This window comes from Streptomyces sp. NBC_00557 (assembly GCF_036345995.1).
GTDB lineage: Bacteria > Actinomycetota > Actinomycetes > Streptomycetales > Streptomycetaceae > Streptomyces.
This window is the reverse complement of the sequence record NZ_CP107796.1, coordinates 2,346,421-2,402,847: the sequence shown is the minus strand read 5'-3', so window position 1 is coordinate 2,402,847 and position 56,427 is coordinate 2,346,421. Positions and strand designations below refer to the sequence as shown.

The 56,427-nt window shown below is 71.6% G+C and carries 56 protein-coding genes (1 of these 56 only partly in view); 38 read left to right on the top strand and 18 right to left on the bottom strand.

What is annotated here, in order from left to right:
• Positions 1 to 8 precede the first annotated feature (8 nt).
• The 11 genes from lepB (OG956_RS09805) to OG956_RS09755 all read left to right on the top strand — a co-directional run bounded on the left by lepB (OG956_RS09805) (position 9) and on the right by OG956_RS09755 (position 9,530).
• Entirely contained in the window at positions 9 to 710 is a 702-nt protein-coding gene (lepB, locus tag OG956_RS09805) for a signal peptidase I (protein ID WP_330337571.1), read from the top strand.
• Positions 703 to 1,794, top strand: coding sequence for a signal peptidase I (lepB, locus tag OG956_RS09800; protein ID WP_330337570.1), 1,092 nt, complete (start codon positions 703 to 705; stop codon positions 1,792 to 1,794). Before lepB (OG956_RS09805) ends, lepB (OG956_RS09800) begins: the two co-directional genes overlap by 8 nt.
• Positions 1,682 to 2,662 (top strand): signal peptidase I, encoded by a 981-nt coding sequence (gene lepB / locus OG956_RS09795; protein WP_330337569.1) that lies wholly within the window; start codon positions 1,682 to 1,684, stop codon positions 2,660 to 2,662. The genes lepB (OG956_RS09800) and lepB (OG956_RS09795) overlap by 113 nt, the downstream gene beginning before the upstream one ends.
• Positions 2,663 to 2,841: 179 nt before the next feature.
• The gene (gene lepB / locus OG956_RS09790) at positions 2,842 to 3,576 is read left to right on the top strand and encodes a signal peptidase I (protein WP_330337568.1); all 735 of its coding nucleotides are present in this window, start codon (positions 2,842 to 2,844) and stop codon (positions 3,574 to 3,576) included.
• Positions 3,566 to 4,090: an NUDIX hydrolase gene (locus tag OG956_RS09785; RefSeq protein WP_330337567.1), complete on the top strand. Its 525-nt coding sequence runs from the start codon at positions 3,566 to 3,568 to the stop codon at positions 4,088 to 4,090. The genes lepB (OG956_RS09790) and OG956_RS09785 overlap by 11 nt, the downstream gene beginning before the upstream one ends.
• Before the next feature lie 56 nt (positions 4,091 to 4,146).
• Positions 4,147 to 4,455, top strand: coding sequence for a DUF2469 domain-containing protein (locus tag OG956_RS09780; RefSeq protein ID WP_003965949.1), 309 nt, complete (start codon positions 4,147 to 4,149; stop codon positions 4,453 to 4,455).
• 128 nt (positions 4,456 to 4,583) lie between these two features.
• A complete protein-coding gene (locus OG956_RS09775; RefSeq protein WP_330337566.1) occupies positions 4,584 to 4,946 on the top strand; it encodes a YraN family protein in 363 nt (120 codons plus the stop codon).
• Positions 4,947 to 6,572, top strand: a complete 1,626-nt coding sequence (locus tag OG956_RS09770) for a YifB family Mg chelatase-like AAA ATPase (protein WP_330337565.1) — start codon at positions 4,947 to 4,949, stop codon at positions 6,570 to 6,572.
• Complete coding sequence (gene dprA, locus OG956_RS09765) at positions 6,569 to 7,711, top strand: DNA-processing protein DprA (protein ID WP_330337564.1); 1,143 nt, start codon at positions 6,569 to 6,571, stop codon at positions 7,709 to 7,711. Before OG956_RS09770 ends, dprA begins: the two co-directional genes overlap by 4 nt.
• Before the next feature lie 333 nt (positions 7,712 to 8,044).
• Positions 8,045 to 8,887 (top strand): RNA polymerase sigma factor WhiG, encoded by an 843-nt coding sequence (whiG, locus tag OG956_RS09760; protein ID WP_330337563.1) that lies wholly within the window; start codon positions 8,045 to 8,047, stop codon positions 8,885 to 8,887.
• Between the two features lie 85 nt (positions 8,888 to 8,972).
• On the top strand, positions 8,973 to 9,530 hold the full coding sequence (locus OG956_RS09755; RefSeq protein ID WP_330342791.1) for a TetR/AcrR family transcriptional regulator: 558 nt from the start codon (positions 8,973 to 8,975) through the stop codon (positions 9,528 to 9,530).
• 11 nt (positions 9,531 to 9,541) lie between these two features.
• On the opposite strand, the gene OG956_RS09750 is transcribed toward OG956_RS09755, so the two are convergent.
• Entirely contained in the window at positions 9,542 to 10,123 is a 582-nt protein-coding gene (locus tag OG956_RS09750; protein ID WP_330337562.1) for a murein hydrolase activator EnvC family protein, read from the bottom strand.
• Between the two features lie 270 nt (positions 10,124 to 10,393).
• On the opposite strand from OG956_RS09750, the gene rpsB reads away from it, so the two are divergent.
• From rpsB to OG956_RS09725, 5 genes are all read left to right on the top strand, one after another.
• Complete coding sequence (gene rpsB / locus OG956_RS09745; RefSeq protein WP_330337561.1) at positions 10,394 to 11,254, top strand: 30S ribosomal protein S2; 861 nt, start codon at positions 10,394 to 10,396, stop codon at positions 11,252 to 11,254.
• Positions 11,255 to 11,435: 181 nt separating this feature from the next.
• Positions 11,436 to 12,272 carry a translation elongation factor Ts gene (gene tsf / locus OG956_RS09740; RefSeq protein WP_330337560.1) on the top strand — a complete coding sequence of 279 codons (837 nt, stop codon included), beginning with the start codon at positions 11,436 to 11,438 and terminating at the stop codon, positions 12,270 to 12,272.
• A gap of 204 nt (positions 12,273 to 12,476) precedes the next feature.
• A complete protein-coding gene (gene pyrH / locus OG956_RS09735) occupies positions 12,477 to 13,235 on the top strand; it encodes a UMP kinase (RefSeq protein WP_330337559.1) in 759 nt (252 codons plus the stop codon).
• A gap of 176 nt (positions 13,236 to 13,411) precedes the next feature.
• Positions 13,412 to 13,969, top strand: coding sequence for a ribosome recycling factor (gene frr / locus OG956_RS09730; RefSeq protein WP_330337558.1), 558 nt, complete (start codon positions 13,412 to 13,414; stop codon positions 13,967 to 13,969).
• The gene (locus OG956_RS09725; RefSeq protein WP_330337557.1) at positions 13,969 to 15,132 is read left to right on the top strand and encodes a phosphatidate cytidylyltransferase; all 1,164 of its coding nucleotides are present in this window, start codon (positions 13,969 to 13,971) and stop codon (positions 15,130 to 15,132) included. Before frr ends, OG956_RS09725 begins: the two co-directional genes overlap by 1 nt.
• 111 nt (positions 15,133 to 15,243) lie before the next feature.
• Here the strand turns inward: OG956_RS09725 and OG956_RS09720 are convergent, their stop codons facing one another.
• Positions 15,244 to 15,894 (bottom strand): YceI family protein, encoded by a 651-nt coding sequence (locus OG956_RS09720; RefSeq protein ID WP_330337556.1) that lies wholly within the window; start codon positions 15,892 to 15,894, stop codon positions 15,244 to 15,246.
• A gap of 278 nt (positions 15,895 to 16,172) precedes the next feature.
• On the opposite strand from OG956_RS09720, the gene OG956_RS09715 reads away from it, so the two are divergent.
• Positions 16,173 to 16,391, top strand: a complete 219-nt coding sequence (locus OG956_RS09715) for a hypothetical protein (RefSeq protein WP_330337555.1) — start codon at positions 16,173 to 16,175, stop codon at positions 16,389 to 16,391.
• A 25-nt stretch (positions 16,392 to 16,416) separates the two neighbouring features.
• On the opposite strand, the gene OG956_RS09710 is transcribed toward OG956_RS09715, so the two are convergent.
• Positions 16,417 to 16,593, bottom strand: coding sequence for a hypothetical protein (locus tag OG956_RS09710; protein WP_330337554.1), 177 nt, complete (start codon positions 16,591 to 16,593; stop codon positions 16,417 to 16,419).
• A 190-nt stretch (positions 16,594 to 16,783) separates the two neighbouring features.
• Positions 16,784 to 17,173, bottom strand: a complete 390-nt coding sequence (locus OG956_RS09705) for a hypothetical protein (protein ID WP_330337553.1) — start codon at positions 17,171 to 17,173, stop codon at positions 16,784 to 16,786.
• A gap of 157 nt (positions 17,174 to 17,330) precedes the next feature.
• Between OG956_RS09705 and rlmN the strand changes: the two genes are divergently transcribed.
• From rlmN to OG956_RS09680, 5 genes are all read left to right on the top strand, one after another.
• The gene (gene rlmN / locus OG956_RS09700) at positions 17,331 to 18,437 is read left to right on the top strand and encodes a 23S rRNA (adenine(2503)-C(2))-methyltransferase RlmN (protein WP_330337552.1); all 1,107 of its coding nucleotides are present in this window, start codon (positions 17,331 to 17,333) and stop codon (positions 18,435 to 18,437) included.
• 233 nt (positions 18,438 to 18,670) lie between these two features.
• Positions 18,671 to 19,744, top strand: coding sequence for a thiamine ABC transporter substrate-binding protein (locus tag OG956_RS09695; protein ID WP_330337551.1), 1,074 nt, complete (start codon positions 18,671 to 18,673; stop codon positions 19,742 to 19,744).
• Between the two features lie 47 nt (positions 19,745 to 19,791).
• The gene (locus OG956_RS09690; protein ID WP_330337550.1) at positions 19,792 to 21,393 is read left to right on the top strand and encodes an ABC transporter permease; all 1,602 of its coding nucleotides are present in this window, start codon (positions 19,792 to 19,794) and stop codon (positions 21,391 to 21,393) included.
• Between the two features lie 30 nt (positions 21,394 to 21,423).
• Complete coding sequence (locus tag OG956_RS09685) at positions 21,424 to 22,443, top strand: ABC transporter ATP-binding protein (protein ID WP_330342790.1); 1,020 nt, start codon at positions 21,424 to 21,426, stop codon at positions 22,441 to 22,443.
• Positions 22,444 to 22,467: 24 nt separating this feature from the next.
• Positions 22,468 to 23,265, top strand: a complete 798-nt coding sequence (locus OG956_RS09680; RefSeq protein WP_330337549.1) for a maleylpyruvate isomerase family mycothiol-dependent enzyme — start codon at positions 22,468 to 22,470, stop codon at positions 23,263 to 23,265.
• A 74-nt stretch (positions 23,266 to 23,339) separates the two neighbouring features.
• Here the strand turns inward: OG956_RS09680 and OG956_RS09675 are convergent, their stop codons facing one another.
• The 6 genes from OG956_RS09675 to OG956_RS09650 form a co-directional block, all read right to left on the bottom strand.
• Positions 23,340 to 23,993, bottom strand: coding sequence for an LAETG motif-containing sortase-dependent surface protein (locus OG956_RS09675; protein WP_330337548.1), 654 nt, complete (start codon positions 23,991 to 23,993; stop codon positions 23,340 to 23,342).
• A gap of 253 nt (positions 23,994 to 24,246) precedes the next feature.
• Positions 24,247 to 24,654, bottom strand: coding sequence for a VOC family protein (locus tag OG956_RS09670; protein ID WP_330337547.1), 408 nt, complete (start codon positions 24,652 to 24,654; stop codon positions 24,247 to 24,249).
• Positions 24,655 to 24,764: 110 nt separating this feature from the next.
• Entirely contained in the window at positions 24,765 to 26,225 is a 1,461-nt protein-coding gene (locus tag OG956_RS09665; RefSeq protein WP_330337546.1) for a hypothetical protein, read from the bottom strand.
• Entirely contained in the window at positions 26,207 to 26,953 is a 747-nt protein-coding gene (locus OG956_RS09660; RefSeq protein WP_330337545.1) for an ABC transporter ATP-binding protein, read from the bottom strand. Before OG956_RS09660 ends, OG956_RS09665 begins: the two co-directional genes overlap by 19 nt.
• Positions 26,954 to 27,149: 196 nt before the next feature.
• A complete protein-coding gene (locus tag OG956_RS09655; RefSeq protein ID WP_330337544.1) occupies positions 27,150 to 28,532 on the bottom strand; it encodes an aspartate aminotransferase family protein in 1,383 nt (460 codons plus the stop codon).
• Positions 28,517 to 29,038: an Lrp/AsnC family transcriptional regulator gene (locus OG956_RS09650; RefSeq protein WP_330337543.1), complete on the bottom strand. Its 522-nt coding sequence runs from the start codon at positions 29,036 to 29,038 to the stop codon at positions 28,517 to 28,519. Before OG956_RS09650 ends, OG956_RS09655 begins: the two co-directional genes overlap by 16 nt.
• 171 nt (positions 29,039 to 29,209) lie before the next feature.
• Between OG956_RS09650 and OG956_RS09645 the strand changes: the two genes are divergently transcribed.
• On the top strand, positions 29,210 to 30,649 hold the full coding sequence (locus OG956_RS09645) for a gamma-aminobutyraldehyde dehydrogenase (RefSeq protein WP_330337542.1): 1,440 nt from the start codon (positions 29,210 to 29,212) through the stop codon (positions 30,647 to 30,649).
• Positions 30,650 to 30,900: 251 nt separating this feature from the next.
• On the opposite strand, the gene OG956_RS09640 is transcribed toward OG956_RS09645, so the two are convergent.
• From OG956_RS09640 to OG956_RS09630, 3 genes are all read right to left on the bottom strand, one after another.
• Positions 30,901 to 31,110, bottom strand: a complete 210-nt coding sequence (locus tag OG956_RS09640; protein ID WP_330337541.1) for a DUF397 domain-containing protein — start codon at positions 31,108 to 31,110, stop codon at positions 30,901 to 30,903.
• A gap of 468 nt (positions 31,111 to 31,578) precedes the next feature.
• Positions 31,579 to 31,950 carry a hypothetical protein gene (locus OG956_RS09635; protein ID WP_330337540.1) on the bottom strand — a complete coding sequence of 124 codons (372 nt, stop codon included), beginning with the start codon at positions 31,948 to 31,950 and terminating at the stop codon, positions 31,579 to 31,581.
• A 238-nt stretch (positions 31,951 to 32,188) separates the two neighbouring features.
• Positions 32,189 to 33,067, bottom strand: coding sequence for a helix-turn-helix domain-containing protein (locus tag OG956_RS09630; protein WP_330342789.1), 879 nt, complete (start codon positions 33,065 to 33,067; stop codon positions 32,189 to 32,191).
• A 372-nt stretch (positions 33,068 to 33,439) separates the two neighbouring features.
• Here OG956_RS09630 and OG956_RS09625 point away from each other — a divergent pair, with 372 nt between their 5' ends.
• From OG956_RS09625 to OG956_RS09605, 5 genes are all read left to right on the top strand, one after another.
• Positions 33,440 to 34,396, top strand: coding sequence for a hypothetical protein (locus tag OG956_RS09625; protein ID WP_330337539.1), 957 nt, complete (start codon positions 33,440 to 33,442; stop codon positions 34,394 to 34,396).
• Between the two features lie 31 nt (positions 34,397 to 34,427).
• Positions 34,428 to 35,084: a hypothetical protein gene (locus OG956_RS09620; RefSeq protein ID WP_330337538.1), complete on the top strand. Its 657-nt coding sequence runs from the start codon at positions 34,428 to 34,430 to the stop codon at positions 35,082 to 35,084.
• Positions 35,068 to 36,030: an inositol monophosphatase family protein gene (locus OG956_RS09615; protein ID WP_330337537.1), complete on the top strand. Its 963-nt coding sequence runs from the start codon at positions 35,068 to 35,070 to the stop codon at positions 36,028 to 36,030. The genes OG956_RS09620 and OG956_RS09615 overlap by 17 nt, the downstream gene beginning before the upstream one ends.
• Positions 36,031 to 36,179: 149 nt before the next feature.
• Entirely contained in the window at positions 36,180 to 37,019 is an 840-nt protein-coding gene (locus OG956_RS09610; RefSeq protein ID WP_330337536.1) for a helix-turn-helix domain-containing protein, read from the top strand.
• Positions 36,991 to 37,209 (top strand): DUF397 domain-containing protein, encoded by a 219-nt coding sequence (locus tag OG956_RS09605; protein WP_330337535.1) that lies wholly within the window; start codon positions 36,991 to 36,993, stop codon positions 37,207 to 37,209. Before OG956_RS09610 ends, OG956_RS09605 begins: the two co-directional genes overlap by 29 nt.
• A gap of 4 nt (positions 37,210 to 37,213) precedes the next feature.
• On the opposite strand, the gene OG956_RS09600 is transcribed toward OG956_RS09605, so the two are convergent.
• A complete protein-coding gene (locus tag OG956_RS09600) occupies positions 37,214 to 38,497 on the bottom strand; it encodes an SLC13 family permease (RefSeq protein WP_330337534.1) in 1,284 nt (427 codons plus the stop codon).
• A gap of 101 nt (positions 38,498 to 38,598) precedes the next feature.
• On the opposite strand from OG956_RS09600, the gene OG956_RS09595 reads away from it, so the two are divergent.
• Together OG956_RS09595 and OG956_RS09590 are read left to right on the top strand one after the other, a co-directional pair.
• The gene (locus OG956_RS09595; RefSeq protein ID WP_330337533.1) at positions 38,599 to 44,421 is read left to right on the top strand and encodes a TIR domain-containing protein; all 5,823 of its coding nucleotides are present in this window, start codon (positions 38,599 to 38,601) and stop codon (positions 44,419 to 44,421) included.
• Between the two features lie 51 nt (positions 44,422 to 44,472).
• Positions 44,473 to 45,000, top strand: a complete 528-nt coding sequence (locus tag OG956_RS09590) for a hypothetical protein (RefSeq protein WP_330337532.1) — start codon at positions 44,473 to 44,475, stop codon at positions 44,998 to 45,000.
• Here the strand turns inward: OG956_RS09590 and OG956_RS09585 are convergent.
• Positions 44,985 to 45,341, bottom strand: coding sequence for a winged helix-turn-helix transcriptional regulator (locus OG956_RS09585; RefSeq protein WP_330337531.1), 357 nt, complete (start codon positions 45,339 to 45,341; stop codon positions 44,985 to 44,987). The two genes, OG956_RS09590 and OG956_RS09585, sit on opposite strands and share 16 nt — an antisense overlap.
• Before the next feature lie 71 nt (positions 45,342 to 45,412).
• Here OG956_RS09585 and OG956_RS09580 point away from each other — a divergent pair, with 71 nt between their 5' ends.
• A complete protein-coding gene (locus OG956_RS09580) occupies positions 45,413 to 46,012 on the top strand; it encodes an NADPH-dependent F420 reductase (protein ID WP_330337530.1) in 600 nt (199 codons plus the stop codon).
• Positions 46,013 to 46,047: 35 nt separating this feature from the next.
• Here the strand turns inward: OG956_RS09580 and OG956_RS09575 are convergent, their stop codons facing one another.
• A complete protein-coding gene (locus tag OG956_RS09575) occupies positions 46,048 to 46,761 on the bottom strand; it encodes a glycerophosphodiester phosphodiesterase (RefSeq protein WP_330337529.1) in 714 nt (237 codons plus the stop codon).
• Positions 46,762 to 46,781: 20 nt separating this feature from the next.
• Complete coding sequence (locus tag OG956_RS09570; protein ID WP_330337528.1) at positions 46,782 to 47,849, bottom strand: adenosine deaminase; 1,068 nt, start codon at positions 47,847 to 47,849, stop codon at positions 46,782 to 46,784.
• A gap of 159 nt (positions 47,850 to 48,008) precedes the next feature.
• Here OG956_RS09570 and OG956_RS09565 point away from each other — a divergent pair, with 159 nt between their 5' ends.
• The gene (locus tag OG956_RS09565; RefSeq protein WP_330337527.1) at positions 48,009 to 48,893 is read left to right on the top strand and encodes a DUF4190 domain-containing protein; all 885 of its coding nucleotides are present in this window, start codon (positions 48,009 to 48,011) and stop codon (positions 48,891 to 48,893) included.
• A gap of 199 nt (positions 48,894 to 49,092) precedes the next feature.
• Here the strand turns inward: OG956_RS09565 and OG956_RS09560 are convergent, their stop codons facing one another.
• The gene (locus OG956_RS09560) at positions 49,093 to 49,671 is read right to left on the bottom strand and encodes an NADAR family protein (protein WP_330337526.1); all 579 of its coding nucleotides are present in this window, start codon (positions 49,669 to 49,671) and stop codon (positions 49,093 to 49,095) included.
• Positions 49,672 to 49,880: 209 nt separating this feature from the next.
• Between OG956_RS09560 and OG956_RS09555 the strand changes: the two genes are divergently transcribed.
• The 6 genes from OG956_RS09555 to OG956_RS09530 form a co-directional block, all read left to right on the top strand.
• Positions 49,881 to 51,416 carry a gamma-aminobutyraldehyde dehydrogenase gene (locus OG956_RS09555; protein WP_330337525.1) on the top strand — a complete coding sequence of 512 codons (1,536 nt, stop codon included), beginning with the start codon at positions 49,881 to 49,883 and terminating at the stop codon, positions 51,414 to 51,416.
• Between the two features lie 99 nt (positions 51,417 to 51,515).
• Entirely contained in the window at positions 51,516 to 52,763 is a 1,248-nt protein-coding gene (locus OG956_RS09550; RefSeq protein ID WP_330337524.1) for an ABC transporter substrate-binding protein, read from the top strand.
• Complete coding sequence (locus OG956_RS09545) at positions 52,760 to 53,920, top strand: ABC transporter ATP-binding protein (RefSeq protein WP_330337523.1); 1,161 nt, start codon at positions 52,760 to 52,762, stop codon at positions 53,918 to 53,920. The genes OG956_RS09550 and OG956_RS09545 overlap by 4 nt, the downstream gene beginning before the upstream one ends.
• A complete protein-coding gene (locus OG956_RS09540; protein ID WP_330337522.1) occupies positions 53,920 to 54,855 on the top strand; it encodes an ABC transporter permease in 936 nt (311 codons plus the stop codon). Before OG956_RS09545 ends, OG956_RS09540 begins: the two co-directional genes overlap by 1 nt.
• On the top strand, positions 54,856 to 55,656 hold the full coding sequence (locus OG956_RS09535; protein ID WP_330337521.1) for an ABC transporter permease: 801 nt from the start codon (positions 54,856 to 54,858) through the stop codon (positions 55,654 to 55,656).
• A gap of 35 nt (positions 55,657 to 55,691) precedes the next feature.
• On the top strand, positions 55,692 to 56,427 hold the 5' portion of the coding sequence (locus tag OG956_RS09530; protein ID WP_330337520.1) for an NAD(P)/FAD-dependent oxidoreductase. Its footprint extends 695 nt past the window's final position; 736 of the gene's 1,431 nt are visible here — the first part of the coding sequence; its start codon is at positions 55,692 to 55,694; its stop codon lies off the right edge, out of view.

The following is a 56,427-nucleotide window of genomic DNA, read 5'->3' as shown; positions in this document are numbered from 1 at the left end:
GGGCTCCGATGGACACCGAAGCACAGCCGACGGGACGCGACCGTTCCTCCCACCCGGATTCCCCGGGCCCGGAGGAGCGGTCGCGTTTCGCGTTGGCGGCGCGGATCGCCCCCTGGGTGCCGGGCGGGCGGATCACCCTGACCGTCCTGGTCTGCCTGGTCTTTTTGCTGCTCCTCAACGCGTTCGTGGTGCAACCGTTCCAGATTCCGAGCGGATCCATGGAACAGGGGTTGAGGATCGGGGACCGCGTTCTCGTAAATAAGTTGGCATACCGTTTCGGTTCCCGGCCGCGCCGCGGCGATGTGATCGTGTTCGACGGAACCGGGTACTTCGGGGACGCCGACTACATCAAGCGCGTGGTCGGTGTGGGGGGAGACCATGTGGTCTGCTGCGACAAGAAGGGGAGGATCGAGGTGAACGGCCGCGCGGTCGACGAGTCGTCGTTCCTCTATCCCGGCGACAGCCCCTCCAGCGTGCCCTTCGACGTCGTCGTGCCCGCCGGCAGCCTGTTCGTCCTCGGCGACCACCGCAGCGACTCCAGGGACTCCCGCGACCACCTCGGCTCGCCCGGCGGCGGCATGATCCCGGTCGGCGACGTCATCGGCCGCGCCGACTGGATCCTGTGGCCGTCCGGCCACTTCGGGCACCTGACGCGTCCCGGCGCCTACGCGCGCGTGCCGGCGGCCCCGGCGGAGGGCGCGCATGGGTAACCGCGGCAAACCGCGCGGGGTGCCCGGCAGCCCCGCGGACAACCTGCTGCCCACCGGCGCGCGCCGCACCTCGGCGCCCGGCGGCGGCCGTACGCGCGCGGAGCGGCGGAAACTCCAGCGCAAGGTCAAACGCAAGCGCAGGCGTTCGGCCGTTCGGGAGATCCCTCTTCTGGTCGGCGTCGCCGTCCTCATAGCCCTGGTGCTGAAGACGTTCCTCGTCCAGGCGTTCGTGATCCCGTCCGGCTCGATGGAGCAGACGATCCGGATCGGCGACCGGGTCCTGGTCGACAAGCTCACCCCGTGGTTCGGCGCCAAGCCGCAGCGCGGGGACGTCGTCGTCTTCCACGACCCGGGCGGCTGGCTGGCCGACGAGCAGACGACCAAGAAACACGACCCGGTCGTCGTCAAGCAGCTCAAGGAAGGCCTCACCTTCATCGGCCTGCTGCCGTCCGACAACGAGAAGGACCTGATCAAGCGGGTGATCGGGGTCGGCGGCGACCATGTGAAGTGCTGCGACAAGCAGGGCCGCGTCACCGTCAACGGCGTACCGCTCACCGAGGGCGGCTACATCTATCCGGGTGACGCCCCTTCGGCCCAGCCCTTCGACATCACCGTCCCCAAGGGCCGGCTGTGGGTCATGGGCGATCACCGGGGCAACTCCGCGGATTCCCGGTTCCACCAGGACACGCCGTACGGCGGCACGGTGGCCGAGAGCTCGGTGGTCGGCCGGGCCGTCGCCATCGGCTGGCCGATCGGCCACTGGACACGCCTCCAGGAACCTAAAACCTTCGCAAGCGTCGGCCACTCCGGGTCGGGTACGACGGCTGGTCCCCGACTGTCGCATAGGGTTGCCTCCGAGAATCCGAACGGAACGACCCAGCTCCCGACCCCTGCGGAACTCCCGCTCGTTATGGGAGTGGTGGGCCTGCGCCGTATGCGGCGCGGGCGGCGGAGCAGAGTAAGGAGTTGGCGTGGGGGATGTGGCGGTTGGCGCACGGTCGGGGCACGACGGCGAAGAGCACCGCGGGCACCCCGTGGACGAGAACGCCCCCCTGCCGGACGGTGCCATGACCTCAGGGAATGACGCAGCGGGCGACGAGGGCGCGCCGCGGGACGGACAGCGGCCGAGCGCCAGGAGCGCGGGCGAGTCGGCCGACGGGCCGAAGAAGCCCCGCTCCTTCTGGAAGGAGCTGCCGATCCTCGTCGTGATCGCGCTGGTGCTGGCGCTGCTGATCAAGACGTTCCTGGTGCAGGCGTTCTCGATCCCGTCGGCCTCGATGCAGAACACCCTTCAGGTGGGTGACCGCGTCCTGGTGGACAAGCTCACCCCGTGGTTCGGCTCGAAGCCGGAGCGCGGCGAGGTCGTGGTCTTCCACGACCCGGACGACTGGCTGGCGGGCGAGCCGGCGCCGCACCCGAACGCCGCGCAGAAGGTCCTCAGCTGGATCGGCCTGATGCCGTCCGCGGACGAGAAGGACCTCATCAAGCGCGTGATCGGTGTCGGCGGCGACACGGTCGAGTGCAAGGGCACCGGCCCGCTGCTGGTCAACGGCCACGCCCTGAACGAGCAGTCGTACGTGTACGCCGGCAACACGCCCTGCACGGACGACGACCTGGGCGGCCAGTTCAAGGTGACGGTCCCCAAGGGCTACATCTGGGTGATGGGCGACCACCGGCAGAACTCCCGGGACTCGCGCTACAACCAGTCGGACAAGCACCACGGCATGGTTCCGGTCAAGGACGTCGTGGGCCGTGCGATCGTCAAGGCCTGGCCGATCAACCACTGGGGCACCCTGCCCGTCCCCGACACCTTCGACCAGCCCGGCATCAACCAGCAGCAGTACGCGACCCCGGCCGCCCTGACGGTGGCCCCGCAGGGCGTGGCCGTCGCGACGGTGCTGCCGGTGGTGGTGTGGCGGCGGCGCAAGGCGACCAAGGCCAAGCGCGGCTGACCGGCTGACCATCTGGCCGGCTGACCGGCTGACCGGCCGAGCGGCGGTGCCCCGGGCCCCCGAGGTCCGGGTCCCGGGGCCCGAGGTCCGGGGCAGGGCCCGCTCCGGTGGCCGGTCGCCGGACGGAGTGACCCGGGTGGGTGGGCAAGCCGCCGTACCGCCGGGTAGGGTCCGGGTCCATGAGTGGTGAGAGCAGGCAAGGGCTCGGACAGCGGCTGTCCGGGGTGGCGGTGGCGCTGGGTCTGGTGCTGTTCCTCGGCGGGTTCGCCTGGGCCGCGGTGACCTATCGGCCGTACACCGTGCCCACCAGCTCCATGACGCCCACGATCGACGCCGGCGACCGGGTGCTGGCGCAGAAGGTCGACGGCGGCGAGGTGCGGCGCGGTGACGTCGTCGTCTTCGAGGACAAGAGCTGGGTCACCAACGCCAAGGTGGTCAAGCGGGTCGTCGCGGTCGGCGGCGACACCGTCTCGTGCTGCACCGACGGCAAGCTGACCGTCGACGGCAAGCAGATCGACGAGCCCTACCTGCCCCAGGGCAGCCTGGCCGAGATCAAGAACTTCCCCACGGTGACCGTGCCCAAGGGCCGGCTGTTCCTCCTCGGCGACGAACGCCAGGGTTCGCTGGACTCCACGGCCCATCTGACCGACGCGGCCAAGGGCACGGTCTCCCGGGACGCCGTGACCGCCCGCGTGGACGCCGTGATCTGGCCCTGGAAGGGCTCGCTCAAGCGCCCCACCGGCTTCGAAACCCTCGGCGCCCTCTCCCGGCCCGGCCCGCTGTCCACGATCGAGCTGCTGATCGTCGCCGGTGCCGTCCTGGTGCTGGCCGGCGGCGCCTACGGCCCCATCGCCAAGCGCATGGGCCGTTCCCGCGCCCGTACCGCCCGCCCGGAGGCGGCAGGTGTCCGCTGACACCGCCCCGGCCGGCGCGGAGCCGTATCCGGGCGGCCTGCGCAAGGTGGCCCGAGTGGTCCTCCTCGACCCGCAGGACCGCATCCTCCTGCTGCACGGCCATGAGCCGGACGATCCGGCCGACGACTGGTGGTTCACCCCGGGCGGCGGTCTGGAGGGCGACGAGACGCGCGAAGAGGCCGCGCTGCGGGAACTCGCCGAGGAGACCGGCATCACCGACGTCGCCCTCGGCCCGGTGCTGTGGCGGCGGGTGTGCTCCTTCCCGTTCGCCGGCCGCCGCTGGGACCAGGACGAGTGGTACTACCTGGCCCGTACGACGCAGACGGCCACCGCCGCGCAGGCGCTGACGGAGCTGGAGCGGCGCAGTGTCGCCGGAGCGCGCTGGTGGACGTGCCAGGAACTGACCCGGGCACATGAGACGGTGTATCCGACCAGACTCGCCGAGCTGCTGCGCACGCTGCTCGACGAAGGTCCCCCGGCCAGTCCTGTGACCCTCGATACGGAAATCGCCTGAGGGTCCGTCGGACTGGCGCACAATGGGGGGATCGCACGGCTGAAGGGGAACATGCCATGAGCGCCGAGGACCTCGAGAAGTACGAGACCGAGATGGAGCTGAAGCTCTACCGGGAGTACCGAGATGTCGTCGGTCTGTTCAAATACGTGATCGAGACCGAGCGGCGTTTCTACCTCACCAACGACTACGAGATGCAGGTGCACTCGGTGCAGGGCGAGGTGTTCTTCGAGGTGTCGATGGCGGATGCCTGGGTGTGGGACATGTACCGGCCGGCGCGCTTCGTGAAGCAGGTCAGGGTGCTCACGTTCAAGGATGTGAACATCGAGGAGCTGAACAAGAGCGATCTCGAGCTTCCGGGCGGCTGAGCCTGTGCACAGCGGCTGCTGCTGTGGCTCGTGTGGGTGACAAGGTTGTCCACAACCGCTGAGTCATCCACCAAGATCAACATCTGTCGGGCGGATGCGTGACCGTTGGCGCCGGAGGTGGTGCCGACATGAACGCACGAGAGGCACTGGGCAGGTACGGCGAGGACCTGGCCGCCCGGCGGCTCGCCGAGGCCGGGATGACGATCCTGGAGCGCAACTGGCGCTGCGGCAGGTCCGGCGAGATCGACATCGTGGCCCGCGACGGGAACACGCTGGTCGTCTGCGAGGTGAAGACCCGCAGGGGCGGTGGCTACCAACACCCGATGGCCGCCGTGACCCCCGAGAAGGCGGCCAGGCTGCGGGCACTGGCCGAGCACTGGATCCACGCCCACGGAGGCGCTCCGCCGGGCGGCGTCCGCGTCGACCTGATCGGCGTCCTGCTGCCCCACCGGGGCGCCCCGACCGTCGAACACGCGCGGGGGGTGGCCTGAATGGGCTTCGCCCGCACCTGCTCGGTCGCCCTGGTCGGCGTGGAAGGCGTCGTCGTCGAGGTCCAGGCCGGCCTGGAACCCGGCGTCGCCGCGTTCACCCTGGTAGGCCTCCCGGACAAAAGCCTGACCGAAAGCCGCGACCGGGTACGGGCGGCGGTGGTGAACTCGGGCGGCGAATGGCCGCAGAAGAAGCTCACCGTCGGTCTCAGTCCGGCGTCGGTGCCCAAAGCCGGATCCGGCTTCGACCTCGCCGTCGCCTGCGCGGTGCTCGGCGCCGCCGAACGGATCGATCCGCGTGTCCTCGCGGACATCGTCATGATCGGGGAGCTGGGGCTGGACGGCCGGGTCCGGCCGGTCCGCGGCATCCTGCCGGCCGTCCTCGCCGCCGCCGACGCCGGGTACGAACAAGTCGTCGTACCCGAGTGCGCCGCCGCCGAGGCCTCCCTGGTCCCGGGCGTCTCGGTGCTCGGTGTCCGGAGCCTGCGCCAGCTCGTCGCGGTCCTCACCGAGGAGCCCGTGCCCGATGAGGAACCCGGCGAGCAGGGCCGCCCGGACCCTCTTCTCGCCGGCCTGCGCGTGCCGGGCGCCGGCGCGGCCACCGGCATGCACAGCGTCGGCGCCGCACAGCACGAGTCTGATCACGACCTGGCGGACGTCGTGGGCCAGACCTCGGCGCGTACGGCCGTGGAGGTCGCCGCCGCGGGAGGACACCACCTGCTGCTCGAGGGGCCGCCCGGAGCGGGCAAGACCATGCTCGCCGAGCGGCTGCCCACCGTCCTTCCCCGGCTCACCAGGGAGGAGTCGCTGGAGGTCACCGCGGTGCACTCGGTGGCCGGACTGCTCCCGCCGGGCAAGCCGCTCATCGACGCGGCGCCCTACTGCGCCCCGCACCACTCGGCCACGATGCAGTCCCTGGTCGGCGGCGGCCCCGGCGTCGCACGGCCCGGGGCGGTCTCCCTCGCCCATCGAGGCGTGCTGTTCCTGGACGAGGCACCCGAGTTCCACAGCCAGACGCTGGACGCCCTGCGGCAGCCGCTGGAGTCGGGGCACGTCGTCATCGCGCGCAGCGCGGGCGTCGTCCGGTTCCCGGCACGCTTCCTCATGGTGCTGGCGGCCAATCCCTGCCCCTGCGGACGCTTCTCGCAGCGCGACTCCCTGTGCGAGTGCCCGCCGTCGGCGATCCGCCGTTACCAGTCCCGGCTCTCCGGTCCGCTGCTGGACCGGGTGGATCTGCGCGTCGAGGTCGATCCGGTCACCCGGGCCCAGCTCACCGACCCCCACGCCCGGGGCGAGTCCACCGCGACCGTGGCCGAGCGGGTACGCAAGGCCCGCGAGCGAGCGGCGGCCCGGCTGGCCGGAACCCCGTGGCGCACCAACAGCGAAGTGCCGGGCCGGGAGCTGCGCAGCAGGTACCACCCCCTGCCCGGCGCGATGGACGAGGCCGAGCGCAGCCTCGAACGGGGCGTGCTCACCGCCCGGGGCATCGACCGGGTGCTGCGCGTCGCCTGGACGGTCGCCGACCTCGTCGGACACGACCGCCCGGACGCGACCGACGTCGCGGTGGCCCTCCAGCTGCGCACCGGAGTCCCGCGAGGTGTGCCCATGGCCATCGGGGCCCTGACGTGACGGCGGAGCTGCTCGGGCGGGTGTTGCTGTGCCGGGTGGTCGAGCCGGGGGACGAGGCCGGGGGGCGGTGGGTCCGGGAGTTCGGGGTGGGGGAGGTGGTGCGGCGGCTGCGGGACGGGGGTCCGGCGCTGCCGGGGGTGAGCGACGTGCGCTGGGGCGGGCTCGTCGCGCGGGCCCGGCGGGCCGAGCCCGAGCGGGATCTCGCGGTCGCGGCGGCGGCCGGGGCCCGGTTCGTGGGGCCCGGCGACGCCGAGTGGCCCGGCCAGCTCGACGACCTCGGCGACGCCCGGCCGCTCGGACTGTGGGTGCGCGGCCGGCCCAGCCTGCGGATGTGGGCGCTGCGCTCGGTGGCCGTGGTCGGCGCGCGGGCCTGCACCGAGTACGGCACCCATGTCGCCGCCACCCTCGCCTCAGGACTCGCCGAGCGCGGCTGGGTGGTGGTGTCGGGCGGCGCCTACGGCATCGACGGCGCCGCCCACCGCGGCGCCCTCGCCGCCCGCGGAGCCACCGTCGCCGTCCTGGCCTGCGGCGTCGACCGGCCGTACCCGCGCGGCCACGCCGCCCTGATCGGCAGGATCGCGGAACAGGGCCTGGTGGTGGGCGAACTGCCCCCGGGCGACCATCCGACGCCCAGCCGGTTCATCCTCCGCAACCGCGTCATCGCCGCCCTGACCAGGGGCACCGTCGTCGTGGAGGCCGCCTGCCGCAGCGGCTCGCTGGCCACCGCACGGGCCGCGCAGCGCCTCGGACGGTTCACCATGGGCGTGCCGGGTCCCGTCACCAGCGCCCTGTCCGCCGGTGTGCACGAACTGCTCCGCGGCGAGGCCACCCTGGTCACCGATGCCGCGGACGTCGTCGAGCTGGTCGGCGACATGGGCGAGCTGGCCCCGCCCCGGCGCGGCCCCGTGCTCCCGCGCGACCTGCTGGAACCCGCCGCACGGGCCGTCCTCGCCGCCCTCCCCGGCGACCGCGCGGCCGGCGTCGAGGAGATCGCGCTCGGCACGCCGGCCACCCGCGACGAGGCGATCGCGAGACTGTACGAACTCCGAGCACTTGGGTACGTCGAACGACATGGCGACGGCTGGAAGTTGACACGCCAGGCGGTGATGTCGGTCCGTACCGGGCGCGGGCCGTGCTGACCGAGCGTGTTCGGCCGTCCGGGGGAACGCCCGACGCCCTTGGGGTTTCCCGGAGTTGGCGCCCCGGCCGGTCACGCAGAGCGAGCCCCGCGACCCGCGTCCGAGGCGGGCCGGAGCGCCCCGCGCACGGGTGGTGCCGCACCGTTCGCACACCGCGACACCTCAGTCACGCTACGCTCACGAAAGCGGCGACACAGAACCCGCCAACTCGACACCAGACCGACAGCTCACCCGGCTAACCCACATCACCGCACACACCGGCCCACGAACCCCACCCGCTCTCACTTCACAGCACTTCACGGCACTTCACGGCAGAACGGCACAAGGCGACGAATGCCCCAGCACACCTCCGGGTCCGACCGGGCGGCGATCCCCCCAGCCGCCCGCGACGGTGGCAGCGTGCGGCCGCCCGCTCCCTCGACGCTCGACGAACTGTGGCGGTCGTACAAGGCGACGGGGGACGAGCGGCTGCGGGAGCAGCTGATCCTGCACTACTCGCCGCTCGTGAAATACGTCGCGGGGCGGGTGAGCGTCGGCCTGCCGCCCAACGTGGAGCAGGCCGATTTCGTCTCCTCCGGGGTCTTCGGGCTGATCGACGCGATCGAGAAGTTCGACGTCGACCGGGAGATCAAGTTCGAGACGTACGCGATCACCCGGATCCGGGGCGCGATGATCGACGAGCTGCGGGCGCTGGACTGGATTCCGCGGTCGGTGCGGCAGAAGGCGCGCAACGTCGAGCGGGCCTACGCCACGCTGGAGGCCAGGCTGCGGCGCACCCCGACCGAAACCGAGGTAGCCGCCGAGCTGGGCATGGAGGTCGAGGAACTCCATGCCGTCTTCAGCCAGTTGTCGCTGGCCAACGTGGTGGCTCTGGAGGAGCTGCTGCACGTGGGCAGCGAGGACGGCGACGGGCTGAGCTTCATGGACACGCTGGAGGACACCGCCGCGGACAACCCCGTGGAGGTCGCCGAGGACCGGGAGCTGCGCCGCTTCCTCGCGCGGGCGATCAACACGCTGCCCGAGCGGGAGAAGACGGTCGTGACGCTGTACTACTACGAGGGCCTCACCCTCGCCGAGATCGGCAACGTCCTCGGGGTCACCGAGAGCCGGGTCAGCCAGATCCACACCAAGTCGGTCCTGCAGCTGAGGGCGAAGCTGGCGAGCTTCGGCCGCTGAGGCGCGCGGCACGGCGGCGCGCGGCTCCCGTTCGGGTGGGGGCGTCCGTAAAGTGGTTGACGTGCCAAGGATTCGAGCGGCCTCCGTGGCCGAGCACCGGTCGATGCAGCGAGCCGCCCTGCTGGACGCGGCTCGCTCGCTGCTGTCCGAAGGCGGGACCGAAGCGCTGACGTTCCCCGCGCTGGCCGAGCGGACGGGGCTGGCGCGGTCGTCCGTGTACGAGTACTTCCGGTCGCGGGCCGCCGTGGTCGAGGAGCTGTGCGCGGTCGACTTTCCGGTCTGGGCGGCGGAGGTGGCCGCCGCCATGGAGCGGGCCGGCACCGCCGAGGCCAAGGTGGAGGCGTACGTACGCCAGCAGCTGGCGCTGGTCGGGGACCGGCGGCACCGGGCGGTCGTCGCCATCTCGGCGAGCGAGCTGGACGCCGGGGCGCGGGAGAAGATCCGGGCGGCGCACGGCGGGCTCGTCGCGATGATCGCCGAGGCGCTCGCGGAGATGGGGCACGAGCAGCCCCGGCTGGCGGCGATGCTGCTGCAGGGCATCGTGGACGCGGCGGTGCGGCGCATCGAGCTGGGAGCCGCCGAGGACCCTTCCGCGGTGACGGACGCGGCGGTGGCGATGGCACTGCGCGGCGTGAAGGGCTGACGCCCGCCGGGCTACGGCATCGGCACCCCGAGCACCGGCAGCAGCCTCGGTGGTCCCCGGTGCAGGAGCCACGGCGGGAGCAGGGACAGCGGGTTCAGATACGTCTTCCCCCTGCGCAGGCCCCAGTGGACGCACGCGGCGGGGCAGTGGGAGCCCGCCGGCTGCACCGCGCCCACCGCGTCGCCGGCCCGCACCTCGTCCCCCTCGCGGACCGACGGAGTCACCGGCTCGTACGTCGTGCGCAGATCCGTACCCGTCAGGTCGACCGAGACGACCCCCCTGCCCGCCACCCGGCCCGCGAAGGACACCCGGCCCGGGGCCACAGCCCGGACCGGGGAGCCGGCCGGCGCCGCCAGGTCCACGCCCCGGTGGCCGGGGCCGTACGGTGTCACCGGCGGCTCCCAGCCGCGTAACACGAGCGGGTGCACGCCCACCGGCCAGGCGCGCGCGACGGGCGGGACCGGGGCCTGAGGGGGCGGCGCGGGGGCCGGGGGCGGGGTGTCCGCCCAGGACCGGCAGGGCGCCAGGGCCGCCATCGCCGGCCCGAGGAGCAGAGCCGCCGACAGCAGGGCGTTTCGCATCGCTTCTCGCATGCGGCCACCGTGCCGTACCGCCGCCGATCATGGCCGGAGACTGTGGACAACCCGCTGGTTGTGGACAGCGGCGTCACCCGGCGGCCCGGCGGTCCCGTACACTTCTTCTGGCGATCCGGGTCACCGGGTCGACTTCGCACGCCCCGACACAGGCCCTCACGGGCCGGTGTCAGCGCCTCTCGGTCCTCAGCGGCACGGCGCACGCGGGCGTCAGGCGCGGAAGCCGTCCGGCATCCGCGGCACAACCGAGAAACTCAAGGAGAAACGGCCATGGCCGTCGTCACGATGCGGGAGCTGCTGGAGAGCGGCGTCCACTTCGGTCACCAGACCCGTCGCTGGAACCCGAAGATGAAGCGCTTCATCTTCACCGAGCGCAACGGCATCTACATCATCGACCTGCTCCAGTCGCTGTCGTACATCGACCGCGCCTACGAGTTCGTCAAGGAGACCGTGGCCCACGGCGGCACGGTCATGTTCGTCGGCACCAAGAAGCAGGCGCAGGAGGCCATCGCCGAGCAGGCCACCCGCGTCGGCATGCCCTACGTCAACCAGCGCTGGCTGGGCGGCATGCTCACCAACTTCTCGACCGTCTACAAGCGTCTGCAGCGCCTGAAGGAGCTGGAGCAGATCGACTTCGAGGACGTCGCGTCCTCCGGTCTGACCAAGAAGGAGCTGCTGGTCCTCTCCCGCGAGAAGGCCAAGCTGGAGAAGACCCTCGGCGGTATCCGCGAGATGCAGAAGGTGCCGAGCGCCGTCTGGATCGTGGACACCAAGAAGGAGCACATCGCCGTCGGCGAGGCCCGGAAGCTGAACATCCCGGTCGTCGCGATCCTCGACACCAACTGCGACCCCGACGAGGTCGACTACAAGATCCCGGGCAACGACGACGCGATCCGCTCCGTCACCCTGCTCACCCGTGTGATCGCCGACGCCGTCGCCGAGGGCCTCATCGCCCGTTCCGGCGTGGCCGCCGGCGAGAAGGGCGAGAAGGCCGCGGGCGAGCCGCTCGCCGAGTGGGAGCGCGACCTGCTCGAGGGTGAGAAGAAGGCCGACGAGGCCGAGAAGCCGGCCGAGGCCGCCGCCGAGACCCCGGCTGCCGAGGCCCCGGCCGCCGAGGCCGAGCAGGCCTGACGCCGGTCCGTCAGCGTTCGACGGCGGGGGCGGTGCTGCGTCACGGCGCCTTCGGCGCGGTGAAGTCCGCCCCCGCTGTTCACCCGCAGGTCGGCACGACGTACGCGTTCCGCGACTACATGTGGAGCGCAACCGTGCGGATCTGAAGATCTTCCAGACTTCGAGAAAGACTCACAGACTCATGGCGAACTACACCGCCGCCGACGTCAAGAAGCTCCGTGAGCTCACCGGCGCCGGCATGATGGACTGCAAGAAGGCGCTGGACGAGGCCGAGGGCAACGTCGAGAAGGCCGTCGAGGCGCTGCGCATCAAGGGCCAGAAGGGCGTCGCCAAGCGCGAGGGCCGCTCCGCCGAGAACGGCGCCGTGGTCTCCATCATCGCCGACGACAACTCCTCCGGCGTCCTGGTCGAGCTGAAGTGCGAGACGGACTTCGTCGCCAAGGGTGACAAGTTCCAGGCCGTGGCCAAGGCCATCGCCGAGCACGTCGCCAAGACGAACCCGGCCGACATCGAGGCCCTGCTCGCCTCCGAGATCGAGCCCGGCAAGACCGTCCAGGCGTTCGTGGACGAGGCCAACGCCAACCTCGGCGAGAAGATCGTCCTGGACCGCTTCGCGCAGTTCTCCGACGGCTACGTCACCGCCTACATGCACCGCACCATGCCCGACCTGCCCCCGCAGATCGGTGTCCTGGTCGAGTTCGACAAGCCGAACGCCGAGGTCGCCAAGGGCATCGCCCAGCACATCGCCGCCTTCGCGCCGAAGTACCTGGCCAAGGAGGACGTGCCGGCCGACGTCGTCGAGTCCGAGCGCCGTATCGCCGAGGAGACCACCCGCGCCGAGGGCAAGCCCGAGGCCGCGATCGCCAAGATCGTCGAGGGCCGTCTCAACGGCTTCTTCAAGGACGCCACGCTGCTCGGCCAGCCGTACGCGCTCGACAACAAGAAGTCGGTCCAGAAGGTGCTGGACGAGGCCGGTGTCACCCTGAAGCGCTTCGCGCGCATCAAGGTCGGCATCTGAGTCCGTACCGGGATCGGCGCGCGACCCGCGGAGAAATCCCGATAGGGTCGACAGCAGTCGTCCGCGTACACCGCCTCACCCGGGCGTGGGGCGGACGGCAGCAGATCTGACGAGGAGGCCATTGCCGCGCATGGGAGCGAAAAGCGACCTGATCGGCAGTGGCCTTCTTCGTATGTGCAACACGTGAAAGAGGCGGGATCTCCCATGACCACCAAGGCCCAGAAGAGCGACGACGGCAAAGTACGCGGCCGGTTTCTGCTGAAGCTGTCCGGAGAGGCCTTCTCCGGCGGCGGGGGCCTGGGCGTGGACCCGGACGTGGTGCACAAGATCGCCCGTGAGATCGCGGCCGTCGTCCGTGACGGCGCCCAGATCGCGGTCGTCATCGGCGGCGGCAACTTCTTCCGCGGCGCCGAACTCCAGCAGCGCGGCATGGACCGGGCCCGCTCGGACTACATGGGCATGCTCGGCACGGTCATGAACTGCCTCGCCCTCCAGGACTTCCTGGAGAAGGAGGGCATCGACAGCCGGGTGCAGACCGCCATCACCATGGGACAGGTCGCCGAGCCGTACATCCCGCTGCGCGCCGTGCGCCACCTGGAGAAGGGCCGCGTGGTCATCTTCGGCGCCGGTATGGGCATGCCGTACTTCTCCACCGACACCACCGCCGCCCAGCGCGCCCTGGAGATCGACGCCGAGGCGCTGCTCATGGGCAAGAACGGCGTGGACGGGGTCTACGACTCCGACCCCAAGGCCAACCCCGACGCCGTCAAGTTCGACGCCCTCGGCTACGGCGAGGTCATCACCCGCGACCTCAAGGTCGCCGACGCCACCGCCATCACGCTGTGCCGCGACAACAAGCTCCCGATCCTCGTCTTCGAACTTCTCGCGGAGGGCAATATCGCCCGGGCCGTCAAGGGTGAGAAGATCGGCACGCTGGTGGGTGAACACGGCAGCCGGGACTGACCCGGGATCAACCCGGCCGGTGGTGCGCGGCCCCGCAAGGGGGCCTGACCCTGGCCGGGGGATGGACAATGTCCTGCCGGTCGGGAACCGTGCAGGAAGAAGACGCGACGCAGCCGGCCGCCGCCCCGACTCAGGAACAGCAGCCGGGCCTTACTCAAGACACGCAGGAGCAAGTGGTGATCGAAGAGACCCTCCTCGAGGCCGAGGAGAAGATGGAGAAGGCCGTCGTGGTCGCCAAGGAGGACTTCGCCGCGATCCGCACCGGTCGTGCGCACCCGGCGATGTTCAACAAGATCGTGGCCGACTACTACGGTGCCCTGACGCCGATCAACCAGCTGGCCTCGTTCTCCGTGCCGGAGCCGCGCATGGCGGTCGTGACCCCGTTCGACAAGAGCGCGCTGCGCAACATCGAGCAGGCGATCCGCGACTCCGACCTGGGCGTCAACCCCAGCAACGACGGCAACATCATCCGGGTGGTGTTCCCCGAGCTGACCGAGGAGCGCCGCCGCGAGTACATCAAGGTCGCCAAGAGCAAGGGCGAGGACGCGAAGGTCTCGATCCGCTCCGTGCGCCGCAAGGCCAAGGACGCCATCGACAAGCTGGTCAAGGACGGCGAGGTCGGCGAGGACGAGGGCCGCCGTGCGGAGAAGGAGCTGGACGACACCACGGCGAAGTACGTCGCCCAGGTGGACGAGCTTCTGAAGCACAAGGAAGCGGAGCTGCTCGAAGTCTGATGAGCGACTCTTCCTGGAGGGTGCCGCCCGCGGCGGGCCAGGCCGGGTACTGGGGTCCCGCCGAGGGCGGGCAGGCCCAGCCTGTCCCGGGGGCCGTCCCGGCGGGTCCCGCGTACGATGCGCCTGAGGCGCAGCACACCCGCCCCATGCCCGTCGTGCCCGACGAGCCCGCGTACGGATCGGACCAGGACGGCGACCTGGGGGCCGCCCGGCACAGCGGCCCCTCGTTCCAGGAATTCCGCGACGCGTTCCGCCCCGAGTCCCCGCAGGCCCGGGCACTCCCGGCCGAGAACCAGAATCCGGAGCCCATGCCCGACGCCCACCAGCCGGCTTCAGCGCCGCAGAAGAAGAGCGCGGGCCGTGACCTGAGCGCGGCCATAGGGGTCGGGGTCGGACTCGGGGTGGTGATCGTCGCCTCGCTGTTCGTCTACAAGGCCGTGTTCGTCGGGGTGATCGCGGTCGCGGTCGTCGTCGGCCTGTGGGAGCTGACCAGCAGGCTGCGCGAGCGCAAGGAGATCAAGGCGCCGCTGGTGCCGCTCGCGGTGGGCGGTGCGGCGATGGTGGTCGCCGGGTACGTCAGCGGCGCCGAGGGCGCGTGGGTCGCCATGGCGCTGACGGCGCTCGCGACCCTGGTGTGGCGGATGACGGAGCCGCCGGAGGGCTATCTGAAGGACGTCACGGCGGGCGTCTTCGCGGCGTTCTACGTGCCGTTCCTGGCCACGTTCGTCGCGATGATGCTGACCGCGGACGACGGCCCCTGGCGGGTGCTGACCTTCCTCCTCCTCACGGTCGTCAGCGACACCGGCGCGTACGCGGTCGGCTGGCGCTTCGGCAAGCGCAAACTGGCCCCCCGTATCAGCCCCGGCAAGACCCGCGAGGGCCTGGTGGGCGCGGTGACCTTCGCGATGGCCGCCGGCGCGCTGTGCATGCAGTTCCTGATCCACCACGGCACCTGGTGGCAGGGCCTGCTGCTGGGCCTCGCGGTCGCGGCCAGCGCCACCCTGGGCGACCTCGGCGAGTCCATGATCAAACGCGACCTGGGCATCAAGGACATGGGCACCCTGCTCCCGGGCCACGGCGGCATCATGGACCGCCTGGACTCCCTGCTGCCCACGGCCCCGGTGGTGTGGCTGCTGCTGGTGGTGTTCGTCGGTTCGGCGTGAGCCTTCGTACGTTCCTACGCCGAGATACGTACGGCCCCGTCCTCAGCGGAGGACGGGGCCGTACCCGTGTGCGCGGCCGTTTCCGTCTGCGCAGTTGTTACGCGTCCCGTCTCAGGTGGCCCGGATGGCGGCGATGTCGAACTGCAGGCGGACCTTGTCGCTCACCATGGCCCCGCCCTGGGCCAGCCGGGCGTCGTAGGTCAGGCCCCAGTCCGAGCGGTTGATCGTCGTGGTGCCGTCGAAGCCGACGCGCTCGTCCCCGAACACGTCGGTGACATGGCCGATGTAGGTGAGGTCCAGGTCGACGGGCCGGGTGGTGCCCTTGATCGTCAGGTCTCCGGTCATGCGGTAGACGTCCCTGTCCACGAGCCGTACGGCGGTGCTCGTGAAGGTCATCCGCGGGTGCGCCCCGGCGTCCAGGAACTGCCGCCCGATCACATGGGCGTCGCGCTGCTCGACACCGGTGTCGACGCTGGCGGTGTACAGCACGATGTCGGCGCGGGAGCGGGTGGGCTGACGGCCGTCGAAGTAGAGGCGGCTCTCGTACTCGGTGAACGCGCCCCGCACCGTCGTCACCATCGCGTGCCGCACGGAGAACCCGATCCTGCTGTGCGCGGGATCGATCAGCCACTCGCCGGTGAGATGCGCCAGCTCGGGGTCGGGCAGAACGGCGGTGGCACCGGCCCGCGGGGCGACGGTCGCCACGGGGGCGGCGGACGGCTGTGCACGCCGCTGGAAGGAGTTGCGGCCGAAAAGGTTCATGGCTCGTGGTTACGCCAGGGCAGGTGGCCGGACAAGACCCGACCAGGAAACCCGACCGTTTCCCCGCAGAACTTCACCACGCGCAGCAACGGCGACTGTCCCGTGCCGATTCCGGTGATCACGGCAAGGAGCCCGAGGCGACACGAAAGATACCCAATGCCCGATTAAAGGTATTGACGCCATGACTGCGGCATATGACCATAACCGAAACCAAGAGCGCCGAATCGTCGCCCCGTGGACCGCGCGGCGCTCCCGTCTCGGCCCGAAGGAGGGCGGCAATGAAGACGTTCCGAAGGTGCATGCCGGGCAAGAAATCGGCGGTGGCGGCGATGATCCTGGGGGCGACCCTCTTGATCACCCCGACCGCGACCGCGACCGCGACCGCCGCCACCGACAGCCCGAAGCACCAGACCTCAACCCTCGACCGCTGCGTCCACAGCATGGGCCCGGCCGGCCGCTACTACTACCCGGGGTACGCCAACGTGCCCTGCCTGTAAGCGGGAACGCGGCCCCGCCCCCGTCTCACGATCCGAAGACCACTTGCAGGACGACGCCGAGGAGTCCCAGTCCGGGGAGGGCGGCGACCGCCAGACACCACCAGGAAGCCGCCTTCGCCAGACGCGTTCCGTGCTCCCGCAGAACGAGGAAGGCCAGCAACGCCACGCCGGCCACGACACCGGAATAGAAAAGCGCGGCCACAACTCACCTCCCGGGTCCGTGAGACTCTATCCCGGCCGCCGCCCCTGCCGCGCCCGCCCGAGAGGCACGCGCCGGCTTCTCGCATCAGGCCAGACTCGCGTTCGCGATTCTTCCGAGCCGGCGCTGCATCGTATGTGCGTCGACGGCTTCGGGAGGTGAGCTGGCGTGCTCCCACGATCACGGGTGGATTTCATCCACCCGTCACGACAGGAACGATCACCGCCGCGACCGCCGAAAGCAGCCCTCCCACCGCCAGAACGGCGTTGAACTTCTCCTTCGCGGTGGGGAAGACCGCACGGCTGAAGTCTCCGGCCTTGCTGCGCAGCACCATCATCTTGAGCTTCTGCCAGCGATGCTGGCGGTTCCGGCACCCCATCAAGATGCCGTAGGCGTTGTTGCGGCAGTAGGTCTTCCCGTCCCGGTTCACCGCTCCGCACCAGACCGGTACCTGGAAGGAGGCGTAGGCCGAGACGGCAACCGACAGAGCAACAACGACTGGCAGTGACCACCGTTGGCTCCACGCAACGATGAGAGCCGCAACCGCTATGTATCCCCAGTACATGCGCACCGCTTTCCCCATGGATGCGGAGACTAGGGGCATATGCGCCCAAGAGGCAGACCCGATCCGGCCACGCTCGGCGGCGCGGCTCAGTCAGGACCGGTGACGGCTGCCAAGGACCGTCGGAGCGAATGACGCCCGCAGGTCACCCAAGTGGATCTGCGACACTGGTACCACCATGCCCAAGCCCGGAGAACTCACTTTCGTCGTGCCGCGCGGTGCCAAGAAGCCGCCGCGGCATCTTGCCGATCTCACGCCCGCGGAGCGCAAGGACGCGGTGGCCGAGATCGGTGAGAAGCCGTTTCGTGCCAAGCAGCTCTCGCAGCACTACTTCGCGCGGTACGCGCACGACCCGGAGCAGTGGACGGACATCCCCGCCGGCTCGCGCGAGAAGCTGCGCGAGGCGCTGTTCCCGGAGCTGATGACCGTCGTCCGGCATCTGTCGACCGACCAGGGGGCCACCCGCAAGACGCTGTGGCGGCTGTTCGACGGGACCCTCGTGGAGTCCGTGCTGATGCGGTATCCGGACCGGGTCACCATGTGCATCAGCTCGCAGGCCGGGTGCGGGATGAACTGCCCGTTCTGCGCGACGGGGCAGGCGGGTCTCGACCGGAACCTGTCCACCGCCGAGATCGTCCACCAGATCGTGGACGGGATGCGGGCGCTGCGGGACGGGGAGGTGCCCGGGGGCCCCGCCCGGCTCTCCAACATCGTGTTCATGGGCATGGGCGAGCCGCTCGCCAACTACAAGCGGGTGGTGGGCGCCATCCGGGCGCTCACCGACCCCGCGCCGGACGGGCTCGGGCTCTCGCAGCGCGGGATCACCGTGTCCACCGTCGGGCTCGTGCCGGCCATCCACCGGTTCGCCGACGAGGGCTTCAAGTGCCGGCTCGCGATCTCCCTGCACGCCCCCGACGACGAGCTGCGCGACACCCTCGTCCCCGTCAACACGCGCTGGAAGGTGCGCGAGGTGCTGGACGCCGGGTTCGAGTACGTCGAGAAGTCCGGGCGCCGGCTGTCGATCGAGTACGCGCTGATCCGGGACATCAACGACCAGGCGTGGCGCGGGGACCGGCTCGGGCGGCTGCTCAAGGGCAGGCCCGTGCACGTCAACCTCATCCCGCTGAACCCGACGCCGGGCTCGAAGTGGACCGCCTCGCGCCCCGAGGACGAGAAGGCGTTCGTGGAGGCCATCGCCGCCCATGGTGTGCCGGTGACCGTCCGGGACACCCGGGGACAGGAGATCGACGGGGCCTGTGGTCAGCTGGCGGCCACCGAGCGGTAATCTGGCCACCGTCCCAATCACATCTTCATATCCACCGTCCCAATCACATCTTCATATTCCGACAGGGGAGCGCCACAGCGCTGAGAGTGCGGCGGACAGGGCCGCAGACCCTCTGAACCTCGCCCAGGTCATTCTGGGTAGGAAGTTCGGTCATCACTCAAGCTGTTGCGCCCTGCCCGGATTCTCCGGGCGGGGCCGCGTCTCTTCCTGGCCAACCCCCAGGAGGACAACCAGTGCAGAACAAGACCCTCGTGGCCGTCGCGGTCGGCCTCGGCCTCATCGGCCTGTCCGCGTGCGGGTCGACGGACGCCAAGAGCACCGCCGGCTCCAAGACCGTGACACTGGTCAGCCATGACTCGTGGGCCGTGTCCAAGAACGTGCTCGCCGACTTCGAGAAGAAGACCGGGTACAAGGTCAGGGTCCTCAAGGACGGCGACGCCGGGCAGGCCGTCAACAAGGCGATCCTGACCAAGGACAACCCGCAGGGCGACGTCTTCTTCGGCGTCGACAACACCCTGCTCTCCCGCGCGCTCGACAACGGCCTCTTCCAGCCGTACACCGCCAAGGGCCTGGACAAGGTCGGCGCCGCGTACCGGCTCGACAAGGACAAGCACCGGGTCACGCCGGTCGACTACGGCGACATCTGCGTCAACTACGACAAGAAGTACTTCGCCGATCACCACCTCACCCCGCCGCAGTCCTTCGCCGACCTCGCCAAGCCCCAGTACAAGAACCTCCTCGTCACCGAGAACGCCGCCACCTCCTCGCCCGGGCTCGGCTTCCTGCTCGGCAGCGCGGCGCAGTTCGGTGACAACGGCTGGCAGGGCTACTGGAAGAACCTCAAGGCCAACGGCGTCAAGGTCGTCGACGGCTGGGAGCAGGCCTACTACCAGGAGTTCTCGGGTTCGTCGGAGGGCAAGAAGGCGGGCGGCGACCGGCCGCTCGTCGTGTCGTACGCCTCCTCCCCGCCGGCCGAGGTGATCTACGCCAAGAAGCGGCCCGGCACCGCCCCGACCGGGGTCTCGTACGGCACCTGCTTCCGGCAGATCGAGTTCGCCGGGCTGCTCGGCAACGCCAAGAACCCCGAGGGCGCCAAGGCGTTCATCGACTTCCTGGTCTCCAGGGAGTTCCAGGAGGACATGCCGCTGAACATGTTCGTGTACCCGGTGGTGCAGGGCGCGAAGGTGCCCGCCGAGTTCACCGAGTACGGCAAGGCCGCCCAGCACCCCGAGACCATGGCCCCCGGCAAGATCGCCGCCAACCGTGACCAGTGGGTCAAGTCGTGGACCTCGCTCGTACTGAAGTAGTCCCCCGCACGAGGGACTGGCGCGGGAGCGCGGCGCGGCTGGGGCTGATGGCCCTGCCTGTCGCGTTCTTCGCGCTCTTCTTCGCCTGGCCCGTCGCAGCGATCGTGGCGCGCGGGCTGAAGGCGGACGGCGCCTGGCGGTGGGGGCGGCTCGCGGACGTCGTCACACAGCCGGACATCCGGCACGTGCTGTGGTTCACCACCTGGCAGGCGCTCGCCTCCACGGCGCTCACCCTGCTGCTCGCGCTGCCCGCCGCCTACGTCTTCGCCCGCCTCGACTTCCCGGGCCGGCAGGTGCTGCGGGCGGTGGTCACCGTGCCGTTCGTGCTGCCGACCGTCGTCGCCGGCAGCGCGTTCCTCGCCCTGGTCGGGCACGGGGGGCTGCTCGACGACCTGTGGGGCGTACGGCTGGACACCACGGTGTGGGCCATCCTGCTGGCCCACGTCTTCTTCAACTGCGCCGTCGTGGTACGGACCGTGGGCGGGCTGTGGTCCCAGCTCGACCCCCGGCAGGAGGAGGCCGCCCGCATGCTGGGCGCCTCGCCGCTCGGCGCCTGGCGCAAGGTCACCCTCCCCGCGCTCGCGCCCGCCGTGGCCGCCGCCGCGCTGATGGTGTTCCTGTTCTGCTTCACCTCCTTCGGCATCGTCCAGATCCTCGGCGGCCCCACCTTCTCCACCCTCGAAGTGGAGATCTACCGGCAGACCTCCGAGGTCTTCGACCTGTCCACGGCCGCCGTCCTCACCCTCGTCCAGTTCGCCGCCGTCGGCGCGATCCTCGCCGTGCACGCCTGGACCGTACGGCGCCGGGAGACCGCGCTGCGGCTGGTGGACCCGGCGGTGACCGCCCGCCGGCCGCGCGGCGCCGGGCAGTGGGCGCTGCTCGCCCTCGTCCTCGGCACCGTCGCCCTGCTCCTGGTGCTGCCCCTCGCCGTCCTCGTCCAGCGCTCCCTCGACGCGCCGGGCTTCGGCTACTACCGGGCGCTCACCGACGCCGACGGCGGTACGTTCCTGGTGGCGCCGGTCCACGCGGTGTGGACGTCCCTCCAGTACGCCGTCGCCGCCACGGCCATCGCCGTGGCGATCGGCGGTCTGGCCGCCGCTGCGCTCGCCCGGCGGGACGCCGGACGCCTGGTGCGGGGCTTCGACGCGCTGCTGATGCTGCCGCTCGGGGTCTCCGCCGTGACCGTCGGCTTCGGCTTCCTGATCGCCCTCGACAAGCCGCCGCTGGACCTGCGCCAGTCCTGGCTCCTGGTGCCGCTCGCCCAGGCGCTGGTCGGCGCCCCCTTCGTCGTACGCACGATGCTGCCCGTGCTGCGCGCGGTGGACGTACGGCTGCGGGAGGCGGCCGCTGTGCTCGGGGCTTCACCGTGGCGGGTGTGGCGCGAGGTGGACCTGCCGATGGTGCGCAGGGCGCTGCTGGTCGCGGCCGGGTTCGCGTTCGCCGTCTCGCTCGGCGAGTTCGGGGCGACCGTGTTCATCGCCCGGCCCGACAACCCGACGCTGCCGGTCGCCGTGGCCCGGCTGCTCAGCCGCCCCGGAGACCTCAACTACGGCCAGGCCATGGCCCTTTCGACGATCCTCATGGTGGTGTGCGCCGCCGCGCTGCTGCTGCTTGAGCGGCTGCGCACCGACCGGACGGGGGAGTTCTAGATGCCCGCTGGAGACGACGGGGGAGTTCCGATGCTGCTGAGCCTGGACGCCGCGACCGTGCGCCTCGGCGGGCGGGCCGTGCTGGACGCGGTGGGCCTGGAGGTCGCCGAGCACGAGGTGGTGTGCGTGCTCGGGCCCAGCGGCAGCGGGAAGTCGACCCTGCTGCGGGCGGTCGCCGGACTCCAGCCCCTGTCCGCCGGACGGGTGCTGCTCGACGGCCGGGACCAGGCGGGCGTGCCCGCGCACAAGCGGGGCGTCGGCCTGATGTTCCAGGACCACCAGCTCTTCCCGCAGCGGGACGTCGGCGCGAACGTGGCCTTCGGGCTGCGCATGCACGGCGTGGACCGGGGCGAACGGGACGCCCGGGTCGCCCAGTTGCTGGAGCTGGTCGGGCTGCCCGGAGCCGCCCGGCGGGCCGTGGCCTCCCTCTCCGGCGGTGAGCAGCAGCGCGTGGCCCTCGCCCGCGCGCTGGCTCCCCGCCCCCGGCTGCTGATGCTGGACGAGCCGCTCGGCCAGCTCGACCGCTCGCTGCGCGAACGCCTGGTGGTCGAACTGCGGGAACTGTTCGGCCGGTTGGGCACGACCGTGCTCGCGGTGACGCACGACCAGGGCGAGGCCTTCGCGCTGGCCGACCGGGTGGTGGTGATGCGGGACGGGCGGATCGCGCAGTCCGGTACGCCCCTTGAGGTCTGGCAGCGGCCCGCCGACGCCTTCGTGGCCCGCTTCCTCGGCTTCGACAACGTGGTGGAGGCGACCGTCGCCGGTACGGCCGCCGACAGCCCCTGGGGCAAGCTGCCCGTCCCCGACGGCTCGCCGCAGGGCGCCCGCAGCCTGCTGGTGCGGCCCGCCGGGGTACGGCTGGTGGCCGCCGACGCGGGCCTGCGCTGCACGGTGACGGCGCGCACCTTCAAGGGCACCCATGTGGCCGTCCACCTCCAGCCCGCGGACGCCCCGCGCCTGGAGGCGGCCTGCGCGCTGCGGGACGCGCCCGAGGTCGGCCGGGCCGTGGGCGTGGAGTTCGACGCGACCGAAATCGTCGTGCTCGACTGATCGCCTCCGCCCTAGGGTGGGGCCATGACCTTGCTCACGCATGATCGCTACTGCGACGAAATCGCCCAGCAGGTGGACCGGTTCAGGGCGCTGGTGACCTCGGGCGCCGATCTGTCGGCCACCGTGCCGACCTGCCCGGAGTGGACGCTGGAACGGCTCGTACGGCACATGGGCGGCGCCCTGCGCTGGGCCGCCACGCTGGTGCGGACCCGGGCGCAGGAGATGCTTCCGCGTGAGCAGGTGCCCCTCGGCGAGGGACCTCGGGCCGAGGGCGACGCGGCAGCCCTGGACGCCTGGCTCGCGGAGACCGGCGAGATGATCGTCGGGGCGCTGCGCGAGGCCGGTCCCGAGGCCAAGGTGTGGTCCTGGACGGGCGTGGTCCCCAGCGGGTTCTGGGCCCGCCGGATGACCCACGAGATCACCGTCCACCGCGCGGACGCCGCGCTCACCGTCGGCGCGCCCTACGACGTCGCGCCCGACGTCGCCGCCGACGCGCTGGACGAGTGGCTGGAGATCGCGCAGTTCGTGCAGCGTTCCGGGGCGCGCCCGTGGGCCGCCGAGCTGCGCGGACCCGGCCGGAGCATCCATCTGCACGCCACCGACGCCGCCGCGGAGCTGAACGCGGAGTGGCTGATCGAGCTGGGCGAGGACGGGCTGAGCTGGCGGCGCGGCCACGAGAAGGCGACGGTCGCGCTGCGCGGCCCGCTCACCTCCGTGCTGCTCGCCTTCTACAACCGGCTGCCGCTGGACGCACCCGGCCTGGAGGTCGTCGGCGAGCGCGAGGTGCTGGAGTTCTGGCGGAAGCACGCCACCTTCGGCTGACGTACGACCGCGGCCCGTCCCCTGGGGATAGGGGGACGGGCCGCGGTGGTGTACGGATGCCGAAGGGCGAGGCGTCAGCCGTTGCCGCGCGCTCCACGACGGCGCATGCCGAAGTAGACCGCGCCGCCGCCGACGACGACGAGCGCACCGGCGACGCCGGCGATCAGGCCGGTGTTGGAGTTGGCACCGGTCTCGGCGAGGTTGGAGTCACCGGCCGCCGGGGACGGCGCGTTGCTCGGCGCGCTCGCCGGGGCGGAGCTGGACGCGGAGGCCGACGGGGCCGGGGTCGCCGACTCCGCCGGGGCGGACTTCGACGGCTTCGGCTTCGGCTTCGAGGGAGCCGTCGGGGTCGGGCTGTCGGTCGTGCAGGCGGTGGACGCGGTCACCAGGCTGGGCTTGATGTCCTCGTCGACGAGGTTGGCCGCCTTGATGTGCACGCGATAGGTCGCGCTCGGCTTCCAGTCCTCCGGGAAGGTGACAGGAGTGCCCTGGGCAGAGCCCTTGACCTCCTGCTCGCCCACCTTGGTCTCGACGCCGCTGCTGCCCTCGAGGAACACGGAGACGTGCGCCGGGGTGCCGGAGGCGTCGGTGTCGGTGACGACGATGACGCCCTTGCCGCCCTCGCACTTGGCTTCGGCCTTGAAGTCACGGATGTTGCAGGCCAGCGCGGAGCTGGAGACACCCAGCACGATCGCGGCCGAGGCGGAGGCGACACCCAGAATGCGCACGGAACGACGTGCGCCACGGTGAGTTATGGACAACGCTTGTCCTTTACAGTGTGCAACTGCGGGGGGTTGAGGAGGAGTTGAGGCACCGAACGAGACGCGTGCCCCACCACCCCCAAGAGACTCCCAGGTCTATAAGCGCTTCATAAGCAGTGTCAATGCATATGCCGCCAACGGCCGTTGGCTTTACCCGCTTATTACCCGCAGATACGTTTGACCGTGTCGACACGCCCCGTTCAAGCCTCCTGACGGAGCGTCAGCCCTGCATCATCGCCGGGTCCATCCAGACGACCTCCCAGGTGTGGCCGTCGAGGTCGTCGAAGGAGCGGCCGTACATGAAGCCGTGGTCCTGGGGCTCGCCGCTCGGCGTGGCGCCCAGGGCGAGGGCCCTGTCCACCAGTTCGTCCGCCTTCTCGCGGCTCTCGGCGCTCAGCGCGATCAGCACCTCGCTGGTCGTCCTGGCGTCGGCGATCTCCTTCTTGGTGAAGGTCGCGTAGAACGGCTTGGTCAGCAGCATCGCGACGATGGTGTCGCTGATCACCACGGAGGCGGCGTTGTCGTTGCTGAACTGCGGGTTGATCGTGTAGCCCAGCTCCGTGAAGAACTTCTTCGAGGCGTCGAGGTCGCTCACGGCCAGGTTCACGAAGATCATCTGCTGGTACATGGGGCCCTCCCGGGGCGGTCCGTGCCGTACGGCGGTGTGTTCGGTTGGTTGGACCGGGAACCCCGGGAGAACTCATCGGCCGCCGGCGGTCTTTTTCCGCGGGCGGGCGGTCAGCGCTCCACGGGGAGGGCCGCCAGGGCGGCGACGGCCAGGGTGAGCGGGCCGAAGAGGGCCACCAGGGCCGCCGCGCGGAGGGCCGCCGCCGCGCGCAGCATCGTGGCGGGCGCGCCGAGCCGGAGCAGCGCGGCCGTCGTCTCCGCCCGGCACTGGCGGGTCTCCACGGCCGCGGTGAGCAGGGTGGCGACCGTGCAGCCGGACACGAGCAGCGCGCCGAGGACGGCCAGCGGGCCGAACGCGGGCGCCGAACCGGTGTGGAGCGTGGTCATCGCGTAGCCGGCGGAGGCCACCGCGCACACGACGCCGAGGGGGCGGCCGATGCGGGTGGCCTCCGCCATGAGGACCCGTCCGGCGAGCAGGCGGAGGGCGCCGGGGCGGGTGCACTGCAGCAGGAGGCCGCACAGATGGGTGAGGCCGGGTCCGGCGAGGACGAGCCCGGCGGCGGTCAGCAGCCGGCCGAGCAGGACGGCGATGTCCGCGTGGCCGGCGTAGGCCTGGACGGCGAGACCGGTGGCCAGCAGGCTGATGCCCCAGGGCAGGCCGGCGGGGGCGCCCTTGGGGGGCTGGGCGCCGTCCGTCCACGCGGTGGCCGGCGTCTGCGGCTCGAGGCCGGTGGTGTCGCCCGGCGCCGCCGGGGTGCCGTCGGGGTCCGCCGTCTCCGTCGCCGTGGCGGCGCGGCCGAGGCCGGTGGCACCGCCCGGCGCCGCCTGGGTGCCGTCGGCGTCCGCCGTCCTCGTCGCCCCGGCGGCACGGCCGCCGCCCGCGGGTCCGGGACCGGGCTGCTCCCCGTCGCCGGCTTTCTCGTGCGCGTCGGGCGGGCTTCCGGCCCCCGGCCGCAGCCGCGCCCCGAACCTGCCGTACGCCCCGAACGTCTCCCGGGCCGCCGCGTAGCCGTACGCGCCGAAGCGGCCGTACCTGCGCAGCGGCGGGGCGGCGGGGCGCGGGTCCCTGGGGCGCAGGGCGAGGGCCACCGTGGCCGAGGCGGCGGCCGGGACCAGCAGCAGCAGGGTCAGGGTGGCCGGCACCGGCAGGTGCGCGTCCACGGCCAGGAAGTCCGCCGCCGCGCCGCCGAACGGCACGCCGGTGAGGTCGCCGCGCAGGCCGAGGAAGACCAGCAGGGCCAGCAGCGAGCCCAGGGTGCAGCACAGTGCGGTGGTGAGGGCCGAGATCGCCATCATGCGGGCCGGGCCGAGGCCCAGCGCGGACAGTCCCGTGCGCGGCCGGGTGGCGGGGTCGGTGCGGGCGACGGCGAGCGCGAAGTACACCGTGGCGGCGAGCGGCACCGTGCACCAGGCGAGCCGCAGCGCGGCGGCGTCCGCGGCCTCGGGGTGGTTCAGGGCGTAGCCGAAGCAGGACAGCAGGAGGAACCCGGTGCCCGCCGAGGCCACGGTCACCAGCAGCCGGCGCAGCTGGACGGCGGGCCGGGCCGCACGGGTCAGACGTAGAGCGACCACGCGGCCCGGCCTTCCGTCTCGGGGGTCTCCGGCAGGTGCACGGTGCTGACGCGCCGGCCGTCCAGCAGGCAGACGGTGCTGTCGGCGAGGGCGGCGGTGTCGGGGTCGTGGGTGGCGAGGACCACGGTGATGCCGTGCGAGCGGGCGGCCGTGGTGAGGGTGCGCAGCACGTGGGTGCGGTCGGCCCGGTGCAGCGGGGCCGTGGGCTCGTCGGCGAAGAGGACCGTGGGGGTCGTGGCCAGGGCCCGGGCGATGGCCACGCGCTGGCGCTCGGCCTGCTGCAGCTCGTGCGGGCGGTTGCGGGCCCTGTCGCCGACGTCGAGGCGTTCCAGCCACTCCAGTGCGGCGACCTTGGCCCTGCGGCGGCCGGCGCCGCGCAGCATCAGGGGCAGCGCGGCGTTCTCCCAGACGTTCAGCTCGGGCACCAGGACCGGCTGGGTGTCGATCCAGGCGAACCGCTCCCGGCGCAGCCGCTCGCGGCGCATCGGGCCGAGGGTGTGCAGGGGGGAGCTGTTGAACCACACCTCGCCCTCGCGCACCGGCACCAGGCCGGACAGGCAGCGCAGCAGGGTGGTCTTGCCGCTGCCGCGCGGGCCGGTGACGGCGAGGATCTCGCTCGCGCGCACACCGAGCGAGACCCCTTTGAGTCCGGGGGAGCCGTCGGGGTGGCTGAAGTGCAGGGAGCGTGCCCAGAGCACGTCGTTGTCCGGCGGGGCCTCGGCCTCCATGGCGTACACCTCGGTTCTGATCCGTTTTCCCGCTTCCGATCCCTCGTCCGGGGGAACGAAGGCTGGGCCGATCGGTCACTGGCACGCTAGGCAGCGGTCACCGGGAGGCCGGACAGCACACGGCCCCGGGCCGCCGTTCCCACTCGAACGGACGGCACCGGGGCCGATGCCGATCAGCTGATCGGATGAATCAGGCTCAGAGCTTGGTCCACGCCTCCGTCAGCGTCGCGCGCAGGATCTGCTCGATCTCGTCGAAGGTCTCCTGGTCGGAGATCAGCGGCGGGGCGAGCTGGACGACCGGGTCGCCGCGGTCGTCGGCACGGCAGTACAGGCCGTTGTCGTACAGCGCCTTGGAGAGGAAGCCGTACAGGACGCGCTCGGTCTCCTCGTCGTTGAAGGACTCCTTGGTGTTCTTGTCCTTCACCAGCTCGATGCCGTAGAAGAAGCCGTTGCCGCGGACGTCGCCGACGATCGGCAGGTCGTGCAGCTTCTGCAGGGTCTGCAGGAAGGCGCCCTCGTTGTCCAGCACGTGCTGGTTCAGGTTCTCGCGCTCGAACAGGTCGAGGTTGGCCAGACCCACCGCGGCGGACACGGGGTGGCCGCCGAAGGTGTAGCCGTGCAGGAAGGTGTTGTCGCCCTTGTAGAACGGCTCGGCGAGGCGGTCGGAGATGATGCAGGCGCCGATCGGGGAGTAGCCCGAGGTCATGCCCTTGGCGCAGGTGATCATGTCCGGGACGTAGCCGAACTTGTCGCAGGCGAACATCGTGCCGAGGCGGCCGAAGGCGCAGATGACCTCGTCCGACACGAGCAGCACGTCGTACTGGTCGCAGATCTCGCGCACGCGCTGGAAGTAGCCGGGCGGCGGCGGGAAGCAGCCGCCGGCGTTCTGCACCGGCTCCAGGAAGACCGCGGCGACGGTCTCCGGGCCCTCGAACAGGATCTGCTGCTCGATCTGGTCGGCGGCCCAGCGGCCGAAGGCCTCGGGGTCGTCGCCGAAGATCGGGGCGCGGTAGATGTTGGTGTTCGGCACCTTGTGCGCGCCCGGGACGAGCGGCTCGAAGGGGGCCTTCAGGCCGGGCAGGCCGGTGATCGACAGGGCGCCCTGCGGGGTGCCGTGGTAGGCGACCGCGCGGGAGATCACCTTGTGCTTGGTGGGCTTGCCGGTCAGCTTGAAGTACTGCTTGGCGAGCTTCCAGGCGGTCTCGACGGCCTCGCCGCCGCCGGTGGTGAAGAAGACCTTGTTCAGGTCGCCCGGGGCGTAGTCGGCGAGGCGCTCGGCCAGCTCGACGGCCTTCGGGTGGGCGTACGACCACACCGGGAAGAAGGCCAGCTCCTGGGCCTGCTTGAAAGCCGTTTCGGCGAGCTCCGTGCGGCCGTGACCGGCCTGGACCACGAACAGACCGGCCAGACCGTCGAGGTAGCGCTTGCCCTTGTCGTCGTAGATGTAGGTGCCCTCGCCCCGGACGATGGTCGGCACGGGGGAGTTCTCGTACGAGGACATGCGGGTGAAGTGCATCCACAAGTGGTCGTACGCGGTGCGGCTGAGGTCCTTCTGGGTCACGGTTATCGGGTTCCCCACATGTAGGTCTGCTTCTTCAGCTTCAGGTAGACGAAGCTCTCGGTGGAGCGCACCCCGGGCAGGGCCCGGATGCGTTTGTTGATGACGTCCAGCAGGTGGTCGTCGTCCTCGCAGACGATCTCGGCGAGGATGTCGAACGAGCCCGCGGTCATCACCACGTACTCGACTTCCGACATGTCGGTCAGCGCGTCCGCGATGGACTCGACGTCGCCCTCGACGTTGATGCCGACCATCGCCTGCCGGCGGAAGCCCACGGTGAGCGGGTCCGTGACGGCGACGATCTGCATCACGCCCTGGTCCAGCAGTTTCTGGACGCGCTGGCGCACGGCCGCCTCGGACAGGCCGACGGCCTTGCCGATCGCCGCGTACGGCCTGCGGCCGTCCTCCTGGAGCTGCTGGATGATGGCGAGGGAGACGGCGTCCAGCTGGGGGCTGTTGCCGTTCCTGGACTCGCGGGCGGAGTCCCTCTGGTCTGCGCTTCGACTGGCCACGACCTCACTGTGCACGAGGTCTCGTCAGTTTCGCAAGCCCCGATCGATGAAATCCGTTGCCTGAGACTCGATGTATTGCGGATTTCGCAGAAGTCAGCGGCGCGGGGGTGTTGAAAACGTCAGGCTGGCGGCTAGGGTGGGGTGTCTCAGCAAGTGGACGCAAAGAACCAGATCAGGAGGCCGGCAGTGAGCACCGAGCTGCGTCGTCTGCGCAACTACATCGACGGTGAGTTCCGGGACGCCGCCGACGGACGGACCACCGAGGTGGTCAACCCCGCGACGGGCGAGGCGTACGCGACCGCGCCGCTGTCCGGCAAGGCGGACGTCGACGCCGCGATGGAGGCCGCCGCCCGCGCCTTCCCGGCCTGGCGCGACACCACCCCGGCCGAGCGCCAGAAGGCCCTCCTCAAGATCGCCGACGCGTTCGAGGAGCGCGCCGAGGAACTGATCGCGGCCGAGGTGGAGAACACGGGCAAGCCGATCGGGCTGACCCGCTCCGAGGAGATCCCGCCGATGGTCGACCAGATCCGCTTCTTCGCGGGCGCGGCGCGGATGCTGGAGGGCCGCTCGGCCGGTGAGTACATGGAGGGGATGACCTCGATCATCCGCCGTGAGCCGGTCGGCGTCTGCGCGCAGGTCGCGCCCTGGAACTACCCGATGATGATGGCCGTGTGGAAGTTCGCCCCGGCGATCGCCGCGGGCAACACGGTCGTCCTCAAGCCCTCGGACACCACCCCCGCCTCCACCGTCCTGATCGCCGACATCATCGGCTCGATCCTGCCCAAGGGCGTCTTCAACGTCATCTGCGGCGACCGCGACACCGGCCGCCTGATGGTCGAGCACGACATCCCGGCCATGGCGTCGATCACCGGCTCGGTCCGCGCCGGCATGTCGGTCGCCGAGTCGGCGTCGAAGGACCTCAAGCGCGTCCACCTGGAGCTGGGCGGCAAGGCCCCGGTCGTCGTCTTCGAGGACACCGACATCGCCAAGGCCGTCGAGGACATCTCCGTGGCGGGCTTCTTCAACGCCGGCCAGGACTGTACGGCGGCCTGCCGCGTCCTCGTCCACGAGGCCATCCACGACGAGTTCGTGGCCGCGCTCGCGAAGGCCGCGGAGGAGACCAAGACCGGTCAGCCGGACGACGAGGACGTCCTGTTCGGCCCGCTCAACAACCCCAACCAGCTCAAGCAGGTCGAGGGCTTCATCGAGCGGCTGCCCGCCCACGCGCGCGTGGAGGCCGGCGGCAAGCGCGTCGGCGACAAGGGCTACTTCTTCGCGCCGACCGTCGTCTCCGGCGTCAAGCAGGACGACGAGATCATCCAGAAGGAGGTCTTCGGCCCGGTCATCACCGTGCAGTCCTTCTCCGACGAGGACCAGGCCGTCGAGTACGCCAACGGCGTCGAGTACGCCCTCGCCTCCTCCGTGTGGACCAAGGACCACGCCCGCGCGATGCGCATGTCCAAGAAGCTCGACTTCGGCTGCGTGTGGATCAACACCCACATCCCGCTGGTCGCCGAGATGCCGCACGGCGGCTTCAAGAAGTCCGGCTACGGCAAGGACCTGTCGGCGTACGGCTTCGAGGACTACACGCGCATCAAGCACGTGATGACCTCGCTGGACGCGTAAGCACCGCGCACGGCAGCCGGTGAGCGGCCCCCGGACGGGTTCACCTCCCCGCCCGGGGGCCGCGCCGTGTCAGTCGGCCGCGGCTTCTCCCGCGACGAACTCCAGCTCCCGCCCGGTCAGTTCGAGCCGTGCCGCCTGCTCCCGGGTGGACGCGCCGCCGAGCAGGCCCGAGTGCAGCGGCCCTCCGGACGTACGTCCTCAGTGGCTGGATTCCCTGATGATCCCCGGCGGTGGAACAGTGTCGTGGGGCGCTAGTGCCCGCCTGCGCGAGCGGACGGTCCCAGCGCCTCGGGCCGGGACAGAAACGCACGCCAACTGGCCGGTGTGAAGCGAAGGGTGGCGTGGTCCCTGTGCTTGGTGTCACGGACCATGATCCGCTCACCGGTGCAGGCTACCTCGACGCAGTCGTCCGTTCCGAGGTCACTGAAACTGCTCTTGCGCCACGCCCACGGCTCTGCCACTCACGCCTCCTCCGCCTCGTTTGCGGAGGGACTGCCGACCCGGTTCGCCCGGCAAGGTGAGGTGCCACCTGCCGTCGACCGGTTACGGGCCCTCGTCCCCCTCAGCCCGAGTCATCGCGCAACGGAAAACCAGCACTCGTCCTTCACCGTAACAATGCCTCACGGGAAAGGACATGACACATCGCGCCGTGACGGGAACGTCCGTACGGCATGGCCGGTTCCGTGGCCTGCCGAGGGCCCGTCGGTTCCGGACCCACTCCTTCCGGCACACGGCGCGCTAGGCTGACGGGAGGCATCTCACGAGGGGATGATCGATGACGCGTGCTGTTCCCTCTCCCTCTCCTCGGTCCCTGCTCTGGACACAGGCGGTCTACGTGATCGTGTCCGGCACCCTGGCGTACGGCGCCGGATACGGTGCCGCCGGCCTCTTCGACTCGACACCGCTGGGAATCCTGGCCGCGTCACTCGTCATGGTGGCCGCAGGTTGGTGGGGGCACTCTCTCCACCGGGCGGCTCACCGGATGCTGACGGCTCGGGCCCGGCGTCGGAGCGACCTGCTGGTTCCGCTGGAATGAGCTCGCGGACCGGTGCCCGGCGTCCGAGCCACCGCCGCAGCCGCGCCGTGACCAGTACGCCGGCGCTGCAGCCCAGTACGCCGAGCCAGCGGCCCGGATCCGGCACCAGGACCGTGAACAGTACGGTGAAGAAGCCGCCGAGCACGGCCGGCGGGACGGTGACGAGCACCAGCAGATGCACCGTGCGCGTGCGGGACGGCAGCACGTGGTGGATGATCTCGTTGCAGATGTGGATCCATGTGTCCACCCGCCTACGTCCGGCCATGCCCGCACCCCCGAACCCCTCGCCGACCGCGTCGGGAGAACCCGGCGCCCACGTGCGACCTTGCCATCGGCCACCTCGGTGATCCCTGGTCAGAAACCGCAGCCTGCGGTGCGGCTGCGGGCAGCGCCTTGCCTCGTGGTCCGACGCGTCGTGGCCGGTGACCCGTCACCGGGTCCGGGGGTGCGGCCCTTCCGCGTGCCGTTCCTGGTCCTGCTGTTGCCGTCCCGCCGTGCCGCCGTCAGGGGGCCTCGGCGGGCACGGGCGGTGTCAGGTCGGGGCTGACGTCCCCGACACCGGCCGCCACGTTGCGCAGAACCGTGCCGATGTCGTCGCGGAGCGCCTGGTCCTCCAGCCCCCAGAACGTCTCCAGGTACTGGCCGGTGACCTCCGGGTCGTTGCTCGCGTACGACTCTCCTCGCGGGTTCTCGAGATAGACCGAGTCCGGCATTCCCTCCTCGCGGAACTCGAAGTGCGTGAAAGGTCCCATCAGGCCCCGGTGCGCGCCCACCGCGAAGGGGAGCACCTGGATGGTGATCCGCGGATGCGTGCTCAGCTCCGCCAGCCGCTCCAACTGGTTCCGCATGACCTTCGGGCCGCCGATCTGCCGGCGGATGACCGACTCGTCAAGGATCAGGAACAGCTCCGGCCCCTCGTCGCCCTCGAGGATCTCCTGTCGCGCCAGCCTGGCCTCGACGAGCCGGTCCAGGCGTTCCGGCGAGGTCGCCTGCCCGGTCCCGGCGGCCATGGCCCGCATGTACTCCTCGGTCTGGAAGAGTCCGGGCACCACGAAGAAGTGGAACCCGCGGATGATCGCGGCGGACGACTCCAGGGCCAGGAAGGACAGGAATTCCTTGCTCAGCACGTCCCGGTACTCGGTGTAGGGCATCTTGCGGCTGCCACGCGCCAACTGCAGCAGCTCGTCGACCTTGCGGCGGTCCGTCACCCCGTACTCGCTCAGCAGCGCCTTCAGGTCGTTGACCGAGATCGCGACCTCTCCGGCCTCGATCCTGATCAGCTTGGACGGGCTCCAGTACATCTTCGTGGCGACCTCACGCTGCGTCAGTCCCACGTGATTCCGAGCCTTCCGCAACTCCGTTCTCAGACGGAGGCGCTGCACGGCAGCGCTCGGAGTGCTCACGATCGCCACCTCCCTACCATGAAGGTCCGATGTGCAATGTAGCAGATTGTCATATCGCCAGGGAATACCTCACTAGTTGCGCGCACAGGGACGTGCCACCGCAGGTCGGTTTAGTGTGCGCTGGACGGGCGCCGCAGAACGACGAGTCGCAGAGTGCGAGATGGCAGAAGTGCAACTCACCTTCGGCCTGACTGCATGATGGACGTCACCGTACCGGATCTGACGGACCGACATGTCTGCGTTCGGGTGGTGCGCAAGCGAGCGCGCCAGGGCATTTCACGGCCGATTGGGGCATGGCTGAGCGGGGGCTCCGCCTCCTACGATGGAAGTCACCGTCGGGGGAGGGTGGACGTGACGAGCAGTTCGCCGCAGGGGGCCGGGCGCCGGCTGGAGAACGGGATCGCCTGGGCGGTCCGCAACGCCGACGGGATCGTGGCGATCGTCGTCGCCGTGGTCGTCGGACTCATGGACGTCCTCAACCAGAACATGGACGACAACATCGTCTCCGGCGCCACGCTGCTCGTGCTCGCCGCGCTGGTGTACGGCTCGCTCACCGAGCGCCGCCGGCGGATGGCCGACATCCGCACCGCCACCACGGCGACCAGCCGGGCCGTCGAGGATCTGGCGATGGTGCGCACCCTGTCCGCAGCCGAGGTCGCCCTCGCGCACGAACGGGCCCGGCGCACCACCACCCGCTGGGTGTTCAAGGGCGGCACCGGCACCTACCTGCGCGCCGTCACCCTCCCCGAGTGCGTGCTGGAGGCGCAGCGGCAGCGGCGCTCGCTCAGCATGAAGATCGACATCATCAATCCCGCCGACGACGCCGTGTGCGCCGCCTACGCCCGCTTCCGCAGCACCTTCGGCCCCGGCGGCGACCGCGCCGCGTGGACCGTGGAGCGTACCCGCAAGGAGGCGTACGCCACCGTCGTCGCCGCGAGCTGGCACCGGCAGCGGCTGGACACCCTGGAGATCGACGTCCATCTGTCCTCCGTCGCACCGGCCCTGCGGTTCGACCTCTCGGACACCTGCCTGATCATCACCCAGGACGACCCCAGCCGGGTCGGCCTGTACGTGGAGCGGGACCGGCCGCTCTACGACTACTACGTCACCGAGCTGCACCAGAGCCGGGAACAGGCGGTCAAGCTCGATCTGCGCGAGGCCGTCCCGCTCGCCGACGAACCCACCGTGGACGAGGTCGGACGCCTGCTCGACCGGCTCGGACTGCCGCTTCCGCCGAGCTTCACCGACCGTGACGTCGGCGACATCATCGACAAGGCGCTGCGCGCGGAGAACCCGTACCGCAGGTGAGCGCCGTGTTCCGGCCAAGGGGGGAAGGAACATGGACTACCCGGCCCTCGAACGGGCCGCCCGGCGGCACGCCACCGCCGAGCTGATCCGGCACGCCGTGGCGGAACTCGACCGGATCGTCTCGGGCCGCCGCACCCTGCACGCCGTACGCCACCCGCTCGGGTTCGTCTGCCTGCCCGTGCTGCGCGACGGCCCCGACGGCGTCTGCGTCCACGTCTTCGGCACACCCGAGTCCGAACCCGACGCCTCCGCGCCCCAAGTGCACTGCCACAGCTGGGACTTGACCAGCACCGTGCTGTACGGCCGGCTCGACAACCGGCGCGTGCACGTCGACGACCACGCCGCCGACCCCACGCATCGCGTCTTCGAGGTGCTCAGCGATCCGACCGGCGTGGACGAACTGCGACCCACCGGGCGGCTCGTGCGCTGCCAGCCCGGCGTGCGGGAGACCAGCATGCGCGGCCAGAGCTACGCCCTCCCGGCGGGTGAGTTCCACACCAGCGTGGTGCCGGACGGCCGCCCCGCCGCCACGCTGGTCCTGGGGCGGACCCTGCCCGGCCGGGTGGACCTCTCGCTGGGCCCGCCGTCCGCACCCGGGCACCGCATGGTGCGCCGGACGTGCGACGCGACCCAGACCGCCCGCATCGCCCGGGCCGCCCTGAGGAGGATCCATGAGCCCGAACCCTGACGCCTGGTCCTCCGAGCACGCCGCGGCCGTGGCCGCCGCAGAGGAGGCCGGGGCGCTGCTGCGGTCCCGCTTCCCCGACGGCTTCGCCGCCCGCCCCAAGGGACAACGGGGTGACGTGGTCACGGACCTGGACCTGGCAGCCGAGCAACTGGTGATCGGACGCATCCGCGAACGCTTCCCGCACGACCGGATCCTCGCCGAGGAGTCCGGCGAACTCGCCGGCGACGGCGCAGGCGCCGGCCGGACCTGGCTCATCGACCCCCTCGACGGCAGCAACAACGTGGTCATCGGGCTCGCCGTGTACGTCGTCGGCATCGCCCTGTGCGTCGACGACGCACCGGTGGTGGGCGTCGTCCACGATCCGATGACCGGCCGTACGTGGTCCGCGCGGCGCGGCGGCGGGGCGCACGGTCCCGCCGGACGGCTCACCGCCCCCCTGGCGTCCCGCCCGCTTCCCGCCGCCGGGCCCCTGCTCGCCTGGACGCAGGGCCACGCCGTCTCCCGCGACGACCCCGTGGCCTGCTCCCTCAGGCACAGCCTCGAACTGCGTTCCCGGCGCCTGCTCCAGCTCTGGGCGCCGCTGGTGGCCTGGGCGATGCTGGCCCGAGGGGACATCGACGGCTTCGTCGGCTACCGCGCCGAGGCGATCGACCTGCCCGCCGGCGCGCTTCTCGCCCGCGAGGCAGGCATCGCTCTACGGCGCCTGGACGGCACGGAGTTCGGCGGCGGCTTCGGCGGCCCCGACACGGGGCGTTCCTTCGTCGCCGGGCGCCCCGAACTCCTCCCGCACCTGCTCGACCTCGTCAGCCCTTTCTCTCCCGGCACCGGGGACACGCGCACGGCGGGAACCGCCCCGACAGATCCAGCGGCGCGGCGTTCTTCGGCGGCCGGTACGTCACCCTGGGCCCCCACGTCCGGCCACCGTCCCGGGACACCCTCAGCGTGAGATACACCCGCACGGGGCCGTCTTCCTCGTCCTGCATCGCAGCGCCTTTCACTATCCGTGGTGAATCATGCACAGAGTGATGCGGGGGCGGGTAGCTTCGGAAGATGACCGAGAGTGACGATGGAGTCTGCACAAGGGGGAGTTGAGGCGTGGCCATCGAGGACAACCCGATCTCGCGGGTGCGGTACGGGGAGGAACTCAAGCGGCGGAGGGAGGCGGCCGGGCTCACGCAGGAGGAACTGAGCCAACGTGTCGTGATGTCCCGCACCCACATCGCCCACATCGAGGCGGGGCGGCGGAGGCCGGATGTGGAGGACGCGCGGCGGCTCGATCGGGAGCTGGGCGGGGATGGGTTCTTCGAGCGGTTCCTGCCGACGCTGGACGGCAGGAAGGTGGCGGAGCACTTCGCGGAGGCGCTGGAGTTCGAGGGCAAGGCGACGGTCATCAAGGAGTACGCCCCAAGCCTCGTGCCAGGTCTCCTGCAGACGAAGCGGTACGCGTACGAAGTGCTCGGCACCGGCTATCCGCGCCAAAGTGACGAGGACCGCGACAAGTTGGTGACCACGCGCCTCGATCGAGCGGGCATCCTCAGCAACTTCCACTCGCCCGAGGTCTGCTTCCTTCTGGATGAAGCGGTGCTGCGGCGTGTGGTCGGAGGGCCGGCTGTGATGTGCGAGCAGCTCCGGCACATCGCGGAGTTGGGCGAGAGCCGTCGTATCCGCGTCCATGTGCTCCCTTATTCAGCGGGTGCCCATGCCCTCCAGGCAGGTTTCCTCTCCCTCATGTGGTTCGAGGACATGCCGCCCATCGCATACGCGGAAGGCGTGAACAGCGGCCGTCTCCTCGAAATTCCGTCCGTGGTGCGAGGGTGTCAGGAGCTCTACGATCAAGCTCTGGGTGACGCCTTGTCGCACCGTAAGACCATGGGCCTGCTGAGGTCTGTCGCGGAGGATTACGAACATGAAGCGCAGCGAGCCGATCATCCCTGACGCGTCGGCGCTTTCGGGCTGGCGCAAGTCCAGTTACAGCGGCGGCAGCAGCGACAACTGCCTCGAAGTCGACGACACCCCCGCCCCCACCCACGTCCCCGTCCGTGACAGCAAGAACCCCGCCGGGCCCGCCGTCGTCTTCTCGGCGTCCGCCTGGTCGGCGTTCGTCAGCGGGCTGAAACGCAGCTGAACAGCTAGCGCGTCAAGGCGAGCGCAGCCACCGCCGCCCCCACCGCGCACAGGGCCAGCACCGCGCCGGTCCCCATCAGGCGGCGGACCGGCACCCGGACGCCGTACGCGTGGCAGCGTTCGTACCACAGCAGCGTGGCCAGGGACGCCCACGGCGTGATCACCGGTCCGGCGTTGGTGCCGATCAGCAGGGCGAGGAGCTGGTCGTGGTTGCCGACCGGGACCGCCGCCTCGCCGGCCAGATACACCGGCAGGTTGTTGAGCGCGTTGGACAGGCCGCCGCCGACCGCCGCCGCGCGGAACAGGCCGAGCGTGCCGCCGTCGGTGCCGACCGCGGAGGCGAGCAGGTGGTGCAGCCCGTGCGCGTCGAACGTCTCGACCACGAGGAACATGCCCGGCACCATCACCAGCAGCCGCCAGGGGACGAGGGACAGCCTGAGTGCGGACCGCTGCCGCAGGCCGAACGCCGCCACGGCGATCAGCGCCGCCGTGCCGGACGCCATCCACAGGGGGACGTCGGCCACCAGGATGGCGATGAGGAAGCCGCCGCAGGCGAGCGCGCAGGCGCGGAACAGGACGGCGTCGGCGGGACGGTGGACGGCCGGGGGGACGTAGCGGTCGGCGGCGTCCACCCGCACGTCCGTCGCCCGGGCCGCGCCCGGGCCCGACACCGCCACGGCGTGCATCAGGCCGGACCCGTCCACAACAGAGGCCCCACGCCGGTCGCGCCGCCAGAAGAACAGCCACAAACAAGCCATCGTCACGGCGAGCGCGGCGAGTTGCGGGGCCCACATCCGGCCCGCGAGGCCCAGCGGGGACAGCGCGACCCGGTTGGCGGCCAGCAGGTTCGTCAGGTTGGACACCGGCAGCAGCAGGCTCGCCGTGTTGGCCAGCCATACCGTCGTCATCGCCAGCGGCACCGGCGCGATGCCCACCCGGGAGGCCAGCGCCAGCATCACCGGCGTCAGCAGGACGGCCGTGGTGTCCAGGTTCAGGGCGATGGTCGTGACCGCGGCGAAGGCCACGCACAGCAGGAACAGCACCGGATAGCTGCCCCGCCCCGCCCGCGCCACCCGCGCCGCCACCACGTCGAACACCTCGGCGCGGCTGGTCAGTTCGGCCAGCACGATCACCGTGCCGAGGAACGCCAGCAGCGGAGCGATGCGGGTCATCGCGTCGGACGCGGAGCCCTTCGGCAGCAGTCCCGTCGCCACGCACAGGAGTCCGGTGGTCAGCAGACCGATCGCCACCCGGTCGAGGACATGCAGACGCAGCAGTAAGGCACGCACGGAGGGAAGGGTCGCACGTTTGTGCGTCGCTGTGACCAGGGCGCCGTCGAACGCCTGGAAACGACCGGTATCGGCCTGTCTTCTCACGGCATCATGAATACATGGTGGCTCGTCAGATCGCCCCGGGGGACACCGGGCCATTGGATTTCTTCATCAGTTACTCGCCCGCGGACGAGCGCTGGGCGTCCTGGATCGCCTGGACGCTGGAGGAGGCCGGGTACCGGACGGTGCTGCAGGCCTGGGACTTCGTGCCGGGCACGAACTTCGTGGACTTCATGGACCGGGGCGTGAGCGAGTCCGCCGCCGTCATCGCCGTACTGTCCAGGAACTACGAGCGGTCCCGGTACGGGCGGATGGAGTGGCAGGCCGCCCTGCGCGCCGATCCGGACGCGCCGGAGCGGCGGCTGATCACCGTGCGGGTCGAGGACATCCCGGTGGAGGGCCTGCTCGCCACCATCACCTACGTGGACCTGGTGCCGGTCACCGATCCGGTGGCGGCCCGGGACCTGCTGCTCGCCCGGGTCCGGCAGGCCCTCGACGGGCGGGCCCGGCCCAGTCTGCCGCCCGGCTACCCCGGCGGCGCGAACGGGCAGCCGCCGGCCCCGGCCCCGCCCCCGCCGGGCCCCGGACGGCCGCTCGGCGGCACCGGGTGGGCCGGGCGGCGCAGACCCGCGGCGGCGCCGGCGTATCCGCGGGTGTCCGGAACGGACGGGGAACGGGACGCGGTCACCGTGCTCCAGCTCGCCGGACCCGCCTTCGGCCGGGGCCAGGACCCCGCCGAGTTGCAGGCCGCGATCTGGGGCGACCTGGTCGAGCTGGCCGACGCCGGGGCGCCCGCGCCCGACCTGCTCGTCGTCACCGGAGACCTCACCGCCTCCGGCAGCCGGCGCGAGTTCGAGCAGGCCCTCGCCTTCCTCACCGGGCTGCGGGCCCTGCTCGGGCTCGAACCGCACCGGGTCGTCCTGGTCCCCGGCGGCCAGGACGTCAACCAGGCCGCCTGCCGGGCCTACTTCAGCACCTGCGAGGCCGACGAGATGCCGCCCCGGCCGCCGTACTGGCCCAAGTGGCGGCACTTCGCCGGGCTGTTCCGGGAGCTGTACCAGGGGCTCGACCTCGTCTTCGACAGCGACCAGCCGTGGAGCCTGTTCCCCGTGCCGGAGCTGCACACCGTCGTCGCGGGCCTGAACTCGTCCATGGCGTACAGCCACCGGCCCGACGACCAGTACGGGCTGATCGGACGCGAGCAGGCGGCCTGGTTCGCGCAGGCGCTGCGGCCCCACGAGACCGAGGGGTGGCTGAGGATCGGGGTCGTACGGCACTCGCCCGGCGCCGCCCGCACGGCCGCCCCCGGCGTACGGCGCCCCGGGACGGCCGCGGTCGACGGCGCCGGGCCGCTGCGCGACACCGAGGTGCTGGCCCGGCTCACCGCGCCCCGGCTGCACCTGCTGCTGCACGGCCCGTCCGGCCCCGGCACCCCGGCCGCCCTGGCCACCGGCTCCGGCGAGGTGCCGCTGATCGGCGCCGGGCGGCCCGGCGGGCACCAGCTGGTGCGGATCGGGCGGGACGGGCTGGCCGTCTGGCAGGGGCCGGGGGAGCCGCAGCGGCGGCCGGTCCGGTGGCGGCGGGCCGACCGGGCCTTCGGGCCCGGGACGGCGCCCGCCGACGACCGCGCCGGCACGCCCGCGCCCGAGCCCGAGCCGCGCGCCGTGCAGACCCCCGCCGAGATCCTGCTCGCCCGGGTCGCCGAGGTCTGCCGCACCCGGCACGAGGGCGCCCAGATCCGCCGGGTGGACGGCCCGGTGCCGCAACTCCTCGTCACCTGGAGCCAGTCGGGCTTCGTACGGCAGCAGCGGGTGGCCGTCCACATCGGCACCCCGGCCGCGCAGGACGTCGACCGGTTCGCGGCGCTCGTGCACGCCGCCGACGCCCAGGCGGAGGCCGAACTCGTCCACGACGGCCCGCCGCCCGCCCGCGAGCTGCGCGACGCGGCCCGCCGCCTGGGCGTGCGGGTGCGCAGCTTCACCGAGTTCCAGGGGCTGCTCGACCTGCGCGGCTACGTCGCCGCGCAGACCGAGCGGCTGCGCACCGACCCCCGCTATCCCCCGGGCATGTACCTGCCGCAGCGCTACCGGGAGGTGGAGCGCCTCGACGCCGAGGACCGCGACGGGCTCGTGGACGAGATGCTGCGCCTGCTCGACTCCGACCAGGGGCGCTTCCTGCTGCTGCTCGGCGACTTCGGGCACGGCAAGACCTTCGCGCTGCGCGAGCTGGCCCGCCGTATCCCGGCCGAACTGCCGCACCTCGTGCCGCTGCTGATCGAACTGCACGCCCTGGACCGAGCCTACTCCTTCGAGGGCCTGGTCGCCGCGCACCTCGCCGCGCACGGCGTCGACAACATCGACCTGCGGGCCTTCCGGTACATGCTGCAGCAGGGCCGGATCGTGCTGCTCTTCGACGGCTTCGACGAACTCGTCAACCAGGTGACGTACGACCGCGCCGCCGAACGCCTCCAGGTGCTGCTGGACTCCGCCGTGGACAGCGCCAAGATCGTGGTCTCCAGCCGCACCCAGCACTTCCGCTCCCAGGGCCAGGTGCTCACCGCGCTCGGCGAACGCGTCGGCCTGCTCCCGCACCGCCGGGTGCTGGCCGTACGGGAGTTCACCCCGCAGCAGATCCGCGCCTACCTGGTCAACCGCTACGACGGCGACGAACGCGCCGCCGACCACCGGCTGCGGCTGCTCGACGCCATCCCCGACCTGCTCGCCCTGTGCCGCAACCCCCGGCTGCTCGGCTTCGTCGCCGACCTCGACGACGACCGGCTGCGCGCGGTCGCCGGCGCCGGGCGCGCCCTCAGCCCCGCCGGGCTGTACGAGGAGGTGCTCGGCGCCTGGCTCGGCTTCGAGGCGCAGCGGGGCGGCGGCAGCCCCGGCCGGGCGCCCGGACTCTCCGTGGACCAGCTGTGGGACGCGGTCACCGCGCTCGCCCTGCGGCTGTGGGAGAGCGGACAGGACTCGCTGCGCCTGGACGAGCTGACCGACGTCGCCGAGACCCTGACCGGGCTCGCGGACGCCCGGCTGTCGGTGCCGCAGACCGCGCACGCCATCGGCTCCGGCAGCCTGCTGGTGCGCAGCGACGACGGGGTGTTCCGGTTCATCCACGGCTCGGTGGTGGAGTGGCTGGTCGCCCGGGAGTGCGCCCGCCGGATCACCCGCGGCGACAGCGCCCTGCTGGAGCGCCGCCAGCTCAGCCAGCTCGCCGTCGAGTTCCTGTGCGACCTCGCCGACCACCGGATCTGCCAGGCCTGGGCCGAACGGGAGCTGTCCGGCCCGTCCGGCGACGCCGCGCCGGACGCCGCCCACGCCAACGCCGTGAAGATCCTCAGCCGGCTGCGCGTGCCCGCCCACACCGACCTGCGCGGCGCGGCCCTCGCCGGGGAGGACCTGTCCCACCGCGACTTCTCCGGCGTCGACCTGACCCGCGCCGACCTCACCGACGCCCGGCTGATCGGCGCCAACCTCTCCGGCGCCGTCCTGCGCGGCGCCCGGCTGACCGGCGCCCGGCTCGACGGCGCCGATCTCACCGGCGCCGACCTGCGCGGCGCCGACCTGCGGCGCGCCCGGCTGATCGGCACCGACCTGACCGGCGCCCGGGTGGACGGCAGCCGGTGGCGGCGGGCGGCGCTGATCTCGGCGACCACCGGTCCGCTGGCCGGCCGTCCCGAGCTGGCCACCGCCGCCATCGCGCCCGGCATGGCCGTCGACGCCGGCTTCCGGCCCTCCGCGGTCGGTGTGCCGTACGGCTACGACATGCGGACCAGCCGGCTGCCCGAGCCCATCTCCTACAGCCCCGACGGCGAACTCCTCGCCGTGGGCAGCGAGGACGGCGGCGTCCTGGTCTGCGAGGCCGCCACCGGCACCCCGCTGCGCACCCTCCAGGGCCACACCGGCCGGGTCTACGCCGTGAAGTTCCGCGGCCGCGTCCTGGCCACCGGCAGCTCCGACGGCACGGTACGCCTGTGGGACCCGGTCTCCGGCCGCTGCCTGCACCGGCTGGAGATCCACGGCAGCGGCGTCTGGCCGCTCGTCCTCGACGCCGAAGGCTCCCTGATGGCCACCGGCGACGCCGACGGCGTGGTCACCGTCTGGGACACCGCCTCGGGCACCGCCCTGCACCGGCTGCCCGGCCACGCGGCGCCCGTCTACACCGTGGCGTTCGCACCGGGCAACGCCGCCCTGGTCACCGGCGACTCCTCCGCCGCCGTACGCCTGTGGGACCTGGGCACCGGGCGGACGGCCGGTGAACTCCCCGGCCACCAGGGCGCGGTGTTCCGGGCGCGGTTCGGCCCGGACGGCGCCCTGCTGGCCACCGCCGACCGGGGCGACGGCCGGCAGGGCGGCGCCGTGCGGCTGTGGGACCCGGCGACCGGACGCCTGCTGCACGAGTTCACCGGGCACTCCGGCCGCGTCTACACCCTGGACTTCCACCCCGGCGGCACCCTCCTGGTCAGCGGCGACACCGAGGGGGAGGTACGGCTGTGGGACCTGGCCGGCGGGCGCGGCGCCGGACTGCTCGGCGGCTGCCGCGGGGCCGTGTACCAGGTGCTGTTCGACCCCGACGGGACCCTGCTCGCCGCCGGGGACAGCGCCGGTGTGGTCCGGCTGTGGCGGATCGACCCCGCGGCCGACCCGGTCGCGGCGCCGCTGAACCGGCAGCCCGCCGAGCACCGCGGCTCGGTCTGGGTGTGCAAGTTCCGTCCGCACGGCGACACGCCCGCCCAGGGGGCCGGCGCCCTGCTGGTGACCGGCGGCAACGACGGTGTCGTACGGCTGTGGGAGCCCGCCACCGGGCAGGGCCGGCGCATCCTGCGCGGGCACGGGCGGCGCATCGGCACCCTCTCCTTCAGCGCCGACGGCTCGATGCTCGCGGCCGGCGGCAACGACGGCGTCGTCCGGGTGTGGCACGCCGCCTCCGGCCGCCGGCTGCGCGAACTGACCGGCCACAGCGACCGCCTGGTCTCGGCCGCGTTCGGCCCCGCCGGGCCCCTGCTGGCCACCGCGAGCAGCGACGGCGACATCTACCTGTGGAACGCGGCCACCGGCGAGTACCAGCGCGCACTCGACGTCGAGACCGACCATGTGTGGGCGGAGGCGTTCAGCGCCGACGGCGAACTCCTCGCCACCGCCAACGACGACGACACGGTACGGCTGTGGTACCGGACCACCGGCGCCCATGTGGCCACCATCACCGAGCACTTCGGGCGGGTCCGCGCGATCGCCTTCCGGGCCGACGGCGCGGTCCTGGCCACCGGCTGCGACGACCGCAAGGTGCGGATCTGGGACGTGGCGGAGAGCCGGATCACGGATGTCCTCGACGGCCACACCGACCGGGTGTACGCCGTGGGCTTCGCCCCCGACGGCTCCTGGCTGGCCAGCGCCTCCTGGGACGGCACGGCGGTGGTCTGGAAGGACGGCGAGACCGTCCACCGGCTCACCGGGCACACCGGCAAGCTCTGGACGGCCGCGGTGCATCCGTCGCGGCCCCTGCTGGCGACGGCGGGCGACGACCGCACCGTCCGGCTGTGGAACGCCGTCACCGGCGAGCAGACGGCCGTGCTGACCGGCCACACCGGCCGGATCCTGGCGGTGGCCTTCAGCCCCGACGGCTCCCTGCTCGCCGGCGGCGGCGAGGACGGCACGGTGCGGGTGTGGAACGTGCCCGCGGACGCCCCGGCCACCCTGAGGGTCACCCTGGTCGGCATGCCCGGCGGCTGGGCCGCGCTGTCCCCGTCGGGCGGCTACAAGTACGAGGGCGACGTCACCGGCGAGTTCTGGCACGCGGTGGGCATGTGCCGCTTCGAGCCGGGCGAGCTGGACGGCCGTCTGCCGGGGGTGTGGCAGGTGCCGCCGGACGAGCCGCTGGGGTAGGGCGGGGGGGGTGGTTTTGAACGTGTTCAAACGCAGGCGTACGCTCCTGCCATGAGCGACAGAGCCGCCCTGCTCAAGGGCATTCGCGTCTGGCTGGTCTTCTTCGTGGTGTGCCTCGCCCTCAGCGGGGCCACCGCCTTCCCCCTGGTGCACGAACTGCGCTGGACCGAGAGCGCGCTGAGGTGGCTCTCCGTGCCGGACCACCTGCCCGGCCTGACCGACTGGATCTCCCGGGTGCGCAGCGGGCTCGACACCGCCGACGCCGACTACCCCTTCCTGCTCTACGGCACCGACTGGCTGGCCTTCGCCCACCTCGTCATCGCCGTCGCCTTCTACGGGCCCTACCGCGACCCCGTCCGCAACGTCTGGGTCGTCGAGTTCGGCATGATCGCCTGCGCCGGCATCGTCCCGCTCGCCCTGATCTGCGGTCCGATCCGCGGAATTCCCTTCTGGTGGAGCCTGATCGACATGTCCTTCGGCGTGTTCGGCGTGGTCCCGCTGTACGTCGTACGCAAGAAGACCAAGCGACTGGAGGCGCTCACGGCGGCGGCCGGTGCGGCGGCTCAGTCGCCGGCGTAGCGCTCCTGGGCGGCCATCACCTCGTCGCCGTGCTCGAACGCCCAGGCGCCGAAAGCGTCGATCGGACCGAGCAACGTCCGCCCCAGCGGCGTCAGTCCGTACTCCACCCGGGGCGGCGAACCCCCGTAGGCGCGCCGCTCCACCAGACCGTTGAACTCCAGCCGGCGCAGCGTCTCGGTCAGTACCTTCTGGCTGATCCCGCCGATGGTCCCGCGCAGGGCGCCCGGTCGGCGGGGGCCGTCCCGCAGGGCCCACAGCACCACCGCGTTCCAGGTGTTGGAGAGCAGGTCGAAGGCGAGCCGGGCCCGGCAGTCGGCGAGGAAGACGTGGTCGTCGGTCACGTACCGAATGGTGCCCGAACGGCTTCCTACTGTCGTAGCCGTGTCCAACAGGCCCGGAAAGGGAGGCGGTCGTGCGCATAGGAATCATCGGTACCGGCGCCATGGCTCAGGCGCTGGGCGGCCAGTGGGAGCGGGCCGGCCACCGGGTGGTCGCCGGCAGCCGGTCGCGAGGCGATGCGCGGGCGGCGGTGGCTCACGGCGTCGACGCGGTACTGCTGGCCGTGCCGTACTCGGCGGCCGTGGACGTGGTCGCCGGACTCGAACCCGCCCTGCGCGGACGGGTGCTGATCGACTGCACCAATCCGGTGGGCGGCCCGGACTTCGGGCTGCTCACGGCCGGCGGCCCGGCGGCGGCCGAGCGCATCGCCGCCGCCGCGCCCGGCGCCCGGCTGGTCAAGGCGTTCAACCTCTGCCACGAGAGCGTCTGGCGTCTGACACCGCCGGTGTTCGGCGGCCGCCCGCTCGCCGTACCGGTGTGCGGGGACGACGAGGCCGCGCTCACGGTCGTACGACGGCTGGTGCGAGACCTGGGCTGCGAGCCGCTGAACGCCGGCGGACTGCACCGGGCCGGGCTGCTGGAGGCGACGGCCGCGCTGCTGATCGGACTGTGGGTGGGGCAGGGGGCGGACGCCCAGGCGATCGCGCCCCCGCTGGAGTTCGCCGGTTCCTGACGCCTACGCCCGCTGACGCCTACGTCCGCTGACGCCTACGTCCGCTGCCGGCGGCGCCCGCCGCCGGCGCCGTCGCGCAGGGCGTGCAGGGTGTCGATGCGGTTGGTGGTGATCGAGTCGACGCCCAGGTCCAGCAGACGGGCCATCGAGCGGCGGGTGTCCGGGGTCCACACGGACAGCAGACGGCCGTCGCGGTGGACGCGGGCCGCCAGGTCCCGGCTCACCAGGGAGAAGCGGTAGTTGAGCCAGCGCGGGCGGATCGCGTCCAGCAGCACGGGCCGGGGCGGGGCCAGCGTCGTGCGGGTCAGGGCGATCTCGGCGGCCGGGTCGGCGGCGCGGACGGCCAGCATCGCCTCGGCGCCCGCGCAGTAGTAGACCCGCTCCTCGGCCCCGCTCTGCCGGACCACGTCCATGACCCGGTCCACCATCCGCCGCTCGACCCGCCCGCACAGGTCCACCATCACCCGGTGGTCGCCGGTCGCGGCCAGCGCCTCCGCCAGCGTCGGCACCCCGCCCGCCGTGAGCCCGCGCACCTCCTCGGCGGACAGCGCGGCCAGCGGCCGGCCGACGCCCCACAGCCGCTCCAGCGTGTCGTCGTGCAGCAGCACGGGCACGCCGTCGCGGGTCAGCCGTACGTCGACCTCGACCACGTCCGCCCCCCGGACGAGCGCGGAGCGGAGCGAGGCGAGCGTGTTCTCGCGGAGACGATAGGGGTCGCCGCGGTGCGCCACGGCGGTCACGGTCTGCATGCCCCCCATTGTGGGGTGCGTCAGGAGGCGAGCCAGGTTTCGGTGTACGCGTCGATCTCCGCCGCGAGCCGGGTCTTGCCGACCGGGTCCAGGAAGGACGCCTCCACCGCGTTCTTGGCGAGACCGGCGAGGCCCCGCTCGTCCAGGTCCAGCAGCCGGGCCGCGACCGCGTACTCGTTGTTGAGGTCGGTGCCGAACATCGGCGGGTCGTCGGAGTTGATCGTGACCAGCACTCCCGCCCGCACGAACTCCCGGACCGGGTGCTCCTCCAGGGTGCGGACCGCGCGGGTCGCGATGTTCGAGGTCGGGCAGACCTCCAGCGGGATGCGGTGCTCGGCGAGGTGCGCGAGCAGCTCGGCGTCCTGCGCGGAGCTGGTGCCGTGCCCGATGCGCTCGGCGCGCAGCTCGGTCAGCGCGTCCCACACCGTCTCCGGGCCGGTCGTCTCACCGGCGTGCGGCACCGAGTGCAGGCCGGCGGCGATCGCGCGGTCGAAGTACGGCTTGAACTGCGGCCGGGGCACGCCGATTTCCGGCCCGCCGAGCCCGAACGACACCAGCCCCTCCGGCCGGATCCGGTCGTCCGTGGCCAGCCGTGCCGTCTCCTCGGCGGACTCCAGCCCCGCCTCGCCCGGAATGTCGAAGCACCAGCGCAGCACGGTCCCGAACTCGGACTCGGCCGCCTTGCGGGCGTCCTCGATCGCCGCCATGAAGGCCAGCTCGTCGATGCCGCGCCGGGTCGAGGAGAAGGGGGTGATGGTCAGCTCGGCGTAGCGCACCTGCTGCCGGGCCAGGTCACGGGCCACCTCGTAGGTGAGCAGCCGGACGTCCTCCGGGGTGCGGATCAGGTCCACGACCGACAGGTACACGTCGATGAAGTGCGCGAAGTCGGTGAAGGTGAAGAAGTCGGCCAGGGCCTCGGGGTCGCTCGGCACCTTGGAGTCGGGGTGGCGGGCGGCCAGCTCGGAGACGATACGGGGGGAGGCGGAGCCGACGTGGTGGACGTGCAGTTCGGCCTTGGGCAGTCCGGCGATGAAGGTCCGCAGATCACGGTCGGCGGTGCCGACGGCGGGTACGGAACTGTCGGTCATGGGGTCCTCCCCGGGAAGGGCGCCCGCACTGCGTCGTCCGTGGCGGTGCGGGCGCGGTGATCGGCTGATCGGTTGCGCGGCATCATCGTAGGCCCCGGCCCCGAGCCCTCCCGACCTGCCCGTAGCATGGCGGGACAGCCAGCAGAGGGGGCCTTCACCATGTCCGACGAGGTGCCGCAGTCCACGCCGCAGGAGCACCGGCCCACCGGCGACGGCCAGGCGTCACCTCGCGTCTCCCTGGACAAGCGCCAGGACGAAGACCCGCAGGGACGCGCGCCTCTGGCGGCTTCGGGGCAGGGGAGTGCTCCCGTTTCGGGGCAGGAGCCGATATCCGAGGCCCGGCCGGGCGCCGCTCCCGGGGACGGATACGGGTCCGTCCACCACCAGCAGACGGTGACCTCGCTGCCCTCCGCGCCGGACGAGCCCTCCGACGCCGTGCCGTCGGCCTGGGCCCCGCCGGCCGCCAACCCGTTCGCGCCCCCGGGGGCCACCCCGCCCCCGGCGAACCCGTACGCCCCGCAGGCCGGCCCCGCGAACCCCTACGCCCCGCCCGGCGCCGCGGCGAACGCGTATGCGCCGCCCGCCGCGCCCGCCAACCCCTATGCGCCGCCGGCCTCCTACGCACCGCCCGCCGCACGGCACGCGGGGCCGGAGCCGGTTCCCCCGCCGCCCATCGCCCCCGACGGCCCCGGCCAGGTGCCGTACGGCTATCCGGGCCCGGCGGGCTACGGTTACCCCGGCGGGCCCCAGCCGCCGTACGCCGGCCCCTACGGCTGGCCCGGTGTGCAGCCCGTGCCGAGCAACGGCATGGGCACGGCCTCGCTGGTGCTCGGCATCCTGGGCGCGCTGTTCTTCCTGCTGTGGCCCATCGCCCTGGTGCTGGGCATCCTGGCCATCATCTTCGGCGCGGTGGGCCGCGCGAAGGCCGGCCGCGGCGAGGCGACGAACCCCGGCGTGGCCCTGGCCGGCCTGATCTGCGGCGCGGCGGGCATCGTCCTGGCGCTGGTCTTCATCGCGGCGCTGATCGCGGCCGGCTCCTCCTGACCCGGTCCCCGGACTCGCCCGGTCCCCGGACTCGCCCGGTCCCCGAACTCACCCGATCCCGGCCTCATCCGGTCGGCGGACTCACGCCATCCCGGGGTCTCACCCGGTCCCCGGTGTCACCTGGTCCCCAGGTTCAGCCGACGCCCTCCTTCGCCGGCCCGCTCCTTCAGCGGCCCCCTCCTTCGGCCGGCCCGCTCCTTCAGCGGCCACCTCCTTCAGCGCTTCCCTCCCTCAGCCGGTCCCGCGCCTCCATCAACGCGAACCCCAGAAGGTTCAGCCCCCTCCAGCGTTCCGGGTCCGACGCGGCCTCGTCGGACGCCGCGAGGCCGATGCCCCACACGCGGTCCACGGGGCTCGCCTCCACCAGTACCCGCTCGCCGGTGCCCAGCAGGAAGCCGCGCAGCGCGTCGTCGGCCGCGAACTTGTGGACGCTGCCCTCGACCACGATCCGGAACCGCTCCCGCTCCCAGACCGCCTCGTCGAAGTCCCGGACCAGCCGCCCCGCCTTCTTGGCCTGAGCCGGATGCCCCGCGGCCAGGACCCGCCGCTCCGCCTCCGCGTCGCCGAACAGCCGCGCCTTGCCCGCCATCATCCAGTGCTCCGCCGTCGCGTACTCGACGCCGCCGACGACGAACGGCGACGGCCACCACTGGCTCAGACAGCTCGCGCCGATCGTGCCGTCCGGTCTCGGCCGGTGCCCCCAGAAGTGCAGATACCTGATGCGGTGACCCGCCCGGACCCGGCTGATCAGCGCTTCCACCCCGTCGATCTTCCCCATGCAGCCGAGTCTGGCAGGCGCCACTGACACTCCGTCCCCCCTTTTCCGCCCCGACTCGACATCTGGTCGACAGATTCCGTCGCGTAACCAAAAGGCAACAACGGAATCACTTGTTGGAGTCCTTGTGCTCTGTCAGGATCGGCACTCAAATCGAGCTGGAGCTACGCCACCCACCCCCGGGACGGGGCCGAACGGCGGAGGAGAGCGACATGCACAACCCGGGCACCGCCACCCCGGAACGGTTTCCCGCCGAGGACCGTTTCGCCGACGGCGCGCAGTTCGTCGCGGGCCGGCTGACCAAGGGCACCTCGGGCCGTACCCACGCCGTGGTCGACCCCGCGACCGGCGAGGAGGTGTACACCTTCGAACTGGCCGGCCCCGACGACGTCGACGCGGCCGTCGCCGCCGCGCGCGAGGCCTTCCCGGGCTGGGCCTCGCTCACCCCGGGCGAGCGCTCGGACGCCCTGCACCGGTTCGCCGCCGTGCTCGCCGACCGCGCCGAGGACCTCGCCCGCGCGGAGTCCCTGCAGTGCGGCAAGCCGCTCAAGCTCAGCCGCGAGTTCGACGTGCCGGGCACCATCGACAACACCGCCTTCTTCGCGGGCGCCGCCCGGCACCTGACGGGGCAGTCCGCCGGCGAGTACTCCGGCGACCACACGTCGTACGTCCGGCGCGAGCCGATCGGCGTCGTCGGGTCGATCGCGCCCTGGAACTACCCCCTGCAGATGGCGGCCTGGAAGATCCTCCCGGCGATCGCCGCGGGCAACACCATCGTGCTGAAGCCCGCCGAACTCACCCCGCTCACCTCGCTGCTGTTCGCCCAGGCCGCCACGGACGCCGGCATCCCCGACGGCGTCGTCAACATCGTCACCGGGACCGGCAAGGAGGCGGGGGAGCACCTGGTCGGCCACCCGGACGTCGCGATGACCTCCTTCACCGGGTCCACCGCCGTCGGCAGGCGCGTCGCCGAGGTCGCCACCGCCACCGTCAAGCGGCTGCATCTGGAGCTCGGCGGCAAGGCGCCGTTCGTCGTCTTCGACGACGCCGACCTGGAGGCCGCCGTCCACGGCGCGGTCGCGGGCGCGCTCATCAACACCGGGCAGGACTGCACGGCCGCCACGCGCGCGTACGTGCAACGGCCGCTGTACGACGCGTTCGTGGAGCGGACCGCCGCGCTGATGGAGACCGTGCGGCTGGGCGATCCGTTCGCACCGGGCACCGACCTCGGACCGCTCGTCTCGCACGCCCAGCGCGACCGGGTCGCCGGCTTCGTGGACCGTGCGCGTGCCTACGCGCGCGTGGTGACCGGCGGCGAGGCGCCGGGCGGCGACCTGGAGAAGGGCGCCTACTACCGGCCGACCCTGATCGCCGGCGCGGCCCAGGACAGCGAGATCGTCCAGTCCGAGATCTTCGGCCCGGTCCTGGTCGTCCTGCCGTTCGACGGCGACGACGAGGGCATCCGGCTGGCCAACGACACGCCGTACGGCCTGGCCGCCTCCGCGTGGAGCACGAACGTGTACCGCGCGAACCGCGCCACCCGCGAGATCAAGGCGGGCTGCGTGTGGATCAACGACCACATCCCGATCATCAGCGAGATGCCGCACGGCGGCTACAAGGCCTCCGGCTTCGGCAAGGACATGTCGGCGTACTCCTTCGAGGAGTACACGCAGGTCAAACACGTCATGTTCGACAACACGGCGGTCGCCCGGAAGGACTGGCACCGCACGATCTTCGGGGACCGGTGACAGCCGGGCACACACCAGCAGGAACCGGCTGCCGCCGGGCGTGACGTTCCGGCCCTCGACCAGGCCGACCACCAACCCTCCCGAAAGGGCACCACGCGCATGGAGAGTTACGAGCCCGACCGCCTGAACCCGGTCGAAACCGCCGCCATACGGCGCAGCCTGCGCACCGGCCGGGCCGCGCTCACCCGCCGGTCGCTGCTGCGCGCCTCCGCGGGCGGCGCGCTCACCGTCGGCGGACTCGGGGCGCTGAGCGCCTGCGGCATCCCCGCGGCGGACAAGACGCAGGGCGGCGTGTCCGCCGACGACCACTCGGCCAAGGAGAAGGTCGTCAACTTCTCCAACTGGCCCGAGTACGTCGACGTGGACGACAAGACCAAACGGCATCCCACGCTCGACGCGTTCGCCAGGCAGACCGGCATCCAGGTCAAGTACACCGAGGACATCAACGACAACGACGAGTTCTTCGGCAAGATCCAGCCGGAGCTCGCCGCCGGCCACGACACCGGCCGCGACCTGATCGTCCTCACCGACTGGCTGGCCGCCCGGATGATCCGCCTCGGGTATGTGCAGAAGCTCGACGCGTCCAACCTGCCGCACGCCTTCGCCAACCTGTCGGACCAGTTCCGCGCCCCCGACTGGGACCCCGGCCGCGCCTACTCCTACCCCTGGCAGGGCATCTCCACCGTCATCGCCTACAACAAGAAGGCGCTCGACGGCATCGAGGTCAAGTCGATCTCCGACCTGCTCGACAACCCCAGGCTCAAGGGCCGCGTCGGCTTCCTGACCGAGATGCGCGACAGCATCGGCATGACCATGCTCGACATGGGCAAGGACCCGGCGAAGTTCACCGACGACGACTTCGACGCGGTGATCGCCCGCCTCCAGAAGGCCGTCGACAAGGGCCAGATCCGCCGCTTCACCGGCAACGACTACACCTCGGACCTCACCAAGGGCGACTTCGCCGCCTGTGTCGCCTGGGGCGGCGACATCGTCCAGCTCCAGGCGGACAACCCGCACGTCGGCTACGTCATCCCCGACAGCGGCTACATGACGTCGACCGACAACCTGCTCATCCCCAACAAGGCCCGCCACAAGACGAACGCCGAGCGGCTCATCGACTTCTACTACCAGCCCGAGCCGGCCGCCGAGCTCGCCGCGTACGTCAACTACGTGAGCCCCGTCGCGGGAGTGGCGCCCTACCTCGCGAAGATCGACAAAACCGCGGCGAGCAACCCGCTGATCCTTCCCGACAAGGCCATGCAGGCGAAGTCCCATGCCTTCCGCGCGCTGACGCAGAAGGAAGAGACGGCCTACCAGCAGAAGTTCTCGAAGCTCACAGGGGCGTGACGACGATGACGACACCAGACAACAGCGGCGACGTCCGCCTCTCCGGTATCTCCAAGACCTACGACAACGGCTTCACCGCCGTGCACCCGCTGGACCTGACCGTGCCGCAGGGCTCCTTCTTCGCCCTGCTCGGCGCCTCCGGCTGCGGCAAGACCACCACCCTGCGCATGATCGCCGGCCTGGAGGAGCCGACCGGCGGCACCGTGCGCCTCGGCGACCAGGACGTCACCCATCTGCCGCCGTACAAGCGGCCGGTGAACACGGTCTTCCAGTCCTACGCCCTCTTCCCTCACCTCGACGTCTTCGAGAACGTCGCCTTCGGCCTGCGCCGGCGCGGCATCAAGAGCGTGAAGAAGCAGGTCGAGGAGATGCTGGAGCTCGTCCAGCTCGGCGAGCAGGCGCGCAAGAAGCCGCACCAGCTCTCCGGCGGCCAGCAGCAGCGCGTGGCCGTCGCCCGCGCGCTGATCAACCACCCGAAGGTGCTCCTCCTCGACGAGCCGCTCGGCGCCCTCGACCTGAAGCTGCGCCGGCAGATGCAGCTGGAGCTCAAGCGGATCCAGACCGAGGTCGGCATCACCTTCATCCACGTCACGCACGACCAGGAGGAGGCCATGACCATGGCCGACACGGTCGCCGTGATGAACGCGGGCCGCGTCGAGCAGCTCGGCTCGCCCACCGACCTGTACGAGAACCCGAACACGACCTTCGTCGCGAACTTCCTCGGCACCTCCAACCTCATCGAGGCCGAGGTCGACACCAGGAGCGGCGACGACATCGTGCTCAAGGCGGGCGGCGGCAAGCTGGTGCTGCCCGAGTCGCGCTGTTCCGCCCCGACGGCCCCCGGCGGCAAGGTGCTGGTCGGCATCCGCCCCGAGAAGATCTCGCTCACGCACGCCGACGACGCGGGCGCGATACCCGAGGGACGCAACCGGCTCACCGGGAAGATCGCCGACGCGAGTTTCATCGGCGTCTCCACCCAGTACGTCATCGACAGCCCGGCCTGCGACGAGCTGTCGGTGTACGTGCAGAACATCGAGCGCGACGGCCGGCTCGTGCCCGGCGCCGACGTCGTCCTGCACTGGAGCCCGGCGCACACGTTCGGCCTGGACGCGGCGCAGGACATCGACGCGGGCACCGAGGAAGAGGCGGCCGCCTGATGTCGACGCTCACCGAAGCCGAGGCGCCCCCGCCGCTCGCGCCCACCGCACCGAAGGCCAGGCCCCCGCGCAGACGCGGCCGGTTCACGCCGTACTGGCTGCTGCTGCCCGGCATCCTGTGGCTGCTCGTCTTCTTCGCGCTGCCGATGATCTACCAGGCCTCCACGTCCGTGCAGACGGGCTCCCTGGAGGAGGGGTACAAGGTCACCTGGCACGTCGCCACCTACTGGGACGCCCTGTCCGAGTACTGGCCGCAGTTCCTTCGGTCGGTGTTCTACGCGGCCGCCGCGACGGTCCTGTGCCTGCTGCTGGGCTATCCGCTGGCCTATCTGATCGCGTTCCGCGCGGGCCGCTGGCGGAACCTGATCATGATCCTGGTGATCGCGCCGTTCTTCACCAGCTTCCTGATCCGCACCCTGGCCTGGAAGACGATCCTCGCCGACAACGGCCCGGTCGTCCACGTGCTGAACTCGCTGCATATCCTGGACCTCACCGGCTGGCTCGGCTGGACGGCCGGCGACCGCGTCCTCGCCACCCCGCTCGCGGTGGTGTGCGGACTGACGTACAACTTCCTGCCGTTCATGATCCTTCCGCTGTACACCTCGCTGGAGCGGATCGACCCGCGGCTGCACGAGGCGGCCGGCGACCTGTACGCCAAGCCCTGGACCACCTTCCGCAAGGTCACCTTCCCGCTGTCGATGCCGGGCGTGGTCTCCGGCACGCTGCTGACCTTCATCCCGGCGGCCGGCGACTACGTCAACGCCGAACTCCTCGGCTCCACCGACACCCGCATGATCGGCAACGTCATCCAGACCCAGTTCCTGCGGATCCTGGACTACCCGACGGCCGCCGCCCTGTCCTTCATCCTCATGGCCGCCATCCTGGCCATGGTCACGATCTACATCCGCCGGTCCGGGACGGAGGATCTGGTCTAAATGCCCTTCGTCACCTGGCTCAAGCGCCATCTCGTCGTCATCGCGGGCCTCCTGACGCTCGCCTACCTGCTGCTGCCCAACGTCGTCGTCACCGTGTTCTCCTTCAACAAGCCGAAGGGGCGCTTCAACTACGAGTGGCAGCAGTTCTCCGTGGACGCCTGGAAGAAGCCGTGCGGCGTCGCCGACATGTGCGGCTCGCTGTCCGTCAGCCTGCAGATCGCCGTCTGGGCGACGATCGGCGCCACGGTCCTCGGCACGATGATCGCCTTCGCGCTGGTCCGCTACCGCTTCCGCGCCCGCGGCGCCGTCAACTCGCTGATCTTCCTGCCGATGGCGATGCCCGAGGTCGTCATGGCCGCCTCGCTGCTCACCCTGTTCCTCAACATGGGCGCGCAGCTCGGCTTCTGGACGATCCTCATCGCCCACATCATGTTCTGCCTCAGCTTCGTCGTCACCGCGGTCAAGGCGCGCGTGATGTCGATGGACCCGCGCCTGGAGGAGGCCGCCCGGGACCTGTACGCCGGCCCCGCGCAGACCTTCCTGCGGGTCACCCTGCCCATCGCGGCGCCGGGCATCGCCGCGGGCGCGCTGCTGTCGTTCGCGCTCTCCTTCGACGACTTCATCATCACGAACTTCAACGCCGGTTCGACCGTCACCTTCCCGATGTTCGTGTGGGGTTCGGCGCAGCGCGGCACGCCCGTGCAGATCAACGTGATCGGTACGGCCATGTTCCTCGTCGCCGTCCTCATCACGCTGTTCTCGATGCTCGTCACCAACCGCCGCACCAGCCAGAAGGCATAGGCCTGTTCAGCAGTCCTCTGTAGGGAGTTGAAATCATGGCCCCGAGCGCCATGAGCCGTGGCACAGACACCTGGATCGCCTCTCTCTCCGAAGCCCAGCCGGTCCCGTACTGGCTGGAAGACCCCGGCAAGCCCCGCCCCGAGCCCGCCCTCACCTCCGCCGAGACCTGCGACCTGCTGGTCGTCGGCGGCGGCTACAGCGGGCTGTGGACCGCGCTGAACGCGAAAGAGCGCGATCCGCGGCGGGACGTGGTCCTGCTGGAAGGCCGCGAGGCGGGCTGGGCCGCCTCCGGCCGCAACGGCGGCTTCTGCGCCGCCTCCCTCACCCACGGCCTGGCCAACGGCCTGACCCGCTGGCCCGGCGAGATCCACAAACTGGAGGAGCTGGGCCGGCGCAACCTCGACGAGATCGAGGCCGCCCTCGCCCGGCACGGCATCGACTGCGACTTCGAGCGCACCGGCGAGATCGACGTCGCCACCGAGCCCTACCAGGCCCGGGAACTGCGCGACTGGCACAAGGAGCTGCAGGACAGGGGCCTCGCGGACGGCATCGAGTTCCTGGACGCCGACGCGGTGCGCGAGCAGGTGAACTCGCCGACGTTCCAGGCCGGTCTGTGGGACCGCGACGGCGTGGCGATGCTGCACCCGGCCAAGCTGGCCTGGGGTCTGAAGAGGGCGTGCCTGAAGCTCGGGGTGCGCATGTACGAGCACACGCCCGCGCTCACCCTGAAGCCGTACGGCGCCGGAATGGCCGTACGCACCCCGTACGGCG

Bases quoted from the DNA above. Each gene is read 5' to 3' on its own strand.
- OG956_RS09685 (WP_330342790.1), top strand. From the start codon at position 21,424: ATGCTGCTGAGCCTGGACGCCGCGACCGTGCGCCTCGGCGGGCGGGCC.
- lepB (WP_330337570.1), top strand. From the start codon at position 703: ATGGGTAACCGCGGCAAACCGCGCGGGGTGCCCGGCAGCCCCGCGGAC.
- OG956_RS09690 (WP_330337550.1), top strand. From the start codon at position 19,792: ATGGCCCTGCCTGTCGCGTTCTTCGCGCTCTTCTTCGCCTGGCCCGTC.
- whiG (WP_330337563.1), top strand. From the start codon at position 8,045: ATGCCCCAGCACACCTCCGGGTCCGACCGGGCGGCGATCCCCCCAGCC.
- OG956_RS09635 (WP_330337540.1), bottom strand. From the start codon at position 31,950: ATGGCCGGACGTAGGCGGGTGGACACATGGATCCACATCTGCAACGAG.
- OG956_RS09615 (WP_330337537.1), top strand. From the start codon at position 35,068: ATGAGCCCGAACCCTGACGCCTGGTCCTCCGAGCACGCCGCGGCCGTG.
- OG956_RS09750 (WP_330337562.1), bottom strand. From the start codon at position 10,123: ATGCGAGAAGCGATGCGAAACGCCCTGCTGTCGGCGGCTCTGCTCCTC.
- OG956_RS09725 (WP_330337557.1), top strand. From the start codon at position 13,969: ATGAGCGACTCTTCCTGGAGGGTGCCGCCCGCGGCGGGCCAGGCCGGG.
- OG956_RS09560 (WP_330337526.1), bottom strand. From the start codon at position 49,671: ATGGGGAAGATCGACGGGGTGGAAGCGCTGATCAGCCGGGTCCGGGCG.
- OG956_RS09550 (WP_330337524.1), top strand. From the start codon at position 51,516: ATGGAGAGTTACGAGCCCGACCGCCTGAACCCGGTCGAAACCGCCGCC.
- OG956_RS09570 (WP_330337528.1), bottom strand. From the start codon at position 47,849: ATGACCGACAGTTCCGTACCCGCCGTCGGCACCGCCGACCGTGATCTG.
- OG956_RS09670 (WP_330337547.1), bottom strand. From the start codon at position 24,654: ATGTACCAGCAGATGATCTTCGTGAACCTGGCCGTGAGCGACCTCGAC.
- OG956_RS09720 (WP_330337556.1), bottom strand. From the start codon at position 15,894: ATGAACCTTTTCGGCCGCAACTCCTTCCAGCGGCGTGCACAGCCGTCC.
- lepB (WP_330337568.1), top strand. From the start codon at position 2,842: ATGAGTGGTGAGAGCAGGCAAGGGCTCGGACAGCGGCTGTCCGGGGTG.
- pyrH (WP_330337559.1), top strand. From the start codon at position 12,477: ATGACCACCAAGGCCCAGAAGAGCGACGACGGCAAAGTACGCGGCCGG.
- OG956_RS09660 (WP_330337545.1), bottom strand. From the start codon at position 26,953: ATGGAGGCCGAGGCCCCGCCGGACAACGACGTGCTCTGGGCACGCTCC.
- OG956_RS09575 (WP_330337529.1), bottom strand. From the start codon at position 46,761: ATGCAGACCGTGACCGCCGTGGCGCACCGCGGCGACCCCTATCGTCTC.
- OG956_RS09620 (WP_330337538.1), top strand. From the start codon at position 34,428: ATGGACTACCCGGCCCTCGAACGGGCCGCCCGGCGGCACGCCACCGCC.
- OG956_RS09780 (WP_003965949.1), top strand. From the start codon at position 4,147: ATGAGCGCCGAGGACCTCGAGAAGTACGAGACCGAGATGGAGCTGAAG.
- rlmN (WP_330337552.1), top strand. From the start codon at position 17,331: ATGCCCAAGCCCGGAGAACTCACTTTCGTCGTGCCGCGCGGTGCCAAG.
- OG956_RS09590 (WP_330337532.1), top strand. From the start codon at position 44,473: ATGAGCGACAGAGCCGCCCTGCTCAAGGGCATTCGCGTCTGGCTGGTC.
- OG956_RS09705 (WP_330337553.1), bottom strand. From the start codon at position 17,173: ATGGGGAAAGCGGTGCGCATGTACTGGGGATACATAGCGGTTGCGGCT.
- OG956_RS09770 (WP_330337565.1), top strand. From the start codon at position 4,947: ATGGGCTTCGCCCGCACCTGCTCGGTCGCCCTGGTCGGCGTGGAAGGC.
- OG956_RS09555 (WP_330337525.1), top strand. From the start codon at position 49,881: ATGCACAACCCGGGCACCGCCACCCCGGAACGGTTTCCCGCCGAGGAC.
- OG956_RS09595 (WP_330337533.1), top strand. From the start codon at position 38,599: ATGGTGGCTCGTCAGATCGCCCCGGGGGACACCGGGCCATTGGATTTC.
- OG956_RS09535 (WP_330337521.1), top strand. From the start codon at position 54,856: ATGCCCTTCGTCACCTGGCTCAAGCGCCATCTCGTCGTCATCGCGGGC.
- OG956_RS09715 (WP_330337555.1), top strand. From the start codon at position 16,173: ATGAAGACGTTCCGAAGGTGCATGCCGGGCAAGAAATCGGCGGTGGCG.
- lepB (WP_330337571.1), top strand. From the start codon at position 9: ATGGACACCGAAGCACAGCCGACGGGACGCGACCGTTCCTCCCACCCG.
- rpsB (WP_330337561.1), top strand. From the start codon at position 10,394: ATGGCCGTCGTCACGATGCGGGAGCTGCTGGAGAGCGGCGTCCACTTC.
- OG956_RS09775 (WP_330337566.1), top strand. From the start codon at position 4,584: ATGAACGCACGAGAGGCACTGGGCAGGTACGGCGAGGACCTGGCCGCC.
- OG956_RS09680 (WP_330337549.1), top strand. From the start codon at position 22,468: ATGACCTTGCTCACGCATGATCGCTACTGCGACGAAATCGCCCAGCAG.
- OG956_RS09565 (WP_330337527.1), top strand. From the start codon at position 48,009: ATGTCCGACGAGGTGCCGCAGTCCACGCCGCAGGAGCACCGGCCCACC.
- OG956_RS09540 (WP_330337522.1), top strand. From the start codon at position 53,920: ATGTCGACGCTCACCGAAGCCGAGGCGCCCCCGCCGCTCGCGCCCACC.
- tsf (WP_330337560.1), top strand. From the start codon at position 11,436: ATGGCGAACTACACCGCCGCCGACGTCAAGAAGCTCCGTGAGCTCACC.
- OG956_RS09605 (WP_330337535.1), top strand. From the start codon at position 36,991: ATGAAGCGCAGCGAGCCGATCATCCCTGACGCGTCGGCGCTTTCGGGC.